The following is a 57,671-nucleotide window of genomic DNA, read 5'->3' as shown; positions in this document are numbered from 1 at the left end:
TCGTCGGCGCGATCGGACTGGTCATCAGCTATTGGAAGCCGGAGGTGCTTCAGTGGGCGGGCATAGGGATCGCCTTCACGATGTTCGTGGCCGTCCTGGCGCACTTCAGAGTGAAGCATCATGCGAGCAGCGCGGTGCCGGCATTGTTTATCACGCTGGTTGCCGTTGCGCTGATCGTCGTCCGGCAGGTTGCATGAAGAAAAGCGAGCCGTACGGTCGCCGGATGCCGGTGCCTGTGCGGCTCGTTTAATGAACGGCGCACCTTCCGGCGTGACTTCTTAAGAAAAATTTAAACGTTTTCGGGGCAAAACATTAAACATTTCCCGCTAAACTGCATGTAACCGATGCAGAGGAGCGTGGAACGAATGAACGTAAAATATTTTTCGCCCGTATTATGGATCAAGCTCGGCGCCGCCGCCTTGTTTGCCGGCTACCTTTACATATTGATCAAGATCATCCTGTTCAAGTTCGGCGACGTGAACGTCTCCTTGCTCGGACGCCTGATGCTGAAGACGGCCGAGCAGCCAGCCAATATCGTCTATCGCTGGCAGTCCGCCAACCTGACGCCGCTCGTATCGATTAGGGAAAACGTCGCGGGCCTGCCGCACATGCACGACACGTTCAACCTGTTCGGCAACATCGCGCTGTTTATCCCGCTCGGTCTGTTCCTCGGCTTGTTCGTCGGATGCCGTCTGTCCGCCGTGCTCTTCTATGCGCTCAGCATCAGCCTCGCGCTCGAGACCGCGCAGCTGATCTCCGCCATGGGCAGCTTCGACGTGGACGACTTGATCCTGAACACGCTAGGCGGCGCGATCGGTTACGGACTGTTCGCCGGCTCGGGGATTGCACGGGGCAGGCAGACTCAAGCGGGCTGATCGTTATAGGCAATGAATCAAATGGCCATTCCAACAGGGACGGCCATTTTTTTGCTTGCACCTGACGTTACGTCATGAATTACGATGGGGTCACCGGTAACCATCTCGCGCGCGATGAAGGAGCTATTTATGCCATTTATGCTGTCAGAAAAAATGTTCAGTAAGGGAGGCGTTCTCCCATGACGAAGGCCGGCATCCGCGAATGGAGCGGGCTTGCGGTCCTTGCGCTGCCCGCCCTGCTCGTCTCGATCGATCTCTCCGTCATGATCCTCGCGCTGCCGCATATCGGCGCAGCGCTCGGCGCCGACAGCGCGCAGCAGCTGTGGATCATCGACATTTACGGATTTATGCTCGCCGGATGCCTGATCACCATGGGGACGCTGGGAGACCGGATCGGCCGGCGCAAGCTGCTGTTGATCGGCGGCTCTGCATTCATGCTGGCTTCGATCATGGCCTCATTTTCCACAAGTCCCCAGATGCTTATCGCGGCACGCGCGATCCTCGGCATTGCCGGGGCGACCGTATCCCCATCTACGCTAGCCTTGATTAGCAGCATGTTCCGCGACGCCAAGCAGCGCGCCTTCGCCATCGGGATATGGCTGACATGTTCGATGGGCGGCATGGCGCTGGGGCCAGTGGTCGGCGGCGTCATGCTGGAGCACTTCCGGTGGGGCTCAGTTTTCCTGCTGGGCGTGCCCGTGATGCTGCTTCTGCTCATCGCCGGTCCTTTGCTGCTGCCCGAATACCGGCACTCCCAAGCAGGGAGGCTGGATGGGATCAGCGTGGCGCTGTCGCTCGGCGCGATCCTGCCTGTCATCTACGGTCTGAAGGAGATAGCGCAGCACGGGCTGCAAATGACGCCTGCGCTGCTAATCCTGGGTGGCGTCGCCCTGGGCGCGGCGTTCGTATCGCGGCAGCGCAGGCTGGCGAGTCCGCTGCTCGATCTGCGGCTGTTCGCCAGTCCGGGATTCGGCGCCGCGCTAGGGGCCATGTTCGGCGTCACGCTGACGGGAGCGATCATGCTCTTCATCGCGCAGTACCTTCAATTCGTGCTCGGCATGTCGCCGCTTCAAGCGGGCTTGTATACGCTACCCGGGGTGATCGGTTCGATGGCCGGCATGTTTTTCTCGCCGCTGCTCGCGCGCCGGATTCGACCGGCCCGATTGATCGGCGGCGGGCTGCTGGTATCGGCCGCAGGCTGCGTGCTGTTGACCCAGGCGGGCGTCGATTCGGGTATTGCGCTGGTGATCGCCGGCTATATCTGCTTCAGCATGGGGGCTGCTCCGCTGCCGAGCCTGTCGAGCGACCTCGTCGTCGGTTCGGCGCCGCCGGAGAAGGCAGGATCGGCGGCCGCCATGCTGCAGACCAGCGGCGAATTCGCCTTCGCGCTGGGCATCGCGGTGTTAGGCAGCGTCGGAACGGTCGTCTATCGCAGTCAGGTGGCGGACGCGATTCCTGCCGAATTGCCGGCATCCGCGGTACAAGCCTCGCGCGACAGTCTCTCCGGTGCAGTCTCGATCGCGGAAGGCCTCCCCGCGCAAGTCGGACGGACGCTGCTCGCGGGCGCGCGCGAAGCCTTTGCGAGCGGGATGCATGCGGTCGCGGCAGTCTGCGGCGCGATCATGCTCGCGATCGCCGTCCTTGTCGTTATGCGGCTGCGGCACTTAAGGCCGATCGGAGAGACGCAATCGAGCCAGGCCGAGGGCAATCCGGAGGACGCGCAGGGCGCTTCGGTGTCGTAAAGGACGATAAAAATGAGGACCAGCCTAGCGAAGCCCATAGATGCGCCTAGCTCCATAACGCAAACGACCATCCCTTCCGGATGGCCGTTTGTTTAGGTTCGTTCCATGCATAAAACGCTCGCATGAATTGTCTGCAAAAGATGCGAGTACTGAAAACGAAAGCGAGAGAAACGCTGCCGCCCATAATATAGTGTAATCGGCACATGAATTTTACACATTTCCAAATAGGAGAAGCTCTAGAATGGACGAGGCGGAGAAATTTTAGTCGCGTTTCATTTCGGAGGAGCGGGGAGTATGTATCGTCCCCAAAGCCATATGCCCCAAACTGCTACAATAACTAGTACCAGAATCGTAATTACTAGCGTTCTAAACCACCATTTCTGTCGCAGAGAATCACCTCATATCGAAGTTAATCGATCACGAAGAAATCATCAAAGGACTGCCCGTCCAATTCGAACAGCAATCGATAAACGCCAAGCTTTTTATTTGGAGAGCAGCAGATTAGGCATCGAGATGGTAAACACGTCGATCTGCACTTCATTGGCATATTGTCTCCGGTGAAAAAGGTTCTGACGTCGTAAGCGTTCGCGGGAACGTCGAACGAAGACGCGTACGCCGTGTAAAAGATGTCCGAATCGACGGAAGAGAAATTTAGACGATGACGCTGACGGGAATGGCAATGTCCAGGTCTTTGACGTTGGGACAAGTGTTGGCGTTCGATGCGATGTCACCCCCAAATACTCCCGTCCCTTTAAAGGGACGGGAGCATAGGCGTTCATTGAAGCGCGGATCAGGCTTCCATCGTGCCGATATCGATGACGAACCGGTACCGGACGTCCGAAGCCAGCACGCGCTCCCACGCTTCGTCGATCCGGTCGGCGGAGATGACCTCGATCTCCGGCGCGATGCCGTGCTCGGCGCAGAAGTCGAGCATTTCCTGCGTCTCGCGGATGCCGCCGATCATCGAGCCCGCGAAGGAGCGGCGGTGGCCGATCAGCGAAAATACGTTCACGGACAGCGGCTCCGCGGGCGCGCCAACGTTGACGAGCGTGCCGTCCAGCGCCAGCAGTGACAGGTAGGCGCTCATATCGAGCTTCGCGCTTACAGTGTTCACGATAAGGTCGAACGTGCCCGCCAGCGACTTGAACGTCTCCGGATCGCTAGTCGCATAGTAGCGGTCCGCGCCCAGCTTCAGGCCGTCTTCTTTTTCTTGAGCGATTGGGACAGTACCGTGACCTCGGCTCCCATCGCATGCGCGAGCTTCACGGCCATATGGCCGAGCCCGCCGAGTCCGACGACGGCGACGCGTTTGCCTGGAGCGGCGCCCCAGTGGCGCAGCGGCGAATAGGTAGTGATGCCGGCGCACAGCAGCGGCGCGGCGGCGTCGAGCGGGAGGCTGTCCGGAATGCGGACGACGAATTCCTCGGTCACCACGATATGGGTGGAATAACCGCCTTGCGTATAGTGGCCGTACTTGTCGGTCGCGCCATAAGTGCCCGTCATGCCGTTCAGGCAGTACTGTTCCTCGCCCTTATGGCAGTTCGGACATTCTCCGCAAGAATCGACCATGCAGCCGACGCCGACCCGGTCGCCAACGGCATGCTTGGTGACGGCCGCGCCGACTTGGGCGACGATGCCCGCGATCTCGTGTCCCGGCACGAGCGGATATTGAACCGGACCCCACTCGCCGCGGGCGGTATGGATATCGGAATGGCAGATGCCAGCGTACTTGATCTCGATGAGAACGTCATGCGGCTGAAGTTCTCTGCGCTCGATCTCGGTCAGCTTAAACGGCCCTTCAGGGCTAAAGGTAGCGCGTGCGTTAACGGTGATCATCGTAAAACCTCCCGGAAGTTCATGAATGTAGCGGAGCTGCGGACAGCACGCGATTTCTCAGCGAGACAGCGATATAACCCAATACTAACGATAGGACGCCTGCGAGTACGACATACGATGTACCCCATTCGGCGATCAATAAACCGCCGGCCGATGCGCCGAAGGTGACGCCCAAGTTCGCCGACGTTAAAAACAAACCGTTCGCGAAGTCCGGCGCATCGGGCGCGGCGGAGGCCATGACATATTGGTTCATGTTGGACCCGAAGCCGGCCAGTATGCCCCAGACCAGCGTGAGGATCGCCGTGGATACGCTGAACTGTCCCGTGAAAAAGAGCAGCAAGTAGACCGCGGCGAGCACGAACGGAAACGCGATCATTGAGCGTGCCGCGCGCTGCGAGAGCAATCGGCCTGCGACGACGTTGCCGATCATATTGGCGCCGCCGAATACGAACAGCAGGATGCTGACGGCATTCGCGGACAGCTGCGTGACCTTGCCAAGATACTCGGCCAGATAGCTGTATACGCCGAATATCGCCGCGTTGATGAAGAGCACGGCCGCGATCGACAGCCACACGACAGGTTTTTTCAAGACGGATATCTGCGCGCCGTATGACAGTCTTCCCTTGACGGGCATAGACGGCACAAAGAGCAGCGTCGCCATAAATACCAAGACGTTGATCGCGGCGAAAAACGCCATCGCCGCCTGCAAAGAAGCGGCGCTTGCCAGAAAGCTGGCGATCGGGACCCCCGCGACCATCCCGGCGGATACGCCGATGAACACTTTGGATACCGCCTTCGGCGCGTCCTCCTCGCGGACCGAGCCCGCGGCTGCCGTAAAGGCGAGCGAGCAATACACGGGATGCAAAAAAGGCCGGAAGCACGCGGGCGGCCAAGGCGATCGAAAAATCCGTCGCGCACATTGAGACGACGTTACCCAAGGCGAAGGCGCCAAGAACGAGCAGCATGGCCGTCTTCCGGTTAAGCCCCGAGCATAATAAAGGCAGGAGCGGTCCGGACGCCGCGACCGCAAGGGCGAACCCGCTCACCAGCCACCCCGCCTGGGATACGCTGATTCCGTAGCGATCGGCGATGGCGGGCAGCAGACCGATGATGCCCATTTCGGTATTGAGTATGCCGAACACGCCGAAGGTTAAAATGAGAATCAAGAAACGATTGGAACGCGTCAAGCATGCACCTCGCATTTCTTCGCTGTCTTCGTCGACCGGCGTCGCTGTCGCGCAAAGCTCGAGTCGTTTTGTTTAATCAACTCGTGTCTATTATAGAGGGCAGAAGCCTTTGTTCAATGGCTAAAAAAACGCGATCTGTTCAGATGTGAACAGATCGGGTGAAAGTGTTGATTAATAGGGAACCCAAGCGCTGAAGTTTCTCAGGCGCAAGAGGTTCTAGCTGGAAACCAATCGAACCTCATCGTAATTCCTCGAGCGCAAAAAGTTCTAGCCGGCAACAAATCGAACCTCGTCTAAGATCCTCTAGCGCAAGAAGTTCTAACCAGCAACAAATCGAATCACGCCGCAGCCCCAAGGCGCAGGAAGTCCCAACTGGAAACAAACCGCACCTGCTGCAAGCGCCTCATCCGCAAGAAGTTCTAATTAGCAACAAACCGCACCTCATCGCAGATCCTCGCGCGCAAGAAGTACTAACCGGCAACAAACCGAACCACGACGCAGCCCCCAAGGCGCAGGAAGTCCCAACTGGAAACAAACCGCACCTGCTGCAAGCGCCTCATCCGCAAGAAGTCCCAACTGGAAACAAACCGCACCTGCCGCAAGCGCCTCATCCGCAAGAAGTTCTAATTAGCAACAAACCGCAACTCATCGCAGATCCTCGAGCGCAAGAAGTTCTAACCAGCAACAAACCGAACCACGACGCAGCCCCCAAGGCGCAGGAAGTCCCAAATGGAAACAAACCGAGCCCGCCGCCGTGCCTCATGCGCAAGAAGTCCTGAACGGAAACAACAAGGACCGCACTTGCAGCAGGCGGTCACAGGTACCGCAGCGCGGGCTTGTCGTCCAGCCAATGAACCGGCAGCCCGGGACATGCCTCTTGCAGCCGCTCCGCCACGAGCCGCATGCCGGGCGCCTCGCTCTCGGCGTGCCCGACGAAGAGCAGTGCCTTCGCGGCGCCCAGATGAACCGCGTCCCGCACGTACTCCGGCGTCTCCCACTCGGGTCCTTCGCCGGCGACGATCAGGTCCAGCCGCTCCTCGCGCAGGAGCGGCACGGCGAGCCCGCCGCCGCCGCGATAGCCGGCGAGCACGCCGATGCGGCGGCAGACCGCGCCGGGATCGCCCGCGAAGCGAGCGCCGGACAGGCCGAGCCGCGCCTTGACGCGCGCGGCCGCTTCGTCCGCGCGCATCGCCGGGACGGCGAGTACCGCCGCGGCCGGCAGCATGCGTTCGAGCGCCGCCTCCCAGCCCAGCGCCCGGACCAGGCCGAGCGTGATCGGGTCGGGCGCCGGGCGGTGGCAATCATCGTGATGGCGGTACACGTTGACGCCTGCACGGCGGAGCAAGTCCCGTTTGAACGCATAGACGGGATCGTCATCCGGAAGCCGCTCGGGCATACGGTGGCTGTAGTATACGCCTTCGTGGGCGATCAGCAGATTGGCGCCCAGCGCGGCCGCGCGCTCGATGGCTTCGATCGAGGGCATGAAGGCGACTGCGGCGCCGCCGACCGGCGTATCCGGACCGCCGGGTCCGAGCAGGACGTCGACCGTATCGTCGAGGGGCGGCACGTCGCCGCGCAGCCGATCGATGATGTCGCGTATGGCGAAGGGCATGGGGAAGACCCGCTTTCTCCTGAAGTCTGGCGCTCCCATTGTAGTAGACCGCCTATCCGCGGACACCCCCGCAAACCATGGTTCGGCACCGGTTAAAGTTTAGTTTCGTCAAACGAAAGCCGCGTTTGTTAAATTTACAAAGAAACATGCAAAGTTTTGAAAGTGCGGCCAGGACCGTGATGCGCTACAATAGAAGCAGCGAAAACGAAATAATTCCGAGCCGCCTTCGGCGCGAGATATGAAAGCGATTACAACATTAGCGATGATACCGACTACACCGAGTACACCGATTGCATCTATTTCACCGATTGCATCTATTACGCCGACTACACCGATTACATCGACTACACCGATTATACCGATTACACCCATTACGCCGAGGCGAACGAGCCGGACGGGAGGATGCCGTGAGAAAGGTCATTCTGGTGGACGACGAGATGTTCGCGCGCAAAGGGCTGGCGGGCTTGATCCCCTGGGAGCGCTACGGCTTCGAGGTGGTCGGCGAGGCGGAGGACGGAGAGGAAGCGTTGGCCCTGATCGGGCGCTTGTCGCCCGACGTCGTCGTTACCGATATCCGCATGCCCGTGCTGGACGGCCTGGAGATGATCCGGGAGGCGCAGGAGCGCGGCTATCGCGGCACGCACTTCATCATCATCAGCGGCTTCGGCGACTTCAAGTACGCGCAGCAGGCCGTGCGCTTCGGCGTGCAGGATTATCTGCTGAAGCCGATCGACGAGTACGAGCTCATCGCCAGCCTCGTCCGGATCGGCGAGCAACTGAAGCGGGAGCGGGAGCGGCTTGAGGCGGAGGACGCGCTGCGGCGTCCGTCGCTGTTCGAGGCGCTCGTCTCGGGACGCGCGGAGGCGCGCGAGCTGGAAGCGGGCCGGCATACGTTCGGATGGCCGGCGGATTTGGAGTACCGTTACTACGCCGTCGAGCTGAACGACGCGCCGCCGGAGGAGGACGCCGAGACGGCGCTTCGCCGCGCCGGCGACGTCGCGCGCGCGCTCGCCCGCGCCGTGTCGGATACGGCCGCCGTGCCGCATTGCGCCGGCGAGCCTTACGTTCACTTCCGCGACCGGTACGAGCTGGGCCTGCTCGTGCCCGGCGCGATCGCCCCGCGAGAGGCGAAGGCGCTGGGCGAGCGTCTGGCCCGGGCGGCCGGCTGCGGCGAAGGCGTCGCGCCGCGCGTCTATATCGGCGAGGCCGTTCCGGGACTTCGCCGGGCCCGCGAGTCCTTTTTGTCCGCGCAGGAGACGCGGAAGGCCAAGTTCGCCAAGGACGGGGACACCGTCCTTCTGTTCGAAGAGATTCGCGATGCGGAGCCCGGCGCCTGTCGCGAGATCGAGCCCGCGGTATATGCCTCGCTGCTGGAGGGGCTGGAGGAGAATGACGCGGACGCGATGGCGGGCGCCTTGGACCGGATGCTCGCCGCGTTCCGCGAGGAGCGCTTCGCGCCGGATGCCGTCGCCGCGGCCGTATCCCGCGTCGTGTACGGCGCGACGGCCATCGTCCGCACGATGCAGGGCGACGATCGCCGGCTTGCGACGATGAACGCGACGCTCGGCTGGCAGGAGACCCCGCGCTCGCTCGCGGGCCTGCGGGATCTGCTGCTGGCCTTCCTCGCCGAATGCGCCGGTTATATCTCGTCGCTGCGCGAATCGATCGGCAAGGGCGACATCGCCAAGATCAAGGCGTACATCGACCGGCATTTCCACGAGAATATCAGCCTGAAGAGCATCGCGCAGCGCTACTATATGAACTCGGTCTACCTGGGGCAGCTGTTCAAGAAAACGTACCAGGTGTACTTCAACGAATACGTGCTGCAGCTGCGCATTCAAGAAGCGAAGCGCCAGCTCCGGCAAACGGACAAAAAAGGTGTACGAGATCGCGGCGAGCGTGGGCTTCTGCAACGCCGACTACTTCGTCACCCAGTTCGAGAAGGTCGAACGGAAGACGCCGACCGCATACAAAAATGCCATCAGCGAAAAGATTTAATTATCGGCGGTGCGGGGAATGCGAATGGGATTGCGATGGATTCGGAAGCGGGCCTTCAGCTTGAACAACGTCAGGCTGCGCAACAAAATGCTGATCGTCTACTTTTTGTCCGTGTTCGTCCCGGTCGTGCTGACGAACGTCATTTTCTACAACATCACGACGAACAACGTCAAAAAGCAGAAGATGCGGGACATCTCGCTAGCCATCGAGCAGATCCGCAACGACTTCATGACGCAGGTCAACGTGGCCGTCGGCATCTCCGCGGTCATCTACAACGATGCGCTGCTGATCGAGTATTTGGACAAAAATTACGACGTGCCGTCGGACTACGTATACAATTACCAATCGTACATTATCAGCATGCTGAACAAATACAGCCCGGTGTACGAGGCGATCCAGCGAATCACGCTGTATTCGGACAACGATACGCTGATCTACGGCGGGCAGGTCGAGCGCGTCACGGCAAGCACGAGAGCGCAGCCGTGGTACCAACTGGTTCGCGATTCGGCGCTGTCCGCGCCGATCGTGCTGCGGACGGCGTCCGACTATCCCGGCGCGACCGGCGACATGCTGAGCGTCGTCCGCAAGATCGCCGATACCGAAGTCGCTGGGTCATGGGAGAAGTATATGAAGATCGATCTCCATCCCGAAGCGATCAAGGAGATTTTCCATAACGTGACCCTGGAGGGAGACTTGTACCTGCTGCAGGGCAACGAGATTCAGTACACGACCAACCCGGAAGTCGACCTCGCGCAGACGGCCGATTTTGCCGCGTCTCCGGTGTCCAAGGACACGATCGTCATCGGCGAGGACTTCAAGGGCGTCCCGTATCTGTCCGACTGGCGGATCGTGGGCCGGTTCAAGGAATCGGCGGTGCTGGAGGAGGTACGCAAGTCCAAGTACTTCGTGCTATATCTGGCCATTCCCAACGTGCTGCTCCCGACGCTCATCATCATCTGGTTTTCCCGGTCGCTGACCGCGCGGCTGGTGCGCATCCTGAAGCATATGAAAAAGGTGAAAAACCATTCGTTCGAGACGATCGCCCGGCAGGACGCCCAGGACGAGATCGGGCAGTTGACGGCCGAGTTCAACCGGATGACGCTGCAGATCAAGAGCCTGATCCACGACGTCTACATCGCGGACATCCAGAAGAAGGAGCTGCTCATCAAGCGCAACCAGTCGCAGCTGCACGCGCTGCAGAGCCAGATCAATCCGCATTTTCTGTTCAATTCGCTCGAGACGATCCGCATGCGCAGCCTGATGAAAAAGGAAGAGGAGACGGCGCGCATCATTCACAGCATGGCTAAAATTTTCCGCAAGTCGCTCACCTGGGGCAAGGATTGGGTGACGATCCGGGACGAGCTCGACCTCGTCGCGTGCTTCCTCGACATCCAGAAGTACCGGTTCGGGGACAAGCTGGAGTACCGGATCGAAGCCGACGAGTCGGTGCTGGGCCTCCTGATCCCGAAGATGTCCCTGCAGCCGCTCGTGGAGAACGCCAGCATCCACGGCATCGAAAAGCTCAAGGAGGGCGGACTGATCCGCGTCTCGGTCGGCAAGACCGAGGAGGGACTCGTCTGCACCGTGCAGGACAACGGAGCGGGCATCCCGCCGGACAGGCTGGCGTCGATCTTAAGCGAGCTGGAGCGAAGCGAGGAGATGGGGGAGAGCGTCGGCATCAAAAACGTCTATTACCGGCTGAAGCTGTATTACAAGGACAAGGTCGGCTTTGAGGTGTCCAGCCGGGAAGGAGAAGGAACGACGTTCCGCATCGTCGTAAAGGAGGATAGGGAAGGCTGAGCGCCGGCCGGGCTCCTCGCTTGGCGCGGTTGAATAAAAATCGGATGGCTCAACCAAAATAAGCCAGCCTGTCATTCCAACCGCAAAGAGGAGCAGATGAGTTGAGAAACAAATGGATGCCGGCTTTGGTTTTCGTCTTGGCGCTCAGTATGGGCATGACCGGCGGGATCGGATCCGCGCAAGCGAACGCGGGCAAACAGAAGGATGCGTCTTGCCTGACTCCCAAGATGGTGCAATTGAAGACCGATATGCAGAAGGCTTGGATCGACCATACGATCTGGACGCGAAGCTATATCGTCAGCGCGCTGTCGAACCGTCCGGATCAGCAGGACGTCTTGGACCGGCTGTTGCAAAACCAACAGGACATCGGCAACCTCATCAAGCCCTATTACGGGGAAGCCGCCGGCAACAAACTGGCCGATCTGCTGAGGGAGCACATTCAGATCGCGGGCAAGATCGTAGCTGCCGCCAAGGCCGGCAACCAGGCGGACGTGACCAAGCTGGAGGCGGACTGGCACCGGAACGCCGACGACATCGCCAAGTTTCTGAGCGGCGCGAATCCGAACTGGTCGTTTAAGGAACTGCAGGATATGCTCTATACGCATCTGCAATTGATCACGGAGATCGTACTCGACTGTCTCAAGGGCGATTGGAAGGGCGACATTGCCGCCACGGACAAAAACGAGATTCACATGATTCACCTGGCGGACATTTTGACCGAGGGCATCGTCAAGCAGTTCCCCGAGAAATTCAAGCAAACGCATAGCCGGCGCTCGCAATGACAAGAGCTTTTTATAATCGCCATAAGCGGTTATAAAAAAGCTTTTTTTACGCCGCGCAACTTTTTTTGCGAACCGACACGATTGTTGTGAACCGACACGTTTGTAGCCCCGGCGAAAAAACGTTTCTCTAGACCCACTCCGATTTTGCTTGCTAGTATGGATGGTACTGGATAGGGAGCGAGGTACTTCGGAAATGGATCAACAGGAGCGTTACGACAATCTGAAGCTGGGAGAGCGCGGGGCGATCGTCAGCATCGTCGCCTATATCGTCCTCTCGGCATTCAAATTAATCGTCGGCTACATCGCGGGCTCCGAGGCGCTGCGGGCCGACGGCATGAACAACGCGACGGATATCGTCGCGTCCGTCGCCGTGCTGGTCGGACTGCGTCTCGCGCAGAAGCCGGCGGATCGCAACCATCGGTACGGTCACTGGAAGTCGGAAACGATCGCTTCTCTTATCTCTTCGTTCATCATGGCGGCGGTCGGGCTTCAAGTGTTGTTCGCCGCCGTATCTTCGGTGTTCGGCGGGAGCGAAAAGGCGCCGGACCCGATCTCCGTCTGGGCGGGCTTGTTCAGCGCGGCCGCGATGTACTTCGTGTACCGTTACAACCGAAGGCTGGCGGTTCGAATCAACAGCCAAGCGGTCATGGCGGCCGCCAAAGACAACGTCTCGGACGCGCTCGTCAGCGTCGGCGCCGTGATCGGGATCGTCGGTTCCCAATTCGGCCTGCCCTGGCTCGATCCCGTCGCCGCCGTAGCGGTCGGCCTCCTCATCTGCAAGACGGCATGGGATATTTTTCGCGACGCCTCCCACCATCTATCCGACGGGTTCGACGAATCGACCATCGAATCCTTCAAGGAAGCGATCCTGGAGGTCGAGGGCGTCGAGGCCGTCAAAGATATCAAAGCGCGAAATTACGGCAGCAGCGCGGTCGTCGACGTGGTGGTGCTCGTGAACATGGAGCTGGACTTCGCCGAAGCGCACGAGATCGCGACCAGCGTCGAAAATAAACTGAAGAAGACGTCCGAGGTGTACGAAGTTCACGTCCACTACGAACCGGTCGACGTCTCGGAAATGCTGTCTTAGCGGGGGCAGTCGAACGACCGTCGCCTGCAGGGCACGTCAGGCCTTAAGCATCCGCCCAATCTTCCCAGTCATCGGCGGACAGATAGCGCACGTTCGCGTTCACGGCACGGCGTGACGCGACGTTATCAAAAGCGGCCCCGCCTAACAAAAATCGCAAGTGCGCATGGCTCGATGCGATGGTCTCGATCCAAGTCAAAAGCTTTTCCGTATGGCGAGGGTCCGTGACGGAAGCCGCGATGAACGATATGTTCTGGGCTTCGATGATTCCGTCCAGCTCCTTGAGCGGCGTGTCGGGACCGGCGTACAGGACATTTACGCCTCTTTTGCGCAAAAAAAAGGCTGAACGACAACAGTCCGAGATGGTGGCGCTCGCCTTCGGGGCAAAAGGCCAGCACGACCGGCAGGCTGGGATGAATGGGAAAAACCCGAAACAAAGCCGACAATCTCCGCATAATCGTTTCGGAAGCGAAATGCTCCTGAACGACTTTGATTTTCCCCGATTCCCACTCCGTCCCCACCCGATAGAGAACCGGGACGACGATGCGTCGCAGCGTTTCCTCGATATCGTACATGGCAAATGCCAGATCTATCGTTTGATCCGCTTGCGCGGCATTAAAATGGATCAATTCGGCGTATAGCTTTTCGACCAAGTGGTCGTACGCATGGGCATTTACCGGCTGTTCTGCAGCCTGTTCCGCAGGGAGGGACTCGCTTCGCTGAAGCAGTTCCACCGCTTCGCTGATTTTTAGACCGTTATTTTCGATTTGTTCTTTAAGAAAGCCGAGCCTGGCCAGATCCTCCTCGCTTAGCAGACGGTGCCCGCCGCTGCTTCGGCTGGGGGAGATGATCCCGTATCGATTTTCCCAGGCGCGAATCGTGACGACAGGGATGCCGAGAAGCTCGGATGCCCTCTTCATGCTGTACATTTAACGTTCCTCCTCATTGCAATTATACAAAATCCATACAGAATGAGGATGGTTAGAAGCTGAAGCCGGTTCAAACCTCCATTTTTCGTCCCTTCCACTTGACGGAATGCAATACGCGCGCCCTGAAAAGGGAATAGATATGCAGTATCGCGAAAAAAGCGAACAACAGCGGATACATCAAAAACAAGCCCTTGCTGAAATTGCCGCATCTACGTGCGAAACGCAACGTTTGGCCGGCATATGCGGCGTACATTAAGCCGGCGAGCGTCATTGCGGCGGGATTCCACGCCGCGATCGAAGAGATCAGGGCGGCCGCGCTCATAAATCCGCCCGTAATCCAAAGAACGGTCATCGACATGACGATCGGATGGGTGGATTTCGAACCGACGGCAAAGCTTTTGCACCAGCCCTCCACAAGGGTGCCGAAGCCTTCCGGATACATGCGAAAAGAGATGACGCCGCCCCCGCCCAGACAATGGACCGGCAGATCCCGGTCCAGGAACGCCTGTCCTAGCGCCAGGTCGTCGAGCACGGCTCCCTGGATTTTGCGATGGCCGCCGACCTCAAAATAATCGTCTTTGTTGCATAATATGCACGGTCCGAAGGAGCCCGCGGTTTTAAACCGCGTCCCCCATAGGGTGAACACGTTCATGCCGACGATGACGATCACGTTAAAAATAGCCGACAAGTTTTCATACAAGCGATGCACGGTATGGTAGGGTTGGAGGGAGAGGATCCCTTTGGCGCCTTTTTGCGCATAGCAGCCGACCAGCTTCGTCAGGCTGTCGGCATCCGCGAGCGCGGTATCCGCATCGAGGAACAGGAGCCATTGTCCCCTCGCTTGCCGCGCGCCGTGCCAGCAGGCCGCGGATTTGCCCGACCCGGCTTCGACCGTATCGTTGCGCAGCACAGTCGCGCCGAGCTCGCGGGCGATCGCCGCCGTCTCGTCGGTCGAATCGTCGTCCACGACCAGCACCTCGAACGACGGATAGCGCTGCTCCCGCAGCGAACGCAGCAGCGGCGAGATCCGGCCCGCTTCGTTTCTGGCGGGAATAATGACGGTCAGCGACGGCACGGGCCCAGGCTTGCCGGTCGCCTTGAGCGTCGGCAGCGCGCCGAACATGACGAAGCCGGCCGCAAGCGCCAGCAGGCCGATCCCAAGCTGGACAACCTCTAACACGGTCAATGCATTCCCTCCCTGTTCACTTGCCGGAATAGTCGAATTGAATCCCTTGATCGTCCTGGATCAGCTCCTGCGACGCGATGCGGGCGGACAGCAGGACGATGGGCACGCCCGCGCCGGGATGCGTGCTGCTGCCCGTGAAGTACATATTGTCGCAGTGCTTGGCCTTGCTTTGCGGACGCATATGGTTGCTCTGGGACAGGACGGGCATCAGGCCGAAGGTGGATCCGTTGTACGCATTGAACCTCGACTCGAAGTCGCGCGGCGTGATGCAAGTTTCCGTCACGATCTCTTGCTCGATGTTTTCAAGACCGCGTATTTTCTTTAACGTGTTTAGAATATAAGCGCGGTAATCCCGGATCGTCGTCTCGTCCCACTCGTAGTTGGCCGCAGCCAGATTAGACACCGGCATCAGAATGTACAAGCCGTCTTTTCCTGCCGGCGCGAGGGATTCGTCCGCTTTGGAGGCGACGTATACGTAGAACGACCCGTTCGTCAGTTTGTTTCCTTCAAAGATGTCGTTCAGATTTTTTTTCAGATCCTCATTAAAAATAAAATTGTGGACATGCTCGATTTCGTCGTATTTGCGGTTCATGCCCAAATAGAGAAGGAAACAGGAGCAGGAGTATTTCAATTTATCGATCTTTTGATCGGTATATTTTCCTTTCGCCGCCCGGTCCTTCACGAGATTTTTCATGGCGTACGGGAAGTCCGCATTGCATAAGACGAAGTCCGCCGGCACTTGCTGCCCGTCTGCGACGATGCCGGTCGTCTTGCGGCCATGAATGCTGATCTCCTGCACGCTGCGGTTATAGTGAACGGTTCCGCCCAATTCTTTAAAGAGCTTCTCCATCGCCAAAGCCATCGTATACATGCCGCCTTTGATGAACCATACGCCGTACATGAATTGAATCATCGGTATCATCGTATAGAACGAAGGGCTGCGAAAAGGCGATATGCCGATGTACAGCGTCTGGAAGCTGATCAGCTGCTTGAGCCGTTCGTTGCGGATATATTTGCTCATGAATCGGTCGGCCGTATCCAGCGTCTTCAGCTTCATCGCTTTTTTCAGCATCGAGAAGTTGTAGAAGTCGCGGGCTTTGCGGAAGGGCCGTTGAATGATATTGTGCTTGGCGACGATAAAGCGTTTGTAAATCTCGTGCAAATAGAGGAAAAATCCCTCCATGTCCGCTTCGCTGACGCCTTCGATCGTCTTCGTCAATTGCGTCAGGTCGGAGGAGATGTCGAAGGGCTCGTCGGGCTTGTCGTTGTAGTACACCCGATACATCGGATCCAGTCTCTCCATGGGGATGTAATCGTCGGGATTGCGGCCGCATAGCTCGAAGATCTCCCTGTACAGCTCCGGCATCATGACGATCGTCGGTCCCAGATCGAACGAATAGCCGTCCTTTTCGATCCGGTGCATTTTTCCGCCCGGCAACGCCTCTTTTTCGTAAATCTCAACCTGGTATCCCGCATGCTGCAGTCTGATCGCGCTGGCCAGTCCGGCCACGCCGGCGCCGATCACGACAACCTTCTTGTTGTTCATGTGAATGACCTCGTTCCCGTTTTATTCGACGCGGATACGATGGCATCGATGCGTCCGCGATTGTATCGCTGCACGACGATGATCGGCAAGTTAAACGCCGCGGCATACAGGACCATGATCCAGCCCACCCATACGGGGTTCCATAGAAAAAACAAGGGAGCCGGCAGGATGGACAGCCAGTGGGTCAGCTCCGCCCGTTTGGTCTCCGCGGCGAAAACTTTCAGCTCGCCGACGCGCGTGCCGTGCAGCTTCTTTTTTGCCGTAGCCTCTTCTTAATATCGCTGTTCCGTCGATGATTCGTCCCTTCCACCGCTTCACGAAAAAAAGCTGCTGCCAGCGCTTGCCCGATCGCTCCCAGGCGCCCAGCCGAAACCAGAAGCCGTCCTTCAAAAAATAGGATTGGGGAAGCTTCAGGCAAAGGACCGAGATGGCCATGTGGAAAAAGGCCCAGGCGAAAATATCGATCGCGACGATCCAAAAGTTAGATAACGTAACGAGCGGCACGGCAGTCCTCCTCAACCGTTCTGTCTCCCACTACAACAGCCTCTACAACAGCCGCTTTCTGAACTTTCGTACGATCTTCATGTCCAGGGCCGAATAAGGCGGATATTTATCGGATACGTGCCAGTAGCGGTAGGCTCGGTAAGCGGTCTTCGGATAGCTGAACGCCCGAAAGCCGGCTTTGCCGTGATAGCTGCCGTGCCCGCTTCGACCGACGCCGCCAAAGGCGACGCGAGGGTTGGCGCCGTGATGGATAACCTGATTGACGCTGACGGTCGTCGAGCGCATATAGGCCTGGACCCGCTTGATCTGCCGTTGGTCTTGGCTGAACAGATAAGCGGCCAGGGCATCGCGCGCAATCGCCTGCCGCTCAAGCAAGGGCTCCAGATCGCGATAGGGAACGACAGGGAGGATCGGCCCGAAAATCTCCTCTTGCAGGATCGAACTCCCCGGCGGGATGTCGGTTAATATCGTCGGCGCGATAAACAGATCGTCCGCATCGCTGGCGCCCCCAAACCGGATGCGGCCCTGCCCCATGAAGCGCTGCAGCCTTTGAAAATGTGCGGCATGGCAAATGCGCGCATAATCGTTGCTCTCCTCGGGCTTTTCCCCGTAAAATTCGAGCAGCGCCGATTGCATTTCCGCCAGCGTGCGCTCATAGACCGATTCATGTACGAATAGTGTGTCCGGCGCGATGCAGGTCTGGCCGGCATTGAGAAACTTGCCCCAGACGATCTCGCGAACGGCCGCGGGAGAAAATCCCGACGCATCCATGATGCAGGCGTTTTTCCCCCCGAGCTCCAAAATAACGGGAGTGAGCTGCGCGGCCGCCTGCCGGGACACGGCTTGTCCCGTCTGCCCGCTCCCCGTGAAGAAAATGAGATCGAAGGGCAGGGAGGTCAGCGTCCGGGCCGTTTGCGCGTCTCCTGTCACGACGGTCAGCAAGTCAGGGGGAAACGTTCGGCCGACGGTCTTTTGCAGCAGCTCGCTCGTAGCGGGCGCATATTCCGATGGTTTAATCACGCAGCGGTTGCCCGCCGCAATCGCGCCGATGGCCGGCATCAAGGCGAGCTGCAGCGGATAATTCCAGGGGCTGACGATCAGGACGCTGCCATACGGATTTCTATGGGTGCGAATCGCTTCGATATAGCCGAATTTAAAAGAGTAGGCACGCCCCGGTTTCGTCCATTTCGTTAACGACCTGCATACATGCTCGATTTCGTTCAGCAACAACGCGATTTCAAAAGAATACGCTTCGAAGGCAGGTCTTCGCATATCGGACACGAGCGCCGCTATAAACGCCGCTTCATGGTCCAGCAGCATCCGCTTTAGCCGCAGCAGCGTTTCTTTTCGTTCTTTCACCGTAGGGGCAGGCCGCATGCGCGCAGCTTCCTGCTGCTTTTCCAAGACCGCCTGCAGCGCGTCGCGCTCTTGACTATCCATCGCTGGCGTCCCTTTGCACGATTTTATCCCGGACCTGCTGGCCGCTTAACGTGACCATCGGCATCCCGGCGCCCGGATTGACCGTGCCGCCGACGAAGTAGAGATTGTCGTACCGCGTGCTCTGCTTCGGATGCTTGAACCCTTTGTTTTTTTTGCGGTCGGACAAGGTGCCGTAGATCGCCCCGCGATCCGAGCCGTAGACGCGCCTGATATCTTCCGGCGTCCATACGTCTTTGGTTACGATATGGCTGCGCAGATCCGTGAGTCCCATTTTTTCCAATTTGATCAGCACCCGTTCGGCAAAGCGTTCGTAGTCCTGCTGCGTAAAGGGCTTCTCCTGAATGTGGGGGATATGGGGCAATACTTTTAAATTTTCGTAGCCTTCGCGCGTCTGCGCAGCATCCGTCTTATTGGCGTTGACCAGATAAATGACCGGATCGTCGGGCAGCTCATGGGTATGGAAGATTCGAGTCATCTGCCGCTTCATGTTGTCCGCGAAGAAAAAATTGTGGTGGGCAAGCTGCGGATAAGACTTCTTCACGCCCAGGTGCATGACAAGCCCGGAGCTTGCCGGCTCGTATTTCTTTTTAAGCGACTCGACGAAAGGCTGCTCTTCCTGCAGCACCTTCTCGTAGAACGGGATGACTTCCATATTGGAAATGTAATAGTCGGCCGACAGTTCGGTTCCGTCCTCCAGCTGCGCCCCTGCGATCTGGCCATCCCTCTTATGAAGCCGGGCGATGCGCCTGCCGGTATGAATGGAGACGCCCGCTTCCTCCGCCAGTCGCACCAATCCGCGCGCGAGCAGGTGCATGCCGCCGGGAACGTACCAGAGCCCCTGCTCATGCTGCATGTAGATCATCATGTTCAGTACGGCCGGCGCGTCATAAGGGGAGGAGCCGACGTATTTAATGAAGTATGAGAGCATGTCCCGCAGATCCGGGTTGCTGATCCGCTTGGCGATGGACCTGTATACGGTGGAAAACAGATCGAAGCCCGTCAGTGCGTTGAAAACGCCGTTATAACGCGCGATATCCTTCGTATTATCGGCGCCGTGCTTAAAATAGCCTTGCTCCGTCAGCGCGTACAGCTTTTTGGCGTATCGGAGCAACGACTCGTATTCGCGCATATCCCGCTCGTTCAGCGAGGGATTTTTCGATTTCATGTCTGCCAGATTCTCGTACAGATCGATCCGGTTGCCGTTCGGGAAAAAGGATCGCCACTGATGGTTCAGCTTGACGGTGGGGACGTAGTCCTTCATCCGCTTGCCGCTCGCGGCAAACAATTTTTCGAAGATGTGCGGCATCGTCAGAATGGAGGGACCCAGATCGAAGCCGAAGCCATCCTGCTCGAGCCGGTTCAGCTTGCCGCCGATATGAAGGTTCTGTTCGTATAAAGAAACGGCATAGCCGCTTTGTCTTAAGGAGATCGCCGCGGATAAGCCGCCGAGTCCGCCGCCGATCACCAATACGCTTTTATTGTTCAACCGTTCACACACACCTTTCAGCGATTGAAGGGCCATTGACAATCGCGGCGCTAATCTTGATTATGGCATCCGTCGTCACATAGTTTCGCTTGGAGAAACAGTCGTGACCGCTTTCTCTTACGGCATCCAATATCGCTCTGTACAAGCCGACGGATAAAGCGAGCGGCCTTTTGCTGTCGGCGTCAAAAGCGTCCAGGCTGCCGTGAAACTGGTCGTAGAGCGCTTCCGCGTGGTTGGCCAGCCTCTCCCATAAACGCACGAAGTTCTCGTTAATCACGCCTTGCCGCAAGTCCGCCGGGGAATAACGGAAGCGCGCCATTTCTTCCTCGGGCAAATAAATCCGTTGCTTCTGCTGGAGATCTTCGCCGACGTCGCGCAGGATGTTCGTGATTTGCATGGCGATGCCCAGCTTGACGGCCGACGGGCGCAGGTCGTCTTCAGCCTTCGAAGCGAGCACGGGCAGCAGCATCAGGCCGACCGAGCCCGCGACGTGGTAGCTGTAGCTTTCGAGCGCACGCATGTCTTTCGGGCTGGAAAACTCGAGATCCATGAATTGTCCGGCCAACTGGTCGTAAAAGGGCCCGATGTCCATGTCGTATTCCGTGAAAACGTGACGGAGCGCGCGCCACAACGGATGATCGGCTTCGGAGCCCTTCCTGAACCCATCGAGCTCTTCTTTTAACCGCTGCAACGACGCGAGCTTCTGCTCGGGCAGTCCATTCGAATCGGCGCAATCGTCAGCCGTTCTGCAGAACGCGTAAATGGCGTAGACGGCTTTCGCTTTTTCCGGCGGGAGCTGCGAGAAGGCGTAATAAAAGCTTTTGGAATGCTTCTTGATAATGGCTTCGCAATAAGCGAAATCCGCGTGCAACTGCACTTTGTCCATAATAGCCTCCTTTGGACTGAGCGATGACCCGGCAGGTTGGCGGCCTGTGAATGTCGGCGGCGCGCAAGCGGCTTCACTTCGCAAGGACGAGGCGATCGGTCTCCCGAAGCGCCCGAATGTCGGCGGCGCCGATGCCGAACATGGCGATCCTAAGCTCCAGCTCGGCTTGTTCGAGCGCTCGCTGCAGCTTCTCCTCGGAATCGTGGGCCGCCTCCAGCAGGCTGCGTCCGAAGCCGGCCAGATTCGCGCCAAGCGCCAATGCCTTGGACGCCTGAAGTCCGTCGGATAGGCCTCCGCTTCCGATCAAGACGACGTCGGGCAACGCGGCTCTGACCTCCTGAATGCATTCGGACGTCGGAATTCCCCACTCCGCGAACCGTTCCGCCGCCGCTTTTTTGACCGGATCGGATGAGCGCAGCTTTTCGACCTGGCTCCAGGACGTTCCTCCCGCACCCGCCACGTCGATAAATTGAACACCCGCGTCGCACAAGAGCCGAGCCGTCCTCCCGTCGATGCCCCAGCCGACTTCTTTCACGCCGACCGGGACGGCCAGTGCGCGGCACAGCTTTTCGATTTTACTCAGCAGTCCGCTAAAATCCGTGTTGCCGCCGGTCTGGATCACTTCTTGCAGCGAATTGAGATGAAGGACAAGACCGTCGGCCTCCACGATGTCGATCGCTTGCCTGCATTTCTCGGCATTGAAGCCGTAGTTAAGCTGTACGGCGCCCATATTGGCGATAAGGGGAATGTCCGGCGCCAGCTTCCGAACGCGAAAGGACGTCGCCGCTTCGGGATTTTCGATGGCCGCCCTCAGCGATCCTAGTCCCATGGCCCATCCCTTGGCCTGGGCGGCCGTCGCCAGCCGCCGGTTGATCTCGCCGGCTCTCGGCGTTCCGCCGGTCATGGAACTGACCAGGAAAGGCGTCTTCACCGTCCGGCCCAAAAACTGCGCGGATGTATCGATTAAAGAATAATTCAACTCGGGAAGGGCATTGTGTCGGAATCGATAGCGGTCTAGCCCCGTCCCGGCATCTAATCCCTGCACATCTTCGCGCAGGCAGAGATCCAGATGTTCGTCTTTACGCCTGATCGTATCCGTGTGATCCACCTCGATTCATCGCCTGAATGTTCAATGTTGTATAGATTTTGTATAGATTATGATTAGATAATAGCCGATTTTGTATAGCTTGTCCAACGAATATCTTTATACTTTGAAAAAAAGGAGCGTAGGGGCCTGTTCGAGCGGAACCGGACGGAGGTCGCGTCGATAGGTAACAGGCAAAGGGAGCGTACAAGTAGCATTTATGTCCAATAATTCCGCATCCTAAATATCCTAAGTACGATCTTTAGTTTATCCAGTAAACAAACTCGCCGGTTCCCCTTATACTGAAAGTGCTTACAAAAACGATGAATCGCTAGGGAAGGGGTTCGAAAGCAGTGGCGAAAAAACTGTGGACAGCCGGCATGGCTGCCGCCCTGGCCGTATCGATGGCCGCATGCTCAAGCGGCAACAACAACGGAGGCAACGCGTCCCCCCGCCGCGTCAAGCGGCAGCGCGCCGGCGAGCGGCTCGGCATCGGCTACCGCAACGGCGTCTGCGTCGGAGAAGCCGCTCGACAAAGTCACCTTCACCTTCTTCAACGGCGTCGCCGGCGAGAAGGACTTGAACACCAACGAGACGACGATCGGCAAGGCGCTCGAGGATCAGACCGGCGTCAACTTCAAGATCGAGCATCTGGTCGGAGACCTGAATACGAAGATCGGCACGATGATCGCATCCGACCAATATCCGGACGTCATGATCCCGGACGCCGCGATCGAGGAAGTGCTGAAGGCGGGCGCCTTCATCCCGCTCGACGATCTGATCGAGCAGTACGGGCCGAACATCAAGCGCGTCTACGGCCCTTACTTCGAGCGCATGCGGGCCGACTACGGCGGCAAGATCTACTTCCTGCCGTTCGGACCGCAGGTCGGCGAGTACGTGGCGGATCCCAACATCAACCAGGGCGCGTTCTGGGTACAGCGCCGCGTGCTCAAGGAAGCGGGCTATCCGAAGATCAAGACGCTGGACGAATACGTCAAGCTGGTCGAGGACTATGTCGCCAAGCACAAGGACGAGAATCTGACAGGCATGATCACGCTGACGCACGACTGGCGGTTTTTCGCGACCTCCAATCCGCCGATGCACCTCGCCGGCTTCCCGAACGACGGCAACGTCATGGTCGACATCCATACGAACGAAGCCAAGACGTACGCCGGCTCGGAGAACGAGAAGCGCTGGCTCAAGACGCTTAACGATCTGAACGGCAAAAATCTGTTCGACAAAGCCTCCTTCGTCGACAACTACGATCAATATATCGCCAAGCTGACCTCGCACAAGGTCGTAGGCTTCTTCGATTACGGCTGGCAGATCGGCAACGCGATGAACGTGCTGAAGGACGCGGCGAGAAAGGATCAGGCGCAGGACGACTTCGTCTACTTCCCGCTGCCGGTGACGTTCGACGGCACGCACGACCAGTACCTGGATCCGCCGGGATGGACCAGCAACCGCGGCGCCGGCATCACCAAGAGCGCCAAGGATCCCGCCCGCATTATCCAATACTGGGACAACCTGCTGACGGACGACAATCAGGTGCTCAAGAGCTGGGGCATTAAAGGCGAGACGTACGAAGTGGACGACAAGGGCCGCTTCTACCGGACGGCAGAGCAGATTGCAAAGCTCGACGACGCGTTTAACGAAAAGTTCGGCTTCAAGACGTACGATTGGGATTGGCCGCAGTACGGCACTTCGTCCACGCTTGCGGACGGCAACGCGGTGGCGCCGGGCTTCCAGCCGGAGGTGTTCCAGCTCAGCCTGACCGAAGGCGACAAGACGATCCTGGACAAGTACGGCGTGCAGACCTATGCGCAGATGTTCGACAAGCCCGAAGACCGTCCGTGGTTCCCGGCCTGGAGTATCCCCAAGGAGCAGGGATCGCCGCAGCAAATCTGGGAGACCAAGAAGGACGATCTGCTTAAGAAATACTACGCCAAGCTCGTGCTCGCGAAGCCGTCGGACTTCGAAGGCGTATGGGCCGACTATATGAAGGAATTCGGCAAGCTCGATACGGCCGGCTACGAAAAGTGGTACACCGAACAAATCAAAAAAATCGTGGAAGTCGCCAAGTAATAGATGCTTTTCGATAGGAGGGCCAAGCCGGCTTGACGCGCTGCTTCGTGCTGAAGGCCGGCTTTCCTTTCGATTCTTTAGCCCGACGGAAGGAGCAAGAAGGATGGAAAACAACACCGCGCTGTCAACGTCGCCGTCAACGTCGACGTCAAAGCCAGAGCCGGGCGGGCTGAAGCTGTTTTTCAAAAAACTCGTGTCGCAGCGCATGCTGGTCCTGATGTCCGTGCCCTTTGTCATCTGGCTGTTCGTGTTCAAGTACGTGCCGGTGTGGGGATGGACGATCGCGTTCCAGGATTATCAGCCTTCGCTGGCCTTCAAGGACCAGCAGTGGGTCGGCTTTTCGCATTTCCGGTCGCTCTTCTCGGAGGACCGCTTCCTGATCGCCCTGCGCAATACGCTCGCGATGAGCGGCATCAATCTCGTGCTCGGCTTCGTGACGGCCGTGTCGCTTGCCTTGCTCCTGAACGAGGTCCGCAAGGTCGCGTTCAAGCGCGTCGTGCAGACGGTCAGCTATTTGCCTCACTTCATCTCCTGGGTCGTCGCCGCGGGCATCATCCAGACGATGCTGGCGCCGGACGGCGTCGTCAATGAGCTGCTTAAGGCGTTCGGCATGATCGAAAAGGGGCAGGAATATCTGTTCCTCGGCAAGGCGGAATGGTTCTGGGGCATCTTCGGCGCAAGCTCCGTGTGGAAGGACGTAGGCTGGAATACGATCGTCTATCTGGCCGCCATCAGCTCGATCGACCCGGCGCAGTACGAAGCGGCGGAGATGGACGGCGCGGGCCGCCTGAGACGGATGTGGTATATCACGTTGCCGGGCATCAAGCCGGTCATTATCGTGCTGCTCATTATGAACATCGGCTATTTGCTGGAATCGGGATTCGAACCGCAGTACCTGCTAGGCAACGGTATGAACGTCGATTATTCCGAGAACATTGACATATTCGTGCTCAAATACGGCCTCCAGCAGTTCAACTTCCCGCTCGCGACCGCGGCAGGCATGTTCAAGACGGTCGTCAGCTTCATCCTGCTGTTCTCGGCCAACCATATCGCCAAGCGATTGGGACAAGACAGACTGTTCTAGAAGGAGGGGTCCCTATGGCGAACGCGTCAGGCGCGTCGCGGCAGGCCCGCAGCTCGCGCAGGCATGCTTCGGTCGGCGACCGGGTATTCGATACGTTGAATTACGTCTTCCTCACCCTGCTCATGGTCGTGACGCTGTATCCGTTTTTGAATACGCTCGCCGTGTCGCTCAACGCCGCGAGCGATTCGATCAAGGGCGGCATTCATTTGTGGCCCCGGCAGTTTTCAGGCGAGAACTACAAGTTCGTGTTCAACGAGGCGACGATCTACAACGCGACGCTCATCTCGGTGCTGCGCACCGTCATCGGCACGATCGTCACGGTGTTCGCGTCCGCGATGGTCGCCTATACGATCAGCCGGCAGGAGTACGTGCTGAGGAAGGTCGTCACGATCGCCTTTATCGTCACGATGTACATCAACGGCGGCCTTATTCCGAACTATTTGCTCATCCGCGATCTGGGCCTGATCAACAGCTTCTGGGTATACATTCTGCCGGGCATCATCGGCGTGTTCAATCTGATCATTATCCGCTCCTTCATCGAGCAGCTGCCGGAGAGCGTGATCGAGTCGGCGCGCATCGACGGCGCGGGGGATTTCCGGACGTTCATTAACATCGTGTTCCCGCTGTGCCTGCCCGTGCTGGCGACGGTGGCGCTCTTCACGGCGGTGTACCAGTGGAATTCGTGGTTCGACGTGTTCCTGTACAACTCGTCCAACGTCAAGCTGAGCACGCTGCAGTACGAGCTGCAAAAAATATTGCAAAACTCGAACACGACCTCCAGCGCCGAGACGGCGTTCGCGAACTCGTCTTCGGGCGCTTCGATCAAGGTGTCCCCGCTCTCGATCCGGGCGACGATGACGATCGTGGCGGCGGTCCCGATGATCGTCGTGTATCCGTTCCTGCAGAAGTACTTCGTGAAGGGCATGACGGTCGGCGGCGTGAAGGGATGAGATTGGTGAAGGAATAGGAAGGGAAAAAGCCAGGAGAGGAAAGGCGCAAGCGCCTGCGGTATCGGGAGGGAGAGACAAGCGCGATGAATTCGAAAAAAGGGCCGGCGGACGCGAAAAGCGACGAAGAGATGGATAACGGCAAGGGAGCATTCGTCACCGGGCAGTATCCGAACCTGCTCGAACGGTACGGCCATGCGCAGGAGGAGATCGAGGCCAGACTGGCGGATGCGTGGCGGCGGCTGTTCGGCGACGACGAGCGTACCCGGATCTATTATCCGTCCGGTGACGATATGGGTTATATGCTGGACACCGGCAATCTCGACGTGCGGACGGAAGGCATGTCCTACGGCATGATGATGGCCGTTCAGATGGACGACAAGGCGCTGTTCGACCGGCTGTGGCGCTGGACGTGGACGTACATGCATATGAATGAAGGCGTGCATGCCGGGTACTTCGCCTGGTCCTGCGCGCCTGACGGGACGCGGAATTCGTCGGGGCCTGCGCCGGACGGCGAGGAGTACTTCGCGCTGGCGCTGTTCTTCGCCGCGCACCGCTGGGGCGAGGGCGATCCGCCGCTGGACTATGCGGCGAAGGCGAGGGATATTTTGCGGGCCTGCCTGCACAATGGCGAGCAGGGGCCGGGCTACCCGATGTGGAACCGGGACAACCGGCTCATCAAGTTCGTCCCGGAGTGCGCGTACAGCGATCCGTCGTACCATTTGCCGCATTTTTACGAGCTGTTCGCGCTGTGGGCGGATGAAGCGGACCGGCCTTTCTGGCGCGAGGCTGCCGCAGCGAGCCGGGCTTATCTGCCGCTCGCCTGCCATCCGGAGACAGGGCTGGCGCCGGAGTACGCCTATTACGACGGCACGCCGAACGACGAGCGCGGTTACGGTCATTTTTACAGCGACGCCTACCGGGTCGCCGCCAATGTGGGCCTCGAAGCGGCCTGGTTCGGCGCGACGCCGTGGATGGCGCGGGAGGCGGAGGCGATCCTGCGCTTCTTCGCGGACAAGGACCCGGCCGACTACCGGCGCTACCGGATCGACGGCACGCCGTTCGAGGAACCGGCGCTGCACCCGGTCGGCCTTGTCGCGTCCAACGCGTGCGCGGCGCTCGCCGCGCCGGACAGCCCGCATGCGCGCGAGGCCGTCGCGCTGTTCTGGCGCACGCCGGTGCGCGAGGGCGAGCGGCGCTATTACGACAATTGCTTGTACATGTTCGCGCTGCTGGCGCTGAGCGGGCGGTACCGGATCTGGATGCCTGCGGCCTAGGCGCGGCGGTCGGCAGGGTGCATGAAGTTAGCGGTTAGAACAGGAGTCTCTGTTGCAGGAGACTCTTTTTTATTTGCACGGAAGGGGCGCATGAATGATGATCGCCGGTAAAGCCGGACATGAGGCGTATGAGCAAGCATGGTTGGGTTACAGGCGGTTGGAGGACGAGGCGCTGCGCGCCCGGTATGCGGCGGTATGCGGAAGGTTGATCGTGGTCGGCGAAGGCGCTGGGCTGGCTTCGGCGCGGCTGGAGCTGCGCCGCGCGATCAAGGGCTTGCTGGGCTGCGAGCCGGTCGACTTGTCGGCGGAGACCGAAGCCGGTATCGGAGATGAAGGGGCGGTAGGGCCGGCCATTGTCGTCGGACTGGCGGATGCGGTACGTGACATATGGGTTAAATCGGCGTCAGGTGCGGCGGGTACGCAGGCAGGAGCAGGAGCAGGAGCAGGAGCAGGAGCAGGAGCAGGTGCAGGTGCAGGTGCAGGTGCAGGAGCAGGAGCAAGAGCGGGGCCAGGAGCAGGAGCGACGGAAATGCCCGACATGGGCACGTTCGGCGACGAGGACTATGCGATCCGATCCGGCAAGGACGGCAGCATTTATTTGCTCGGAGGCGGCGAGAAGGGCGTGCTGTACGCAGCATTCGGCTTCATCCGCCTTCTGCAGACGGGCGGCGATATTCGCGTCCTCCAAACGGTAGAGCGGCCCGCTTATCCGCTGCGGATGATCGACCATTGGGACAATGCGGACGGATCCGTCGAACGGGGCTATGCGGGCGGGAGTTTGTTTTTTAATGATGGACGGCTGGGCGAACGGCTGGACAGAATTCGCGATTACGCGCGTCTTACGGCTTCAATCGGAATCAATGCGGTGGCCGTCAACAACGTCAACGTTCACGCCGAAGAGACGCGACTGCTGGCGCCCGAACGACTGGACGACGTGGCGCGGGTGGCCGACGTCCTGCGCGAGTACGGGATTGCGCTTTATCTGAGCGTCAACTTCGCCGCGCCGATCGAGCTCGGCGGGCTCGTTACGGCCGATCCGCTGGACCCGGCCGTCGCGGCCTGGTGGCGCGATACGACGGATGAGGTGTGCCGGCGCATCCCGGGCTTCGGCGGCTTCGCCGTCAAAGCCGACTCGGAGCATCGCCCCGGCCCGTTCACCTATGGGCGGGATCACGCGGATGGCGCCAATATGCTGGCGGACGTGCTTGCCCCGCACGGCGGCACGGTCATTTGGCGCTGCTTCGTTTACGATTGCAAGCAGGATTGGCGGGACCGGCGGACCGATCGCGCGCGCGCCGCCTACGACCACTTTATGCCGCTTGACGGCGCGTTCCGGGACAATGTCGTGCTGCAGATCAAGCACGGACCGATGGACTTTCAGGTGCGGGAGCCCGTCTCGCCGTTGCTGCTCGGGCTCCGGCGCACGCAGATCGCGCTGGAGCTGCAGATTACGCAGGAGTACACGGGGCAGCAGCGTCATCTCTGCTATCTGCTCCCGATGTGGAAGGAAGTGCTGGACTTCGAGGCCGGCGACGGCCGCACGGTGGCGGACGCGGCGGGAGGGCGCAAAGGCGGGACGAAAGTGGCAGGGCGCCTGGGCGGTCCGGACACGGGAGGGCGCAAGGACGGTTCGGCGGACGCAGATAGACAGGGCGGCGAGGCAGCGGCCATGGGAGGTTGGCGCGGCGGCCTGGCTGCCGTATCCAACGTCGGCACCGACGCCAACTGGACCGGTCACCTGCACGCGCAGGCGAACTGGTACGGATACGGCCGACTCGCCTGGGACCCTTCGGCAACCGCCGAGGCGATCGGACGCGAGTGGATCCGGATGGCGCTGGGGCCGGACGCGTCCGTCGAAGAGACCGTCATCAAGATGCTCATGGACTCGCACGCCATTTACGAATCGTACACGGCGCCGCTTGGCGTCGGCTGGATGGTCCAGCCGAACCATCATTACGGCCCGAACGTCGACGGGTACGAATATAGCCCCTGGGGCACCTATCACTATGCGGACCGGGCAGGCATCGGCGTCGACCGGACCGTCGCGACCGGAACCGGCTACGCGGGTCAGTATCCGCCCGCAGCGGCGGCCATGTACGAATCTCCGCGCACCTGTCCGGACGAGCTGCTGCTCTTCTTTCACCATGTGCCGTACGACGCGCGTCTCAAGACTGGCAAAACGGTTATTCAACACATTTACGATACGCGCTTCGAGGGCGCCGAACGTGCCGCCGGACTGCTCGCAGCCTGGAACAGCATCGCGGACCGGCTTCCCGCGCGCGTCCACATGGATGTCCGGGCGCGCCTCGCCCACCAAGCCGAGCATGCGCGGGAATGGCGGGACCAGCTCAATACCTACTTCTATCGCAAGTCCGGCATCCCCGATGCCCAGGGACGGACGATCTATTGAGCGTATGCGCAAGTGGCAGATTTGTTTCTATCGGAGACTCTCTGCGCGGGTAAGCTGCGGCGAATCGCGGGTTTGTTCCTATCTGAGACGATCCGCGCTTGGAGGCTGCGGCGAGTAATAGGTTTGTTCCTATCTGAGACTATCCGCGCTTGGAAGCTGCGGCGAATCGCGGGTTTGTTTCTATGTGAGACTTCCCGCGCTTGGAGGCTGCGGCAAGTGACAGGTTTGTTTCTATCTGAGACTACTTGCGCGGGAAAGCTGCGGCGAATCGCGGGTTTGTTCCTATGTGAGACTATTAGCGAGTAGAAGCTGCAATGCAATGCGAGTTTCCCGCGCATGGAATTTGCATGCGGCTCGATGAGAAAATTATCAACATATTCTAATAAATAACGAAATGCTTTGATTCGACGCCGTTTATTTCTCTTCATGGGAAAATTTGGCGTGTTTCAAATATGATATTGTGGGTTCGAGGCACGCATACATACATCTGGGAGGTACTCACATGTTTAAAACCAAGCCTGTTTTGCGCCGAATTCTGTCTGTCGGCTTATGCGCCGCAATCGGCCTGGGCGTCGCTACGGCCGGACAAGTCGTATCCGCCCCGAAGGCGGCCGCAGCTTCTTACTACGATACGAAAATCAAGCATGGGGTGAATCTGCGCGTCAGCGCTTCGGCAAGCTCGGGCGTCATCCGGATGATCGGCGCGGACGAGTCGGTTCACGTCGTCGGCCAGGCGAACGCTTACTGGCTGCATGTGTTCGACCAGAAGGGCAATTCGGGTTATATCTCGTCCAGCAGCGAATATACCAATTACGCCGCGGGCGGGAGCGGCGGCGCGGCGCCTTCCTCCGGCGGCGGCGCGAAGGCCGACCAGGTCGTCTCGATCGCCCAGAGCTATATGGGCCGCGTCAGCTACGACTACGGTACCCGTAACCCGTCCAAGCTCATATTCGACTGCTCGGCATTCACCCAGTTCGTCTTCGCCAAGGTCGGCGTAAGCCTGAAGTGGGGCACGAAGTCCCAGAAGACCGCCGGCTCCTACGTGAGCAAGGGCAATCTGGCGAAGGGCGATCTCGTATTCTTCGATACGATCGGCAGCAACAATGGCGTCATCAACCACGTCGGCATTTACATGGGAGGCGGACAGGTCATCCACGATACGCCTTCCGTCGACGGTCTCCAGATCAGCTCGGTCACTTCCGGCTTTTGGTCGACGCACTACGTGACCGCTCGCCGCGTCCTCTAAACGCCCGCGCATACCAGAAGTTCTCGCTGCATATCTCATACAGACGTCGGGAGCGACAGGCTCCCGGCGTCTTTTCATTCACAAATTTCTGTACTCGCTCGGCGTCAGCCCGATCTCCCGCTTGAACACTTTGAAGAAGTACTTCTCGTTCTGAAAACCGACCATCTCGGCGACCTGATGCGCTTTATGAACGCCTTCCCGCAGCAGCTCGCAGGCCACGCCCATCCGGTAGTTCAACAGGTAAGCCGAGAAATTCTCGCCCGCTTCTTCCTTGAACAGCTTGCTTAAGTAGGGCGGGCTCAGATGGACGTGGTCCGCCAGGCTCTCGAGCGTGATTTCTTTGCTGAAGTTCTGATGGATGTACGCCTTCGCTTTGTCGATCAGGTGCGAATGGCCCTTGTCCTGCTTGGCGCGAACGAGCTCGAAGCAAACGCCCGTCTTCGAAGCGAACCACTGGACGACGGCATCAATGTCTGGGCACGCGTTGACCTGACTGTACAGCGCGAACTCGTCGCCCAGCGTCCCTTCCGGGTCGAAGCCCAGATGGCGCAATATTTTGAACTGGAGCATAATGAGCTGAAAGTGCAGCTTCATCAGCCGGTTGACGTCGATGACGCCCGCCGCTCTGAACGGGGCGAACAGTTCCTCGATGAATTGCAGGGCGGCCGTCTCGTCGCCCTGTTCGAAGATGCGGATCAGGGCCTGCTCTTTTTTCAGGCTGATGGCGTTGAACCCCTGCGCCTCCGAAGCCGCCTCCTGCCGCCGGATCACGCGATTCATCCCCTGCACCATCCGCTGCATGACGGCCTGCTCGGCAGATTCGAAGGAAGGCCGAATTTTCCGCCAATGGTCGACTTCGGCGCCGATTCCGATCGTGGCGGTGATCTTCGTGAAGCGAGAGATGCACCGGTTGATCTCCGCGCATAGCTCGTAGAACCGATCCGGGTCTGCCGCAGGATGGTCCGGCGCATAATTGGTCAGGATGCCCAGCCCGTCCTCGAGCTCGAAGGAATAGGCGATCACGCCCCGATCCGTCAAGATTTCCAGGGCAATATTTTCGAGCGAGAACTTCAGCGTTTCTTTTTCCTTGGAGCCGAGCTCGGATACCCGCGATTTGTAGTCGTCGATGCTCAGATAGAGCACGGTAAACGCGGACGCGGGCAAATGAATGTTCAACTCGCCGAACTTATCCTGGATGTACCGGTCCGACAGGACGCTGCCTCTCGCGAGCTCCAACAGGAAATGCTTGCGCATAAAATGAATGCCCTGGTTCATGGCGGATTCCATGCGTGACAAGCGCTGCCGCTCTTGACGGCCATAGGCGCGCTGCTCCATCGCTTGCGCCAGCGCTTCCTTCAGCTCCTGGTCTTTGATCGGCTTGAGCAGGTAGCCGAACGCGCCCAGACGGACCGCTTGCCGGGCATATTCGAAGACGTCGTACCCGCTGACGAAAATGAAGAGCGCGTCCCACTTCATTTCCTTCACCTTGGCAAGCAGCGCGTGTCCGTCCATGCCCGGCATGCGGATATCCGCGATGACGATATCGGGCCTCTCCCTGCCGATCGTCTCGAACGCCTCGATCCCGTCCCGCGCCTCCTCCACGTCGAACCGGCCGATCGCGGACAGCAAGGTCACGATCGATTCGCGGATCAAGGTTTCATCGTCGACGACGAGTATTTTCATGACGCGTTGGCTCCTTTCGCGTTTGGCAGCGTAATTTTGACGGTCGTGCCGGCGAGCGGCGCGCTCGTAATCTTAAGTCCGAAGGCATCGCCGAAATAATACTTGATCCGGGCGTTGACGTTGGCAATGCCGATCGCTCCGTCGGTGCCGTCATCCATCGATTCCGTTCCTCCGCCCGCCTCCAGCGCGGCGTTGATCTCTTCGATCCGCTCCGGCGCGATCCCCATTCCGGTGTCATGGATATAGATATAGAAGCAATCGTCGTAGGCTTTGGCCGTAATTCGGATCTCGCCTTTTTCCCGTTTGGGCTCCAAGCCGTGGTACAGCGCGTTCTCGACGATCGGCTGCAGCGTCAGGCGAAGAATACGGCAGGACATGACCTGCTCGTCGATGTCGTAGAACACCTCGAAGCGGTCCTGAAAACGGAATTCTTGAATGGACAGGTATTTCCGGATCTGTTCGAGCTCCTCAGAGAAGGGCACGAGGGCGCTCCTCTTGCTCAGGTTGTACCGGAACAGGTCGGACAGATGCTGCACCATGATCGAGGCGTGCGCGTGATCTTTCCGGTCGATGACCGTTTTGATCGAAGTGAGCGTGTTATAGAGAAAATGCGGATTGATTTGATTTTGCAGCGCTTTGAGTTCGGATTGATTGCGCAGCAGCGTCATTTCGTATTTTTGTTCGATCAGCTTTTTGGTGTTTTCGACCATGACGTTAAAGGAATTGCCGATCTGGCTCAGCTCGTTTTGCCCTTTGACCCGGATTCGCGTATGGAAGTCTCCGCGCTGGAACGAACGGAACGACACCATAAGCTTCTTGAGCGGCGTGGTGATGAAGTGCGAGAATGCGATGGAGATGACGAAGGCCAGGACGATCAGGACGATAAACAGCGAGAGATTGATTTTCTTCAGAAATAAGCTTTTCTTTTGCAGCTGGGTGTATGGAATGAGGGAGATGACCTTCCACTTGTAGGCCGAAGATTCGAAGAAGGTCGTCAGCATCCGTTCGCCGTTCAACCGATAATCGAATGCGTTCGCGGTTTTTCCGCCGGACAGCTCGTTGATTTGCCCGACGACTTCCTTGCTCAGCGATCGATTCGCGTAGACCACCTCGCCCGATTCTCCGAGCACGATCGAGATCTCGCCTTGTTCGGTTGCCGTGTTTTCGAGAATGCGCTGGATTTCGTTCACGTTTTGATCGACCAAGAGCACGCCGCTGGGCGCGTACTTGCTCGTTCCCAGATCGATGACGGCGCGCGCGATGGAGAGGACCGGCTTCCGGTCGTTCGCCCGGACGTCGATAAATTCGTTCACGTGCGGCTCGCGCAGCAGGGCGAAGCCTCGCAAGTCCAGCGCCTCCTTGAACCAGGGCGACTGCTCGACCGTCATGAGCGTGGCGGATCCGCTTTGTTTGTCGGCATGGTAGATCACTTCGCCGCGCATGGAGACCAGCGTGATGCCGTCCAGCCGGTCGTTGCTTTGCAGCACGCTCTGAAAGTAACGATCCATCCGTTTGTAGGATTCGAGATAGCGGGTATCGACCTCGGTAGACGGCGTCGTCAAGACCGGCAGCACGTCTTCCAGATTGTTGTAGACGGCCATCGATTGACGGTTCAGACTGTTTATATTTTCATCGATATTTTTGGAGATTTGCTCGATGATCGTCGACTTGTACTTGATAAAGTCCTGCTGTACGGCCGATGCGGACATCTTGTAAGAGAGAAAACCGAAGAACAGGACGGGCACGGAGATGACGAGCACGAATATCAGAAAAAGCCTGTACTTGAGGTTCTGTCTCAAGGGCTTGAACAAGCGGGTCATGGCATGCGTCGCAGTCGGCTGGCTGGTCATCGTCCACCTCGGGTTCTCGAGCGAATGGGGGCTACCGCTATTTTAGCCGATTCTCGTATTCTTTCGTAAAAGATCTTGCAAGCCGATAAAATAGTGTACCTTTTCTTAATTGTTTTCTCCTATGGAAGCGATTCCATTTCAATTATAGTTAGCTCCGTAGCTCACTACCTATCGAGAGGGAAGGGATCAATCGTGCATGTAAAAAAAGTTTCCGGTTTTATGCTCCTCGGCGCCTTCGCTTTGGCTTTTCTGTTCTTGGCATTAACGGGCGGCTCGCAGGTCGCGCAGGCGGCGGCATATACCGGGCAGACGTGGCGGGTGGTAGAGATCCCGCTGACGAGCACGAAATCGTATGCGAATCCTTACCTGGACGTCGACGTCAGCGCCACGTTCACCGGTCCCGGAGGCGTCACGATGACGATGCCGGGATTCTGGGACGGAGGCGGCAGCTGGAAGATCCGCTTCGCGCCGACCGCCGCGGGCACGTGGACGTACGCGACGTCCAGCACCGATACGACGAACGCCGGCCTGCATAACCAGACAGGCACGATCGCCGTCACGGCCTACGCGGGTACGCTGGACATTTACAAGCACGGCTTTCTCAAGCCGAGCGGCAACAATCGGTACTTGGCCTACGCGGACGGCACGCCGTTCTTCTGGCTCGGCGATACGCATTGGTTCGGGCTGTCCGACCGGCTGAGCTGGAGCAGCTCCAACAGCGTCGCATATCCGAACTCGGCGTTTAAGCAGACGGTGGACAAGCGGATCTCGCAGGGCTTCAACGTTTTCCAGACGATGCTGTTCCTCGGGGAGTGGGGGGACAACGGCCCGACCGGCACGAAAAACGAAGGGGGGCATCCGTGGAACCAAACGGGCTTGAGCTCGATCGATACGTCTGCGTACACGTTCGAGGGCGGCAACGTATCCAGCATTCAGGGCGGCGTCGCCGACCCGCAAATGTGGCGATTCGCGATCGACGGAAATCCAAGCACGAAGTGGATTGCGGCGAATAACGCTTTTCCGCAATGGTACGCGCTTGACCTCGGGAGCAGCAAGACGCTGAGCAAGGTCGATACGACGTTCGGGAACAGCGATACGTGGAAGTACAAGATCGAAGGCTCGGCCGACAATGCCGCTTATACGACGCTGGTGGATCGGACCGCGGGCGCGACCGGCGCTTCTTTCTCGGATGCGACGACGGCGACCGCCCGCTACGTGCGCATTACGATCACCGGCGCGACGGGGGGGAAGCAAAGCGTCGATCGCCGAATTCCGGCCCTACGATTCGGCCGGCAACGCCTACTACAACAAGGGACTGTTCAAAGACCTCAACCCGGCCTTCTGGCAAAACGTCGATCAGCGGATGAATTATCTGTCCGATGCCGGCATGGTGACGGCGATGGGGCTTGATTGGGCCCGCTACATGAGCGATTCGAGCTTCCTGAACGACTACAAGCGGGCGGCGCGATACGTGGTGGCGCGTTACGGCGCCTACCCGACGGTCTGGCTGACGAGCGGCGAAGTCGGGCGGGGCGATCCCGCGCAGTGGAGCCAGGTCGCAGCCTACGCGTACGGCCTCGATCCCTACAAGCGGGCGAACTCGCTGCACAACGAGGCGGACAACGCGATCCGCTGGCACGACCAGACCTGGTACGGCTTCGCGGCGCTGCAGGGCGCCCACGGGGAGCTGAAGGACAACCAGTATTGGCTGAGTCAATACAACGCGACGCCGACCAAGCCGATTCTGGAGTCGGAGATGAATTACGACGGCCTCGCGCCGAGCTATTATGTCAGGGAGAGCGCCTGGCATGCCGTCATGAACGGCTCGTTCGGCTACACGTACGGCACGCACGGAGGCTGGCAGGATCAGCTGAACGGATCGGACTGCTGGCAGGGCTGCGGCAGCCGGTGGGACGTCGCGCTCGATTTGCCGAGCGGCGAGTGGATGAGGCATTTCGGCAGCTTTTTCCGGGGCCTCGACTGGAGCGCGACGGCTCCGAGCGCCTCGAGGATCGCATGGAGCGGCGCGCCGACGTCGGGCAGCGCCCAGCCGGCGGTTCGCGCGAGCGCCGACGGTTCGATCGTGATGGCGCATCTCCCGTCTACGACGGCCGCGTATACCGGCACGGTCGGCGGCCTGACGAGCTCGCACGTCTACAACGCGTATTGGTTCAATCCGATCCAGGGCACGTACGCCGCGATCGCGAGCGGGATCACGGGCGTCGCGAGCTGGACGACACCGGCGCAGCCAAGCGTAACGCAGGACTGGGTGCTCCTGGTGCTGGACAACGCGCTGCCCCAGCCTGCCGTCAGCGTGCCGATGACCAAGATCGACGATACGGCTTCGGCCGTTGCGTATGGGGGCACATGGAACGCCGGCAGCCCGAATGCCAATTATTATAACAGTACGATTCATTGGTCGACGACCGCGGGCAGCTATGCGGAGTTCGCCTTCACGGGGACGAGCGTGAACTGGTATGCCTCCCGCAACCCCGCGCAAGGCAAAGCCGACGTCTATATCGACGGCGCGCTGGACGCGACGGTCGATTTGTACGGGGCATCCACGACGGACAGCGCCGTTATGTACGCCAAGGGAGGCCTGACAAACGCCTCGCATACGATCCGAATCGTGGCCCGCGGCGACAAGAACGCGGCATCCAGCGGCTACTACGTGACGGTCGACGCCTTCGAATACGGCGGAGGCTCCGGATCGGGCTCCGCAGATACGACCGCGCCTGCCGCGGTGACGAACTTGGCCGTCGCATCTACAACATCCGGGTCGGCGCTGCTCACCTGGACCGCGCCTGGCGACGACGGCAATACGGGCACGGCGACGAGCTATGACATTCGCTATTCGACGTCGCCGATCACGGCGAGCAACTGGGCCGGCGCGACCCAGGCGACGGGAGAGCCCGTGCCGTCGGCGGCGGGAACCAGCCAGAGCTTTACGGTGTCCGGACTCGGCGCAAGCACGACCTATTACTTCGCGCTGAAGACATCGGACGAGGCATCGAACGTCTCGGCCCTGTCCAACGTGCCGAGCGGCACGACGGCCGCGGCGGCCGCGCCGACGATTGACGATGCGAGCGCGGCAGTCGCATACGCGGGCACGTGGACCGCGGGCAGCCCGAACGCCGCCTACTACAACGGCACCATTCACTGGTCGACGACCGCGGCCAGCTATGCGGAATATACGTTTACGGGGACGAGCGTGAAGTGGTACGCCTCACGGAAGTCCGATCAAGGCAAAGCGGATGTCTATATCGACGGCGTGCTGGACGCGACGGTCGATCTGTTCAGCGCGACCGCATCGCTAAGCGCGATCGCGTATTCGAAGACCGGGCTGGCCGGCGGTTCGCATACGATTCGCGTCGTCGTGCGCAGCGACAAGAACGCGGCGTCCGGCGGATATTACGTCACGGTCGACGCCTTCGAATAGGCGGACGGCTAGGCGAAGTGGATAACAGAATGCACCATTTGATAAATTTCACCGCCTATAACGAATAGGAGCCGCTTGCTAAGATACGGTTAGGATGCATCGCCATCCGGACAGCGTCAACCGATCATGGAGGGGGGAAGTCCATTGAACAGAAAATCAGGTTATTTGCTCGTAACGACGTTGATGCTCGGAAGCGCGCTCTTAAGCGCATGCGGTTCGGGCGGAAACGAGAAAAACGCAAGCTCCGCGTCTCCGTCCGCTGCCGCGGGCTCGACCCAGGCGGCCGCGTCCGAATCGGCTTCGCCGTCGGCGGCTCAGGAAGACACGACGCCGGTGACCATCAAGTACGCCTCGTGGATGAGCAAGGGCGAAGACAAGCCGATGCTGGAAGCGTTCATGAAGAAGTATCCCTACATCACCGTAGAGGATACCGTGCTTGACGGCGCCCAGTACGACAAGCTGCTTAAGACCAAGATCATCTCGGGCGACGCGCCGGACGTCTTCTTGTTCATGAAGGCGGCGCAGTACGCGTCGTACGTGCAAGAAGGCTGGCTGATGGATGTCACGGACGAACCGGGCACGGCCAGGCTGAAGGAGTCGCAGCCGCTCGCCGACTATTATTCGGTCGACGGCAAGATTTACGGTTCGATGGTCAACGGCGGCGTTGAATATTTCCCGGTGTACTACAACAAGAAATACTTCGCCAAGCTGGGCATCCAACCGCCGACGACGCCCGAGGAGCTCTATACGATCTCGGAAAAGATCAAGGCGGACGGCAAGGATCCGTTCGTATTCGGGGGCAAAGACGGCTGGCCGTTCCGGATATTCTTCGATCCGTACCGCAACGCGGAGGACTTCGGCAGCTATCCGACCTACAACGATTCGCTGTACAAGGGCGAGGTCAAGCCCTCGGACCTGTACAAGAACACCTTCGCCGAATTCGAAAAGTGGGTGAAGGCCGGCTACGTCGGCAAGGCGAGCCTGACGATGTCCTACGACCAAAGCGTCCAATACTTCGCCGACGGCAAGGCGGGGATGATCCCGCAGGGGCCTTGGCTGACTGGCCTCGATCCGATTAAAAACGCGAAGGATCTGGAGCTCGGCGCATTCGCCTACCCGTATGCGCCCGTGAACGGCAAGATCCAGGTGCTCGCCGCGGCGGACCGGTCGATCGGCATCTCCGCGAAGACCAAGCACGCGGACGCGGCGAAGAAGCTGTACAACTTCTTCCTCGAACAAGCGAACATCACGGAATATTTGAATTCGCAAGGCTTGACGACGCTGCTGCCCGGCTTGGATCTGACGATCGACCCGGCGCTCGTCGACTTCATGAAGGTCGTGGGCGACACCGGCAAGATCGAGCCTCACTTCAACGCCGGCAGCGTGAGCTTCCCGCCGGCTTGGGACAGCGTGACTTGGGCGAGCTACCAGAATATCCTCGCGGGCCAACCGGTCGCCGACGAGTTGAAGCGGGTGGACGCCGAATTCGCGAAGATTAAGGATCAGGCGGTCAAGTAAAGCATAGCGAAGCGAGGAAAGGAGGGCAGAACGGTCGCCGAGAGGCGCGCCTGCCCTCCTATCGCTTCCCGGGGAGAACGCGATGAAGAAATCGAGATTGCAGCGAAAAGAGTATGTATACGCCCTGACGAGCATCCTCCCGGCGCTCGGCCTGTTTCTCTTGTTTGTCTACTATCCGTTGTTCGTGACCTTTTTTTTATTCCTTCACGGATTGGAACGGGTTCAGCAGCCATTATCGCTTTGTCGGCTTCGACAATTTCGCGACCGTATTCCGCGAGAAGGACAATGCGCTGTCGTTCGGCAACACGATTTATTTTGCCGTGCTCAGCATCGCGCTCGGCACGGTCATCCAGCTGACGCTGGCCGTCCTTATTCACATGAAGCTCAAAGGCCGGGCGCTTGCGCGATTCGTCGTTTATTTGCCGGCCGTCATCAGTCCGCTTATCATCGGGTTGACGTGGAACGCATTCATGCAGTACACGGGGATCATCAACGAATCGCTTGAGCGGGCGGGGCTGCCGGGTTTGGTCGCCGATTGGCTCGGCGATCCGCGCATCGTGAAAAACTCGCTCGTATTCATCAACCTCTGGCAATACACGGGCATCGGCATGGTCATCTTCCTGGCGGGGCTGAGCAGCATTCCGCAGGAGATCAACGAGGCGGCCACGCTCGACGGAGTCTCGGGTTTTCGCAAATTCCGCACGATTACGCTGCCGCTCCTCATGCCGTTTATGACCATCGTGCTTTTCATGGGCATCACCGGCGCCCTGAAGGTTTTCGAGCTGCCGTTCGTGATGACCGGGGGCGGACCCGTCGGCGCTTCGAAGAGCGTCGTGATGTCCATTTACGAGAATGCCTTCGGCTATCAGCGCTTTGGCGTCGCCAGCGCGATCGGCATCGTCTTCTTCGTCTTTATCGCCGGAGTGACGCTGCTGCAGCTGCGCATGACGAGGAAGAGGGAGACGGAGTACTAATGACGTTCAACAATCGCACGAGCCGAACGGTTCGCAGTTTGGCCTATATCGTTCTGACGGCAACGGTCGTCATCATCGTCATCCCGGTGCTGCAAGTGTTTCTGTCCAGCTTCAAAACGAACGAAGAGATCAATCGGGTCATCTCCCTGCCCTCGGGCTTCAACCTGGACAACTACCGCACGGTGTTCAAGAGCTCCGCCGCCATGTACGGCCTTATGAATTCCGTGTCGATTACGTTCGCCGCGATGCTCCTGGCGGTCGTCTTGTCTTCCGTCGCGGGGTATGCGATCGGAAGGAGAAGGGAACGGCTCTTCGCGTTCTTGTACCTGCTCTTCTTAAGCGCGATGATGATTCCCGTCGGCGCCAACCTGGTATCGCTGTATTCGCTCCTGAGGGGGCTGCACCTCACGAATTCGAGGCTGGGCCTTATTCTCGTCAACGCGGCCCAGGCGCTGCCTATGGGCATTCTGCTGTATACGGGCTTCGTCAAGACGATACCGAGAGAGATCGACGAAGCGTCCGTCATCGACGGCGCCGGTTATGCCAAGCGTCTCTCGCTCGTCGTCATGCCGCTGCTGAAGCCGGTGTCGGTTACCTTTATCGTCATCACCTCCGTGAACGTATGGAACGAATTTCTGCTGTCGCTCTTGTTCATCACGTCTGAATCCAAACGAACGATACCGCTTGCCGTTTACACGTTTTCGAGCTCCCACGCCTCCGATTTCGGGGCGATCTACGCGATGCTCGCCATCGCCATCCTTCCGCCGGCCCTGTTCTTCCTGCTGACGCAGAAGTATTTCTACCAAGGGATGACGGCAGGGGCGGTCAAAGGGTAATCCAAATCGACAATCCATGCGGTCGAGGAGCCTGGAGGCGATTCGCGAGGTCATGCAAAATAGTTCAGGGGCTTCCCCGGGTCTGAATGACCTGAAGGGAAGCCCCTGTTTTTGCCTGGCATCGTCTATGTTTTAGGACGTGTTCCTTAGCGCCGCTCCGCCTGCAGCAGCCGCTTCGGCTCCGGAAAATAACCGATTGATACGGCATGATCGATCATTTGGCGAAGATAGCGCTCGTCCGCCGGCGCGCAGCGGATGTCCGTCGCCTCAAGGAATGAGGACGTAGCCGGGCAGCCGTAACGGTAGTCGGAATCCTTCGCCCCGTCGCCCTCGAGCTGGGCGATCGCCAGCTTCACCGCTTCGGGATCCTTGGGCACCGCCGAATCGAATAGCCAATTCGTATATTCCGCAAAGTCGAGCGTCTCGACCGGGTAGCCGAGCGCGCCTAGCATCCCGATCATCCGCTCGTAGCGGACCGGCTCCGGATTGCAGATGTGGAACAGCCGTCCGGCGGTGTCCGGCCGCAGCGCCAGATGCACGATCGACTTGCCCGCATAATCGATCGGGGTGAAGTCTACGTCCCAATTCGCTTTCGGCGCTTTGCCGAGCAGCAGCATCGCCTTGATCATCCGGTAGAACGCGTTGTTGTCGATGTTCTGCTGGAACTTCCCGCTCTCCGCATGGCACGACAGGTTGCCCGCCCGGTAGATGTTGACGGCCAGACCGCGGTCCGCGGCAGCCATGAGCAGCTTTTCCGCTTCGAGCTTGCTTTGCGTGTACAGATTGTCGACCTTCAGGTCCGGATCGAACGCGTCGCGCGAGAGCTGTTCTTCCCACTGCCCGCCCAGCGCCAGATCTTCCGGAATGCCGAGCGTCGAGATGTGGTGAAACCTCACGCCGCGGTCCGATCCTTCGGCGAGCTCGATCAGATGTCGGGTCGCGAGGACGTTCGATTTGTCGAACTGATCCGCGTCCCCGAAATGCCGCACGTCCGCGGCGCTGTGCAGGATCGCGTCCGCGTTCGCGCCGACGAACCGCGCGTCCGCCGGCGACAGCCCCAGTCCGGGCTGCGACAGATCCCCATCCACGACATAGACGCGGCCGTCCAGCAGATCGAGCGACGAAGCGCCGAAGTAATGCACCAGCGTCTTCTGAATTCTGAACTGCGCCGAGTCCGATCCGCTCGGGCGCGCGAGGCAGATGATCTTGGCCTCGCTCTGGACGAGCAGCTCGTAGAGCAGATAAGCGCCGAGATAGCCGGTCGCGCCGGTCAACAGCACGGCGGACGGACGGTCGTGCCGCGACTCCGCGGACGCCTGCCCCAGCAAGGCGGGATGCTCGTCCAACGGGATGACTTCGCCGCCGACATAGGCCTTGCGGGAACCGTCGGCTTTGCCGCTGAGCCGTTCTGCGCGTTCGGCCAGCTTCTCGATCGTCCTGCATTCGAAGAAGTCGTTGATGCCGATATCCGGGAACCGCGGCTTGAGCAGGACGAGCACGTGAATAATCGCCAGGGAATCGCCGCCGATCTCGAAGAAATCGTCATGAATGCCGACCTTGCCGAGGTCGAGCGATTCCTGCCAGGCTGCCGCGATGGCCGCTTGGGTCTCGTTGGCCGGCGGCGCGTAGCTCTCGTCGCCGTACTCCCGTTCCTCCTGCAGCTCGTAGCCTGCGAGCTGCTTGCGGTCGATCTTGCCCGTAGGGGAGATCGGCATGTCCGCCAGCTGAACGATCAGCTTCGGCACGAAGTAGGAAGGGAGCTTCGCGCTCAGCAGCCGCTTGATCTCGGCGGCGGATACCCGCTCACCGTCCTTGGACGTGAAGTAGCCGACGAGCATGTTCTGGCCGTCCTTTTCCTTCTTCGGCACGACGGCGATGTTCTGTACGTTCGGTATCTTGGCAAAAGCGTCTTCGATCTCGCCGATCTCGATCCGGTGCCCGCGAATCTTGATCTGGGAGTCCCTGCGGCCGACGTACTCGATCGTGCCGTCCGGCAGCAGCTTCGCGAAGTCCCCGGACTTGTAGATCAGACTGCCCGGCTCGAACGGGTTCGGGACGAACGCGTCCTTGGTCTTCTCGGGCTGGTTCAAGTAACCTTTGGCCAGCCCCACCGTAGAGATGAGAACCTCTCCGTGAACGTTGACCGGGCACAGCCGGTTCTCCTCGTTGACGATGTAGACCTTGTAGTTGCCGATCGGCCGTCCGATCGGCACGTTCGCCAGGTCGTCCGGAACATAGTCGCGAATCGTATGGGTCGTCGTGCACACCGTGCACTCGGTCGGCCCGTACACGTTCACGATCGCGATGGCGTCCTTGAATTTGCGTTGGAAGGCGCGCACTTGCTCGCCGTACAGCGCTTCGCCGGCTACCGTGATCAGATGGACGCGGGACAGCTTGCGATAACCCTCATCGGACAGATAGGCCGACAGCTGGTTGAAGAATACGGTCGGCAAAATCGCGATGATCGTCGTTCCCGTCCGCTCGACCGCCGAGGCGAACGCTTCGACCGACATCCGCTCGGCGGGGGACAGCAGGTACAGCTCGGCGCCGTAGAACAACGCGCCGATCGTATCCCATACGGAGGCGTCGAAGCTGTACGTGGCGAATTGAGTCAGCACGTCGTCCGGCCCGATCCGGCAGTCCCTGCGGACGGATTCTCCCAGATTGACGACGCCCTCGTGGGCGATGAGCGCGCCTTTTGGCCTGCCCGTCGAGCCGGACGTATAGATGACATAAGCGAGATCGTCCGGACCGGCTCCGCCGTCGGGATTATTCGCGCCCTCGTATGCCGGAAATCCCGCTTCGACGTCGACGATCGCCTTGACCGTCGCGATGCCGTCGCACAACCGTTCCGCGGCCTGCATATACTTGCCTTTCGTCAGGACGAACGCCGATCCCGTATCCTCTACGATATAACGATTCCGCTCCTCGGGATGCTCGGGATCGACGGGAACGTACACGCCGCCGGCCTTCAGGATGCCGATCAGGCTGGCGATCAGCTCCGCGCTGCGCTCCATCAGAATCGTGACGAATTCGCCTTTGCGCAGGCCGCGGTCCAGCAGCATGAGGGCCGTCCGGTTCGCCTCTTCGTTCAATTGCCGGTACGTCCATTTTCCTTCGGCGGAGGAGACTGCGGTCTTGTCCGGATACCGCGCGGCCGCCCGCTCGATCATGCCGTGAATCGTCGCATGGCGATCGTACGCGGCTTCCGTCGCGTTCAGCGCCGCGTAGACCGCGGCATCCTCTTCCGTCAGCAGATCGACGCCCGCGAAGCTCGCGGACGGATCGGCCAGCGCGGCCTCCAGCAGGGCGGCATAATAACGGACGTAGCGGCGGATCGTCGCTTCGCGGAAGAGAGAGGTATCGTACTCGACGATGACGGCCCAGCCGCCGTCGCGCTCGCGCAGCTGCCAATTCAGCTGCTCATGCTCCGCGCGAAGGGGGAAGCCGACGGAGAAGCGGGTCTCGCAGACGCCGTCGAACGGCGGCTCCGGCGCGATCAAGCCGCGGTGAACGGCATCGCGCAAGTCGCCGAACGTCTTGGCCGAGGCGGCGTCGACGAACACGGGCGCGTCTCCGGCTGCCGCCGCGATGCCGGCCGCCATCTCTCGTTCGCCCGACAGGCGGCAGATCCAGGCGAAGTAGACGGCGGCCAGCAAGGCGATATCGTGATTTCCCTCCTTTCTCGATTCCCGGAGCGTCCGGGTTAGTGACTGGCTTAACGCATATTCGATCGTATCGTAGGCGTAAGTCCGGCGATGACGGGGATAGTCCGTCGGCAGCAAAAGAACCGGCTGTTGCGGTCCGCGCGTGGGGTTCAGCTCGGCAGCGGTACGATTGAAAGACATGTTTTTATTGCCTCCATGGCTAGAATGGAGACGCACCCCATCCCAGAGAATAGCGTGCGTCTCGGTTGGATCCGGGAGAGTGCGTATGATGTTGTTATAAGCAGCTGATTCGTTGAACTATCGTTGTACCTTGAAGCGTTCGACCAACTGCTGCAGTTCCGCGGACATGGCCGCCAGTCCCGTCGACGATTCGACGATGGCGCGCATCGATTCCTTCTGGTCCGCGATCGAATCGTTGATCTTGGCGCTGCTCGCCGCGGTCTTGCCCGCCGATGCGGACAGCTCAGCCGAGGTGGCGGTCAGCTCTTCGGTGCCGGCCGACATCTGCTCGGTCGAGCTGGACACCTCTTGAATTTGAAGCGTGACGTTGTTCGTGGCGTTCAGGATGCCCGCGAACATCCGCTCGGCGTCCGAGGCGACCTCCTTGCCGATCCGGACCTCGTTCGTTCCTTGCTCCATGGCGGCGGCGGCTACGCCGATCTCGGTTTGAATTTCCTTGATCAGCTCGGTGATCTGGTTGGCGGACTGCGCCGACATCTCCGCAAGCTTGCGGACTTCGTGCGCCACGACGGCGAAGCCTGCGCCGTACTCGCCGACTCGCGCGGCTTCGATCGCCGCGTTCAGCGCGAGCAGGTTGGTCTGGGTCGAGATGCCCGTGATGATCGCGACGATATTTTCGATCTCCTGGGAGCGGCCCTCCAGCAGCTGGACCGCATTCGTAGTGCGAGACACGAAGTCCTCGATTTGCTCCATCTGGTCCGACACTTGCCTCACGACCTGATTGCCCTCGAGCGACAGCTTTTCCATCTCCGTCGCCTCGTCCGCAACTTTGGAAGCGTTGGCCGCGATGTTCTGAATGACGTTGGCCATCTCGGCCATCGCCTTCGCCCCGTCGCCGGCAGCCTGCTCCTGGGTCACGACGCTCACGGTGATTTCGCGCATGCTGGCCGTCATCGTTTCCATGCTGGCATCGTTCTTCTCGGAAACTTCACGTAGCGATCTCGCGGAGGACGTCAACGCGTGCGACGTTTGCTGAACCTTCGCGATCGTGTCGTTGATGCGGGCGACCATGCCGTTGAACTTGTCGTTCAGCATGCCGAGATCGCTGTTGCCTGTCTTCAGCTTCACGTCCAGATTGCCCTGGCTCACCTGCTCGATGCCCCGGATCAGTTCCTTGATCGGCTTCATCATGCGGCGGGCGACGATAAACTGGATCAACAGAATGACGGCCAGCAGGATGAGCAGGATCGTAATGCCGTAAGTCAGCAGCTTGCTGAGGCCCTTGGATACCGCGCTGGCATCCACGTCGACCGCGAAATAAGCGAACGTGCTTCCGTCGGCGTCTTTGATCGGGTAGGCGATCGTCGTCCAGGTGCCGAAATCGTCAGAGTAGATGCTGGTGAAGGTTGGCTTCCCGGTATGCAGCATGTTGGCGAGCGCATCGGCGACGATTTTCGGCTGCTCGTACATATCGCCGACGTTCAGCTTCGCTTCCTCGAACGCGGTCACGAGGCTGGTCGGCATCGCCGCGATCGACGTTTGATTGCCGTTCGTCAGCTCCGTGCCGAAGACATAGGCTTGGGCGATGTTGGGGTTATTTTTGTTGACCTGGTCGAGGTAAGCCGTGAGCTCCGTTTGAACGGGGTCCTTATAGCTTTTCTCGGCCATCGCCTGACGGATCTTTTCCGGTTCGATGCCCTTGGCCCAGTTTTCGGTGACGACTTTGATCTGACCGCGCAGCTGGTCGATCAGAATGTTCTTTTCGACGATGTACGCGGAGGTGATCAGCGCCGCCCCGATCAGGATGATGTTAATGAAAGATAAAATTAAATTTTTGGAGAAAAAAGACATTCTAAGCAACTTCTTCACTAATCTCCGCTCCTGTTGTATAATTTGCAGTCTAGACCGTTTTGGCTTATCGCTTACCGACTTTGAGACCTGCGTCTTTGGTCATGAAAGCCCTTCAAAAATTGGTTCTCGTGAATAAAACTCCCTCCTTGTCCAAAATTTCCACCCCACAGTTATCGTACTTTAGACAGCCGAAAGTAATAGTTTTTCTAAAGGTTTGTTTAATTTTTTGGAATAATAATCTTATTTACCTATGTAAATTGTTACATAAGTCCTAATGGATAGAGGTTGGCTATCGAAGCTATCTGGCCGCAGTCGCAAAGACAAGGATTTTGCCGGAGTTTGTCGAATCCAAGAGGAGGCCGCCGTTAATCGAATTTCGACGGAGGCACGTTATAGTACTTCTTGAACGCCTTCGAAAAGGTAAACGGATCGGGGTAACCGAGGAAGCCGGCGATTTGTTGGACCGTGTATTTCTTTTGATACAAATAATCGCGCGCCCGGTTCATTTTAATCTGATACATATATTGTCCCGGCGTGATGCCGACGGCTTTTTTAAAGTAGGAAATGAAGTACTTCTCGGATATGCCGGCTAGCGGCGCCAGCTCGCTCATTTTAATCGATTCGTGGAGATGAGCGTCAATGTACCGGAATATCGGCTGCAAGACGTCCAGGTCTCGGCCGGATCTCCTCGGCAAAGTCCCGCTCAGAAAGGCGCCGCTGTACTGGCCTTGTCCATGGAGCTCGATGATCTTGGCGATGACGGCCATCAGGCAAGCCTTCAAATACAGCCGGTTCCCTGGCTTGCCGCTTCGCTGCTCCGATTGCTCGAAGGCCTTGACGAACAGATCGGCATTCTCCCGAATTAAATCCGCGCCGATGATCCCCGAGAGCTGAAAATCGCTCAAAATCCGCTGCTGCTCGCCGATGCCGTAATCGAAGTGGACGTAAATAAACCGGCAGCCTTCCTCGCCGCAAGAAGCGATATAAGGAATCCGAGGGTAAAAAAAAGACCACGTCTCCCGGTCGGGCGGTATGCTCGGTGCCGGCGATGCGAAGCTTCACGGTTCCGGATTGAATGAGCCATAGATCGTAGTCGGCATGCGCCTTATGCTCGATCCAATCCCCGCCGGGAGCGATCGCCCAGCACGACTTCAGGCGAAGCGCGATAAACTCCGAGAGTTCGTTAAAAATCTCCATGTCCGGCACGATCGTTTTCCTCCACCCATAGACATCATGCGTTTTGGACGATTATATCATTGAATTGGCAGGTTGCTGAAAATCATACTTTTTTGACATGAATGCAAAACCATCGCATATTCCGGTTTCCGGCCATTCTCCTATAATGAGGCTATCACCCACTAGGAGGTTCGATCGTGAACGACTCGAACGCGTTTCAACCGAAGGTCGCCGTACTCGGCGCGGGCAGCCTGTTTTTCGGACGCCAGTCGATCTGGCAGATGGTTCACTCCCCCTTATTTGAACAACGGGACGCTTGCCCTGGTGGACACGGACGAAGCAAGGCTGGCTAAAATGGTGAGCCTGGCCAAGGCGGTGGCCAAGGAGAATGGGGTACCGCTGAAGGTGGAAGGCTCGACGAACCGGAGAGAAGTGCTGAGGGACGCCGATTTTGTCGTGCTCAGCTTTGCGGAGGATACGGTCAAATATCGGGGGGATCGACTGTCAGGTTTCCTTGAAATACGGGATTCGCATGTGCTCGGGCGATACGATCGGACCGGGAGGCATCTTCAGGGCCATGAGAGAGCTGCCGGTCATCCTGGCCTGCGCAAAGGATATCGAAGAGCTGTGCCCCGATGCCTGGGTCATCAACTATATCAATCCGTCTACGGTCCATGGGATCGCGCTGAGCCGCTACGCGCCGCAGCTGAAGTCGTTCGCGCTGTGCGACGGCCATCATATGCCGCATGTCAAAGCGAATTATGCCGTCAGGGCCGGCATCATCTCGGATCCAAGCGAATTCAACGCGGAGATCGATGGCCGGTTCGACTTCCGGGTGGCCGGCGTCAATCACTTTACCTGGCTGCTCAAGGCGGAGTACGAGGGGAAGGACGTCGCGCCTCGGATTGCCGAGGCGATGAGAATAGCGGCCGCTACCGAAACCGACGGCGGAGATACGGGCGCCAAAGCGCTCTTTAACGATTCGATTACCTATCAGCTCTACGATATATTCGGCTATATCCCGACCTGCACGGCGCACACCAAAGAATACGTCCGGTATTGGCAGGGGCTCGGGAAGACGAAGGACGCGATCCCGCCGCTGTCGATCTGGGAGACGGACGAACGGTACAAGCGCCATGAAGAGATGTGGAAGCAAGTGGACGGCTTCCTGTCCGGCGCGCTGCCGATCTCGGGCTATATGCAGTCGTTCGGCCCCGATCATGCGACGGATATCATCGAAAATATGGTCGGAAACCTGGGCAGGCGCTTCTTTATCAACACGCTGAATAACGGCGCGGTGTCGAACATGAACGACGACGCGTTCCTGGAGCTGCTCAGCGAGGTGAGCATGGACGGGATCAAGCCGCTGCACGTGGGCGAGATGCCGAGAGGCATACGTGGCATGCAGGAGCTCGTGCTGGACACGCACGAGCTTACCGCGGAGGCGGTCGCCGAACGGAGCTTCGTCAAGCTGCGCAGAGCGATGATGACCGATCCGCTCGTGAATTCGATCCATGACGCGGACATGATCATCAAGGAATTGCTGGAGCAGGAAAAGGAAGTCCTCCCGAAATACTGGTATGAATAAGAGCGGCGCCCAAGCCACTCCAAAAACAAGAACCGCGAAGCCTTGTCGGCTTTGCGGTTTTTGTTTTGGTACGCCCTCAACGAACTTCATTTCCGATCGGTATCGCATCAGTCGCCGCGGTAAGCCTGCTCCAGCTTCGCGATGTCGAGCTTCTTCATCGGCATGAAAGCCTTGGTCACGCGTTCGATCTGCTCTGGCGTGCCGCTGCTCATCATGTCCTCCATCGCGGCGGGCGCGATCTGCCACGACAGGCCGAACTTGTCCTTGAGCCAGCCGCAGGACTCGGCCTCGGGGACGGCGGACAATCCGCTCCAATAAGCGTCGATCTCGGCCTGCGTGTCGCAGCGAACGAGCAGGGAGACCGCCTCGTTGAAGGTGAAGCCGTGGCTGTGCGCGCTGTCCATCGCGGTCAGCCAGGTATTTTCCGCCATAAAGTCGCTGAACATGACCGTGCCTTCCTTATCCGGCGCCATGCCCGGACCGTAGCGTTGCAGCTGTCCTGGACGCGAACGCTCGAATACGGACAAGTAAAGCTCGCGCGCTTCCTCCGCTCTGCCTGCGTTGTCCCCGGTGAACATCAGGGACGGGATGATCGTCGGACGGGGCTCTCCTTCCGGATTGGTCAGCATGAGCTGCCACGTCACGCCGTACTTGTCCCGGATCCACCCGAATCGCGCGCTGAACGGATACTCGCCCAGCGGCATGAGCGCCGTGCCGTCCTCGGCGAGCTTGTCCCATGTCTCGCCCAGCAGCTCGCGCGCGCGGCTCTCCCGGGACGGATCGAAGTTCACGATAAACGAGACGGACGGATTGAACTTGAATAGCGGGCCTGCGGAGATCGCCATGAAGGGCGTGCCCCAGATCGTAAACGACACGAGTTCGGCATCGCCGGAAGGCGTGTCGCGAAGCGTCGTCGCGCTCGTGACGGCAGATTCGGGGAACACGGTACTGTAAAATGTCGCTGCTTCCCTGGCCTCTTTGTCGAACCACAGATGCGGGACGATGCGGGGCGCGGATGAGCTTGCGGTAGCTTCATTCATCGCAATAGCCTCCTTTTTGCTTTTATTTTATCAGGGCTGGATGGGCGGCGTTTCTCATGAATTGCTGTCCTTGAGGAATAAACGTAAAAAAAAGAACATCAATCTAACAAATCTTGAATGTCGGCGTCGAGGGCGTTCTGCTAAAATTGGATTGCGATTTGGATCGAACCGTTTGGTTGAATCATTGGCTGCGGAGGTGCGCGTATGACGGCGGAATGGTCCGTTCGGATGTCAGATTCATTCTTGAAGCAGTATCCGCTTGTGTCCGATATGCCCTTCCAGCGAACGAGAAGCTGGAACTACGAAAACGGCTGCATGCTGACCGCGCTCGAACGCTTATGGCGGAAAACGGGCGATGGGCGATACTTCGATTATATCCGGCTGAATATGGATTTGTTCGTACGGGCCGACGGCACGATCGACACGTACCGGCTGGAAGAATACAACGTGGACCAGATTAATCAGGGCAAGTCTTTGTTTTTCCTGTACGAGCAAACAAAAGAAGAGAAATATCGCCTCGCCATCGAGACGCTCATGACGCAGATGAAAAGTCATCCGCGCACGAGCGAGGGCGGATTGTGGCACAAAAAAATTTATCCGTACCAAATGTGGCTCGACGGCGTTTATATGACTTCGCCGTTCCTGACCCGATATGCGCGAATGTTCGAATGCCCGCAATGGTACGACGAGGCGGCGCACGAGATTCTGCTCATGGAACGGCACGCCCGCGATCCGCAGACGGGCTTGCTCTACCACGGCTGGGACGAGAGCGGCGAACAGGCTTGGGCCAACCGTTCTACCGGCTGTTCGCCGAATTTCTGGAGCCGCGCGATGGGCTGGTACGTCATGGCGGTCGTCGACGTGCTGGACGATCTGCCGCCGGACCATCCGAAGCGCGGACTGATCGTCGGCCTGTTTTACAGATTGGCGGAGGCGATCATCCGCGCGCAGGATGCGGATACGGGATTGTGGTATCAGGTGACGGATCAGGAAGCCAGAACGGGGAACTATTTAGAAGCGTCGGGTTCGGCAATGTTCGTTTACGCATTCGCCAAAGGGGCGCGCAACGGATATTTGGGCGAATCCGCTGCCGAATCGGCAAGGAAAGGCTTCAGAGGGCTCCTTGACCTGTGCGTCGAAAGCGATCCCGACGCCAGCCTGCATCTGGGACGGATCTGCAGCGTCGCCGGCCTGGGAGGGCGGCCGTACAGGGACGGATCGTTCGATTATTATGTGAGCGAGCCGCAGCGGAGAGACGATCCCAAAGGTTTCGGTCCCTTCGTGAGCGCCTGTCTGGAGATCGAAGCGCAATAAGGCAATGTTTAACTCCGCCTGACAAGGCGGAGTTCTGTATCCACAAGGGCGCTCCGCTTGTTATGATGGGAACAAGGGAGGGGTTCGCGGTGTTCCAGATACTGATCGTGGACGACGAGCATATCGAGCGGAAAGGCATCACGCGGTTGATTCAGAAGTACGGGCTGGAACTGGAAGCCGCGGAAGCCGAGAATGGCGAGGAAGCTTTGGAGATTCTGGCGTCCCGCCCGATCGATATTTTATTCACGGACATCAAGATGCCGTTCATGGACGGGCTGGAGCTGTGCCGCCGAGCTCGGGAGCTGTACCCGGACATCCATATGATTATATTCAGCGCCTTCGGCGAGTTCGAGTACGCGCAGCAGGCGATCCAGTATCATATATTCGCTTATTTGCTCAAGCCGATCGACGTGAACGACTTCGTCCGAGAATTCGAGAGCGTGATCGCGCATTGCAAGAAACAGCAGGCGGAGCGGGAGCGCAGCCGGATGATGCTGGCCGGCTATCACAAAGGGATGGAGCATGAAAAGGAAAATGTGCTGCTCGGCTTGATCGGCGGCCGGGACGTCACGGCGGAGCAGTTGGCGCAGGCAGGCATCGCAATACCCGGCAGCGGCATCCAGATGATTCTCGTGGACGTGGACGGGCCCGTGTTCGCCGAGGATCACGACCGTTTCCCCGCGTCCGTCCAATCGTTGATCCCTTCGGGCTTCGAGATCGTCAACCTGAACGAGAGCCAGAGCGTACTGCTCCTATTCCGGACGCCCGGTCAAGAAGGCTTCGAGGCGCTCAGCGCGCTTGGCGATCGGCTCATGCAAGCGTGGACGGAACTGTACGGACGCAACGTAAATCTTGTTATGGGCCGGCCGGTAGCCGATGTTACGGCGATAGCCGACGAGTTCGCAAGCATGGAGCGTACGCTGGAGGAAAAGTTTTTTTTCCAGGAAAGCACGGTGCTGTTCACCGACGAGCGTCTCGCGAACCGGGACTTGTCCGACGCGCTTCCCAAGCTGATGGAGACGATCAACTGGCACATGGATGCCAAGGACGACTTCGGGTTCAGGAAGGGCGTCGAATTGTTCTTTAAGACAATCGAGGGCAACGGGCGCCATTCGGCCATATTCGTCAAGTACCTCTGCACGGAATTGGCCAAGCGGGTGTTGTTAGCCGCAGGAGAGCGCGACGTTCTCGCGTTCAAGCCCTACGTAGAAGAGATTTTCGGATGCAGGTCCTTGTCCGCGCTCAAGTCGCACTTGTACCGTCTGATGGACCTGCTCCAGATGCCTGGCGAAGCCAATCCCCCCCGGATACCAAGAAGGTGATCGACGACGTCAAAAGGCTGATCGAAGATCACTATATGGAGGATATCGGACTCGGATGGCTAGCCGAGCGGGTATTCCTGACCCAAACTTATCTCAGCTACCTCTTCAACAAAGAGGCGGGTCTGACGCTCGTCAAATACATCACGAAGGTACGGATGCTCAAGGCGGCCGAGCTCCTTCGCCATACCAACATGACCATCGCGGACATCGGCGCCAAGGTCGGATTCTTGAACGATTCGTACTTTTGCAAAATATTTAAAAATCATCACGGCATCAGCCCCGCCAAATTCAGAGAGACGAGGCGCTGACATGGCGTTGCTGCTGACCCGGTTCAAAAACCTGCGCTTTAAGCAGAAGCTGATCATATCCTATATCGTCGTTTCCATTATCCCGTTGCTGGCGCTCGGGACTTTTTCCTACAATCAGGCAAGCCGGTTCCTGCTGCGGCAGGCCGAGCAGAATCTCGACGGATCGATCGGCCAGATCGCGACGACGATCAACTACAGGAGCGGGCAATACGAGTCCGTCATTAATTCCATTACGCAGAATATCGTGTTCCGGCAGATTTTTATGACGAATCCGGCCAATTTTCCGGTGCTTTACCGCGATTACGTGGATCCGTTTTTCAGCAATATTCTCAGTTTTAATAAAGACTTGCTGCAGATCTCGGTGTTCACGGACAATAGCGATATCTTGCGCGGGGAATATATCCTGCCCATTGCGCTGCTGGATCGGATGCCGTGGGCAGAGGGGCTTGGAGATGCCGGCTCCACGAAGTGGAATTTGGTCAACGGCAAGCTATTCGCGGTACGTCCGTTCGAAGCGGACGAGCCGCCCCGGGACGGTACGCCCCGGACCGCGCTATTATTTCTCAGCATCGATGCGGACAGCATGCTGCACGGTTTGACCGAGGTGCAGACCGAGGCCTACGGCATCCGAATCGAGGACCGACAGGGCCGGACGCTCTATTCCGCCTACGAAAAGCTCGAGCGGACGGATACGGCCGACCGCGGCGACTATGTTTATATGACGAAGGAAATTCCCGAGACGGGGTGGCGCCTGGTCTGCTTCGCGCCGAAAAAGAGCTTGTCGGTCGATGCCACCAGCATCGTCAATGCGACCGCGCTTATCGTCGTCATTTGCATAGGCGTGCTGATCTTCATCATCGGCTTGTTCTCGAACGGCTTCGTCAAGCGCATCATCAGCCTGAACAAGAAAATGACGATGGTCGAGACCGGCAATCTGAAGATCAGCGTCAGCAGTTCCGCGCGGGACGAGATCGGCCAGTTGACGAACAAATTCGGCCACATGCTGGCGAACGTCAACAGGCTGATCGAAGAGGTGTACCAGAGCAAGATCACGCAAAAGGAGGCCGAGCTCAGGGCGCTGCAGACGCAGATCAATCCTCATTTCCTGTACAATACGCTGTCCATTATCAATTGGAAGGCGCTCGAGATCGACGCGATGGAGATCAGCCAGATTACGAATTCGGTATCCCGGTTCTACCGGGCGGTGCTGAACAAAGGGAAAAGCATCATCTCCGTCGCGAGCGAACTGGAAAACGCAACGGCTTATATGCAGATTCAGCTTATCATGCACAATTACAATTTCGACTTCGCGTGCGACGTCGAGGAAGAACTGCTGCAATACGACATGATCAACATCGTGTTCCAGCCGATTCTTGAAAACGCGCTTGAACATGGCATCGATCAGCTTCGCAAGGGCAGCCGCCGGGGCCGGATCGCGCTGCGCGGCCAAGCCGAAGGCGACGACATGACGTTCGAGGTCGCGGACAACGGCCCGGGCATTCGCGAGGAGCTGGCAGAAGAGGTGCTGACGTCCAGCTCCACGGCCGGGTACGGGCTAAAGAACGTTCACGACCGGATACAGATCCGATTCGGCGCGGCTTACGGCGTTTGGATTCGCGGCACGCCCGGCGAGGGTACGACCGTTTATATCAAGTTCCCTAAATTCCGGGCGCCGAATTCATCCGGCGATTGATCGCAAGAGCCTCCTTCGAAGGCTCTTTTTTTCATCCCTTTTTCCCCGATGCCGCCTCGGCAAGCCCCGTAAAAAGTGACGTAAAAAAAGGAACAGAGATCGAAAGAATGTTGGATTTAGGCAAGCCGGCGTCTTTGCTAGAATTTGAGCATAAGACACGGGAAGAAAGGAGGTAGGGCGTGGATAACAAAGGAATACCGTTAATGAAGCTGATTCGCCGGGATAAGCTGCTCATTCTTATGTTTCTGCCGATTTTCTTGTATTACTTCATCTTTTGCTACTTGCCGATGCCGGGAGTCGTAATCGCTTTCAAAAACTTCCTGCCTGGACACGGGATCTTCGGGGGGAGACTGGGTCGGTCTGCGGTGGTTCGAGCAATTCGTGCACTCCCGGTACTTTTTCCGGCTGCTGCGAAACACGTTTTTAATGGCCTTTTATCCGCTTGTATTCGGATTCTGGATTCCCATTTTGTTCGCCATCTGCGTCGTGGAGATCAAGAACGGCGCGTTCAAACGGTTCGCGCAGACCGTGACGTATTTGCCGCATTTTATATCGACCGTCGTCATCGTGGGCATGATCGTCAACTTCCTGTCTCCGACCGACGGCGTCGTGAACGCATGGCTGGTCAAGCTCGGCATGGAGAAGATCAACTTCATGATGGCGCCCGAGTGGTTCCGGTCGATCTTCACCGCGTCCGGGATCTGGCAGTCGTTCGGCTTCAGCTCCATCATCTATATCGCGGCCATCATGGGGATCGACCAGGAGATGTACGATTCCGGCAAAATCGACGGCGTCAACAAGTTCCAGGAGATGTGGCACCTGACGCTGCCGAGCTTGAAGCCGACGATCGTCATCCTGCTGCTGCTCTCCGTCGGCGGGATCATGAGCGTCAACTTCGAGAAGGTATACCTGCTGTACAACGGCGCGACCTACGAGACGGCGGACGTCATCTCCACCTACGTCTACAGACAAGGGATCGAGTCGCAGAACTTCAGCTTCGCGACGGCCGTAGGCTTGTTCAACTCGGTGATAAGCTTCGCGCTCGTCTACTTGGCCAACGCGATGAGCCGCCGCATGAACGACATGTCGCTATGGTAAAGACAAACCGGCATCCCGGAGCAGCGGAAAGGAGGACGCCGTGAAACAGTCTTTCGCGGATCGCAGCTACGTCCTATTGGTGCATTTCATCACGGTGTTGGCGATTCTCGTTACTTTGTATCCTTTTATTTACGTGATCAGCATCTCCCTTAGCTCGGTGGACGCGATCAACAAAAAAATGATTACCCTGTTCCCGGTCGACCTCAGCCTTGACGGCTACAAAATGGTCCTTCAGTATCCGGAGCTATGGCGCGCCTACGGCAATACCATCTATTACACGGTCGTCGGAACGGTCTTCAACGTGGTGGCGACTTGCCTGGCGGCTTATCCGCTGTCGCGGCGAAGGTTCTTTCTCCGGCGCAAGCTGAACTTTTACATTGCTTTCACCATGTATTTCTCCGGGGGGACTGATCCCGATCTACATGGTCATCACCGAGCTCGGACTTTACAACAGCCGCTGGGCGATGATATTGCCCGTACTTGTCAGCACGTTTAACATCATGATCCTTCGGTCGGCCTTCGAGAACATTCCGAACGAAATATTTGAAAGCGCGTCCATGGACGGCGCGAAGGACTTCACCCTGCTGTTCAAAATGGCGATTCCGCTCACGAAGCCGACGATCGCCGTGCTTACGCTCTACTATGCGGTCGGGCATTGGAACGATTTCTTTAACGCTTTGCTCTATCTGGGCGATCAAAACCTGCAGCCGCTGCAAATTTTCTTGCGGAGAGTGCTGATCATGGCGTCTCCGGAAATTCTGCAGAAGATGGGCGGAGAGACGACGGCCTCGGCGCTCGCCGTATCCACGCTCCAGGTACGCTACGTCTCCGTGGTCGTCAGCATCCTGCCGATCATCATGGTTTATCCGTTCATCCAGAAGTACTTCGTCAGAGGCATTACGCTCGGGGCCGTCAAGGGATAACGGACGGCCGGCGGCCAAATTGGCGGAATATCATACGCTCATAGGGGGCAAGGACAATGAACAAAAGAGTAAAAAGCGCGACTAGCCTGTTAACGGTATCGACCGTGCTCGCGATGCTGGCCGCGGGCTGCGCAAACGGCAACGGGAACGGCAACGGCAACGCGGAAGCGACGAAGCAGGCAAC

The 57,671-nt window shown here is 58.7% G+C and carries 42 protein-coding genes and 4 pseudogenes (2 of these 46 only partly in view); 27 read left to right on the top strand and 19 right to left on the bottom strand.

The annotated features are described in order from the left end of the window. From OMP38_RS16015 to OMP38_RS16005, 3 genes are all read left to right on the top strand, one after another. Positions 1–197 carry the 3' portion of a DoxX family protein gene (locus OMP38_RS16015; protein ID WP_277566022.1) on the top strand. Its footprint begins 154 nt before the window's first position, so only the last 197 of its 351 coding nucleotides appear in the window; its start codon lies beyond the left edge, outside the window; the stop codon is at positions 195–197. A gap of 168 nt (positions 198–365) precedes the next feature. After that, the gene (locus tag OMP38_RS16010) at positions 366–875 is read left to right on the top strand and encodes a VanZ family protein (protein ID WP_277566021.1); all 510 of its coding nucleotides are present in this window, start codon (positions 366–368) and stop codon (positions 873–875) included. A gap of 179 nt (positions 876–1,054) precedes the next feature. Next, entirely contained in the window at positions 1,055–2,617 is a 1,563-nt protein-coding gene (locus tag OMP38_RS16005) for an MFS transporter (RefSeq protein ID WP_277566020.1), read from the top strand. Positions 2,618–3,407: 790 nt separating this feature from the next. Here the strand turns inward: OMP38_RS16005 and OMP38_RS16000 are convergent. The 3 genes and pseudogenes from OMP38_RS16000 to OMP38_RS15990 form a co-directional block, all read right to left on the bottom strand. Then, a pseudogene (locus OMP38_RS16000) lies at positions 3,408–4,453 on the bottom strand (NAD(P)-dependent alcohol dehydrogenase). Between the two features lie 19 nt (positions 4,454–4,472). Then, positions 4,473–5,655: pseudogene (locus tag OMP38_RS15995) on the bottom strand (MFS transporter). Between the two features lie 799 nt (positions 5,656–6,454). Further along, a complete protein-coding gene (locus OMP38_RS15990) occupies positions 6,455–7,252 on the bottom strand; it encodes a Nif3-like dinuclear metal center hexameric protein (RefSeq protein WP_277566019.1) in 798 nt (265 codons plus the stop codon). A gap of 407 nt (positions 7,253–7,659) precedes the next feature. Here OMP38_RS15990 and OMP38_RS15985 point away from each other — a divergent pair, with 407 nt between their 5' ends. From OMP38_RS15985 to OMP38_RS15970, 4 genes are all read left to right on the top strand, one after another. After that, the gene (locus OMP38_RS15985; RefSeq protein WP_277566018.1) at positions 7,660–9,924 is read left to right on the top strand and encodes a response regulator transcription factor; all 2,265 of its coding nucleotides are present in this window, start codon (positions 7,660–7,662) and stop codon (positions 9,922–9,924) included. Next, positions 9,878–11,050, top strand: coding sequence for a sensor histidine kinase (locus tag OMP38_RS15980; protein WP_277566017.1), 1,173 nt, complete (start codon positions 9,878–9,880; stop codon positions 11,048–11,050). The genes OMP38_RS15985 and OMP38_RS15980 overlap by 47 nt, the downstream gene beginning before the upstream one ends. Before the next feature lie 101 nt (positions 11,051–11,151). Continuing rightward, positions 11,152–11,832, top strand: coding sequence for a glycosyltransferase (locus tag OMP38_RS15975; RefSeq protein ID WP_277566016.1), 681 nt, complete (start codon positions 11,152–11,154; stop codon positions 11,830–11,832). 193 nt (positions 11,833–12,025) lie between these two features. Continuing rightward, a complete protein-coding gene (locus OMP38_RS15970) occupies positions 12,026–12,919 on the top strand; it encodes a cation diffusion facilitator family transporter (protein ID WP_277566015.1) in 894 nt (297 codons plus the stop codon). Positions 12,920–13,044: 125 nt separating this feature from the next. Here OMP38_RS15970 and OMP38_RS35920 read toward each other — a convergent pair whose 3' ends face one another. From OMP38_RS35920 to OMP38_RS35915, 9 genes are all read right to left on the bottom strand, one after another. After that, a complete protein-coding gene (locus OMP38_RS35920) occupies positions 13,045–13,836 on the bottom strand; it encodes a MerR family transcriptional regulator (RefSeq protein WP_420869698.1) in 792 nt (263 codons plus the stop codon). Positions 13,837–13,915: 79 nt separating this feature from the next. After that, positions 13,916–15,025 carry a glycosyltransferase family 2 protein gene (locus OMP38_RS15960; protein WP_277566830.1) on the bottom strand — a complete coding sequence of 370 codons (1,110 nt, stop codon included), beginning with the start codon at positions 15,023–15,025 and terminating at the stop codon, positions 13,916–13,918. 22 nt (positions 15,026–15,047) lie between these two features. Beyond that, a complete protein-coding gene (locus tag OMP38_RS15955; RefSeq protein ID WP_277566013.1) occupies positions 15,048–16,577 on the bottom strand; it encodes a phytoene desaturase family protein in 1,530 nt (509 codons plus the stop codon). Beyond that, a complete protein-coding gene (locus OMP38_RS15950; RefSeq protein WP_277566829.1) occupies positions 16,574–16,801 on the bottom strand; it encodes a glycosyl-4,4'-diaponeurosporenoate acyltransferase CrtO family protein in 228 nt (75 codons plus the stop codon). The genes OMP38_RS15955 and OMP38_RS15950 overlap by 4 nt, the downstream gene beginning before the upstream one ends. 322 nt (positions 16,802–17,123) lie before the next feature. Beyond that, positions 17,124–18,521 (bottom strand): aldehyde dehydrogenase family protein, encoded by a 1,398-nt coding sequence (locus OMP38_RS15945; RefSeq protein WP_277566012.1) that lies wholly within the window; start codon positions 18,519–18,521, stop codon positions 17,124–17,126. Further along, a complete protein-coding gene (locus OMP38_RS15940; protein WP_420869662.1) occupies positions 18,514–20,043 on the bottom strand; it encodes a phytoene desaturase family protein in 1,530 nt (509 codons plus the stop codon). Before OMP38_RS15940 ends, OMP38_RS15945 begins: the two co-directional genes overlap by 8 nt. After that, entirely contained in the window at positions 20,012–20,893 is an 882-nt protein-coding gene (locus OMP38_RS15935; RefSeq protein WP_277566010.1) for a phytoene/squalene synthase family protein, read from the bottom strand. Before OMP38_RS15935 ends, OMP38_RS15940 begins: the two co-directional genes overlap by 32 nt. Before the next feature lie 73 nt (positions 20,894–20,966). Continuing rightward, positions 20,967–22,001 (bottom strand): type 2 isopentenyl-diphosphate Delta-isomerase, encoded by a 1,035-nt coding sequence (gene fni / locus OMP38_RS15930; RefSeq protein ID WP_277566009.1) that lies wholly within the window; start codon positions 21,999–22,001, stop codon positions 20,967–20,969. A gap of 392 nt (positions 22,002–22,393) precedes the next feature. Beyond that, the gene (locus OMP38_RS35915) at positions 22,394–22,567 is read right to left on the bottom strand and encodes a hypothetical protein (RefSeq protein WP_420869661.1); all 174 of its coding nucleotides are present in this window, start codon (positions 22,565–22,567) and stop codon (positions 22,394–22,396) included. On the opposite strand from OMP38_RS35915, the gene OMP38_RS15925 reads away from it, so the two are divergent. The 6 genes from OMP38_RS15925 to OMP38_RS15900 all read left to right on the top strand — a co-directional run bounded on the left by OMP38_RS15925 (position 22,557) and on the right by OMP38_RS15900 (position 31,026). Beyond that, entirely contained in the window at positions 22,557–24,062 is a 1,506-nt protein-coding gene (locus OMP38_RS15925; RefSeq protein WP_420869660.1) for a type 2 periplasmic-binding domain-containing protein, read from the top strand. The two genes, OMP38_RS35915 and OMP38_RS15925, sit on opposite strands and share 11 nt — an antisense overlap. 103 nt (positions 24,063–24,165) lie before the next feature. Then, entirely contained in the window at positions 24,166–25,146 is a 981-nt protein-coding gene (locus tag OMP38_RS15920) for an ABC transporter permease (protein WP_277566008.1), read from the top strand. Between the two features lie 14 nt (positions 25,147–25,160). Then, the gene (locus OMP38_RS15915) at positions 25,161–26,096 is read left to right on the top strand and encodes a carbohydrate ABC transporter permease (protein ID WP_277566007.1); all 936 of its coding nucleotides are present in this window, start codon (positions 25,161–25,163) and stop codon (positions 26,094–26,096) included. Positions 26,097–26,179: 83 nt separating this feature from the next. Beyond that, entirely contained in the window at positions 26,180–27,370 is a 1,191-nt protein-coding gene (locus tag OMP38_RS15910) for a family 8 glycosyl hydrolase (RefSeq protein ID WP_277566006.1), read from the top strand. Positions 27,371–27,464: 94 nt separating this feature from the next. After that, positions 27,465–29,780, top strand: coding sequence for an alpha-glucuronidase family glycosyl hydrolase (locus tag OMP38_RS15905; RefSeq protein WP_277566005.1), 2,316 nt, complete (start codon positions 27,465–27,467; stop codon positions 29,778–29,780). Positions 29,781–30,282: 502 nt separating this feature from the next. Beyond that, positions 30,283–31,026 carry a C40 family peptidase gene (locus tag OMP38_RS15900; protein WP_277566004.1) on the top strand — a complete coding sequence of 248 codons (744 nt, stop codon included), beginning with the start codon at positions 30,283–30,285 and terminating at the stop codon, positions 31,024–31,026. A 78-nt stretch (positions 31,027–31,104) separates the two neighbouring features. Here the strand turns inward: OMP38_RS15900 and OMP38_RS15895 are convergent, their stop codons facing one another. Together OMP38_RS15895 and OMP38_RS15890 are read right to left on the bottom strand one after the other, a co-directional pair. Further along, entirely contained in the window at positions 31,105–32,709 is a 1,605-nt protein-coding gene (locus OMP38_RS15895) for a response regulator (protein WP_277566003.1), read from the bottom strand. After that, positions 32,706–34,559: a cache domain-containing sensor histidine kinase gene (locus tag OMP38_RS15890; RefSeq protein ID WP_277566002.1), complete on the bottom strand. Its 1,854-nt coding sequence runs from the start codon at positions 34,557–34,559 to the stop codon at positions 32,706–32,708. Before OMP38_RS15890 ends, OMP38_RS15895 begins: the two co-directional genes overlap by 4 nt. Positions 34,560–34,751: 192 nt before the next feature. Here OMP38_RS15890 and OMP38_RS15885 point away from each other — a divergent pair, with 192 nt between their 5' ends. The 5 genes from OMP38_RS15885 to OMP38_RS15865 all read left to right on the top strand — a co-directional run bounded on the left by OMP38_RS15885 (position 34,752) and on the right by OMP38_RS15865 (position 41,326). Next, complete coding sequence (locus OMP38_RS15885) at positions 34,752–35,969, top strand: DUF5060 domain-containing protein (protein WP_277566001.1); 1,218 nt, start codon at positions 34,752–34,754, stop codon at positions 35,967–35,969. Continuing rightward, positions 35,923–37,998: an apiosidase-like domain-containing protein gene (locus OMP38_RS15880; RefSeq protein WP_277566000.1), complete on the top strand. Its 2,076-nt coding sequence runs from the start codon at positions 35,923–35,925 to the stop codon at positions 37,996–37,998. The genes OMP38_RS15885 and OMP38_RS15880 overlap by 47 nt, the downstream gene beginning before the upstream one ends. Positions 37,999–38,142: 144 nt before the next feature. Continuing rightward, positions 38,143–39,516, top strand: coding sequence for an ABC transporter substrate-binding protein (locus OMP38_RS15875; protein ID WP_277565999.1), 1,374 nt, complete (start codon positions 38,143–38,145; stop codon positions 39,514–39,516). Between the two features lie 320 nt (positions 39,517–39,836). Further along, on the top strand, positions 39,837–40,490 hold the full coding sequence (locus tag OMP38_RS15870; RefSeq protein WP_277565998.1) for a carbohydrate ABC transporter permease: 654 nt from the start codon (positions 39,837–39,839) through the stop codon (positions 40,488–40,490). Continuing rightward, on the top strand, positions 40,490–41,326 hold the full coding sequence (locus OMP38_RS15865) for a carbohydrate ABC transporter permease (RefSeq protein WP_277565997.1): 837 nt from the start codon (positions 40,490–40,492) through the stop codon (positions 41,324–41,326). The genes OMP38_RS15870 and OMP38_RS15865 overlap by 1 nt, the downstream gene beginning before the upstream one ends. A gap of 146 nt (positions 41,327–41,472) precedes the next feature. On the opposite strand, the gene OMP38_RS15860 is transcribed toward OMP38_RS15865, so the two are convergent. The 4 genes and pseudogenes from OMP38_RS15860 to OMP38_RS35910 all read right to left on the bottom strand — a co-directional run. Further along, entirely contained in the window at positions 41,473–45,174 is a 3,702-nt protein-coding gene (locus OMP38_RS15860; protein WP_277565996.1) for a non-ribosomal peptide synthetase family protein, read from the bottom strand. 117 nt (positions 45,175–45,291) lie between these two features. Further along, positions 45,292–47,043 carry a methyl-accepting chemotaxis protein gene (locus OMP38_RS15855; RefSeq protein ID WP_277565995.1) on the bottom strand — a complete coding sequence of 584 codons (1,752 nt, stop codon included), beginning with the start codon at positions 47,041–47,043 and terminating at the stop codon, positions 45,292–45,294. Positions 47,044–47,390: 347 nt separating this feature from the next. Further along, on the bottom strand, positions 47,391–47,930 hold the full coding sequence (locus OMP38_RS15850) for a helix-turn-helix transcriptional regulator (RefSeq protein WP_277565994.1): 540 nt from the start codon (positions 47,928–47,930) through the stop codon (positions 47,391–47,393). A gap of 70 nt (positions 47,931–48,000) precedes the next feature. Then, positions 48,001–48,222 (bottom strand): annotated as a pseudogene (locus OMP38_RS35910) (cupin domain-containing protein); the annotation flags it as partial. A gap of 176 nt (positions 48,223–48,398) precedes the next feature. Here OMP38_RS35910 and OMP38_RS15830 point away from each other — a divergent pair. Further along, positions 48,399–49,789 (top strand): annotated as a pseudogene (locus OMP38_RS15830) (family 4 glycosyl hydrolase). 107 nt (positions 49,790–49,896) lie between these two features. On the opposite strand, the gene OMP38_RS15825 reads toward OMP38_RS15830, so the two are convergent. Continuing rightward, positions 49,897–50,829: a VOC family protein gene (locus tag OMP38_RS15825; protein ID WP_277565992.1), complete on the bottom strand. Its 933-nt coding sequence runs from the start codon at positions 50,827–50,829 to the stop codon at positions 49,897–49,899. 204 nt (positions 50,830–51,033) lie between these two features. On the opposite strand from OMP38_RS15825, the gene OMP38_RS15820 reads away from it, so the two are divergent. From OMP38_RS15820 to OMP38_RS15785, 8 genes are all read left to right on the top strand, one after another. Beyond that, complete coding sequence (locus tag OMP38_RS15820) at positions 51,034–52,143, top strand: glycoside hydrolase family 88/105 protein (protein ID WP_277565991.1); 1,110 nt, start codon at positions 51,034–51,036, stop codon at positions 52,141–52,143. A gap of 89 nt (positions 52,144–52,232) precedes the next feature. Next, positions 52,233–53,465, top strand: a complete 1,233-nt coding sequence (locus OMP38_RS15815; protein ID WP_277565990.1) for a response regulator — start codon at positions 52,233–52,235, stop codon at positions 53,463–53,465. Continuing rightward, the gene (locus tag OMP38_RS15810) at positions 53,462–53,773 is read left to right on the top strand and encodes a helix-turn-helix transcriptional regulator (RefSeq protein ID WP_277565989.1); all 312 of its coding nucleotides are present in this window, start codon (positions 53,462–53,464) and stop codon (positions 53,771–53,773) included. Before OMP38_RS15815 ends, OMP38_RS15810 begins: the two co-directional genes overlap by 4 nt. 1 nt (position 53,774) lies before the next feature. Then, positions 53,775–55,466, top strand: coding sequence for a sensor histidine kinase (locus OMP38_RS15805; protein ID WP_277565988.1), 1,692 nt, complete (start codon positions 53,775–53,777; stop codon positions 55,464–55,466). A 381-nt stretch (positions 55,467–55,847) separates the two neighbouring features. After that, entirely contained in the window at positions 55,848–56,564 is a 717-nt protein-coding gene (locus OMP38_RS15800; protein ID WP_277565987.1) for an ABC transporter permease, read from the top strand. 40 nt (positions 56,565–56,604) lie between these two features. After that, positions 56,605–57,060, top strand: coding sequence for an ABC transporter permease family protein (locus OMP38_RS15795; RefSeq protein ID WP_277565986.1), 456 nt, complete (start codon positions 56,605–56,607; stop codon positions 57,058–57,060). Beyond that, positions 56,987–57,487, top strand: coding sequence for a carbohydrate ABC transporter permease (locus tag OMP38_RS15790; protein WP_277565985.1), 501 nt, complete (start codon positions 56,987–56,989; stop codon positions 57,485–57,487). Before OMP38_RS15795 ends, OMP38_RS15790 begins: the two co-directional genes overlap by 74 nt. Positions 57,488–57,543: 56 nt before the next feature. Further along, positions 57,544–57,671: the start of an extracellular solute-binding protein gene (locus OMP38_RS15785; protein WP_277565984.1), read on the top strand. The gene runs 1,513 nt beyond the window's last position; only the first 128 of its 1,641 coding nucleotides appear in the window; it begins with the start codon at positions 57,544–57,546; the stop codon falls past the right edge of the window.

Source organism: Cohnella ginsengisoli, assembly GCF_029525555.1.
GTDB classification, from domain to species: Bacteria; Bacillota; Bacilli; order Paenibacillales; family Paenibacillaceae; genus Cohnella; species Cohnella ginsengisoli.
This window is presented reverse-complemented; position numbering and strand designations above follow the sequence as displayed.

What these genes read in the sequence shown, in the direction of transcription:
- OMP38_RS16010 (WP_277566021.1), top strand. Translation starts at nt 366, where the DNA reads ATGAACGTAAAATATTTTTCGCCCGTATTATGGATCAAGCTCGGCGCC.
- OMP38_RS16005 (WP_277566020.1), top strand. Translation starts at nt 1,055, where the DNA reads ATGACGAAGGCCGGCATCCGCGAATGGAGCGGGCTTGCGGTCCTTGCG.
- OMP38_RS15990 (WP_277566019.1), bottom strand. Translation starts at nt 7,252, where the DNA reads ATGCCCTTCGCCATACGCGACATCATCGATCGGCTGCGCGGCGACGTG.
- OMP38_RS15980 (WP_277566017.1), top strand. Translation starts at nt 9,878, where the DNA reads ATGAAGATCGATCTCCATCCCGAAGCGATCAAGGAGATTTTCCATAAC.
- OMP38_RS15970 (WP_277566015.1), top strand. Translation starts at nt 12,026, where the DNA reads ATGGATCAACAGGAGCGTTACGACAATCTGAAGCTGGGAGAGCGCGGG.
- OMP38_RS35920 (WP_420869698.1), bottom strand. Translation starts at nt 13,836, where the DNA reads ATGAAGAGGGCATCCGAGCTTCTCGGCATCCCTGTCGTCACGATTCGC.
- OMP38_RS15955 (WP_277566013.1), bottom strand. Translation starts at nt 16,577, where the DNA reads ATGAACAACAAGAAGGTTGTCGTGATCGGCGCCGGCGTGGCCGGACTG.
- OMP38_RS15945 (WP_277566012.1), bottom strand. Translation starts at nt 18,521, where the DNA reads ATGGATAGTCAAGAGCGCGACGCGCTGCAGGCGGTCTTGGAAAAGCAG.
- OMP38_RS15940 (WP_420869662.1), bottom strand. Translation starts at nt 20,043, where the DNA reads ATGGCCCTTCAATCGCTGAAAGGTGTGTGTGAACGGTTGAACAATAAA.
- OMP38_RS15935 (WP_277566010.1), bottom strand. Translation starts at nt 20,893, where the DNA reads ATGGACAAAGTGCAGTTGCACGCGGATTTCGCTTATTGCGAAGCCATT.
- OMP38_RS15920 (WP_277566008.1), top strand. Translation starts at nt 24,166, where the DNA reads ATGGAAAACAACACCGCGCTGTCAACGTCGCCGTCAACGTCGACGTCA.
- OMP38_RS15915 (WP_277566007.1), top strand. Translation starts at nt 25,161, where the DNA reads ATGGCGAACGCGTCAGGCGCGTCGCGGCAGGCCCGCAGCTCGCGCAGG.
- OMP38_RS15910 (WP_277566006.1), top strand. Translation starts at nt 26,180, where the DNA reads ATGAATTCGAAAAAAGGGCCGGCGGACGCGAAAAGCGACGAAGAGATG.
- OMP38_RS15905 (WP_277566005.1), top strand. Translation starts at nt 27,465, where the DNA reads ATGATGATCGCCGGTAAAGCCGGACATGAGGCGTATGAGCAAGCATGG.
- OMP38_RS15900 (WP_277566004.1), top strand. Translation starts at nt 30,283, where the DNA reads ATGTTTAAAACCAAGCCTGTTTTGCGCCGAATTCTGTCTGTCGGCTTA.
- OMP38_RS15895 (WP_277566003.1), bottom strand. Translation starts at nt 32,709, where the DNA reads ATGAAAATACTCGTCGTCGACGATGAAACCTTGATCCGCGAATCGATC.
- OMP38_RS15890 (WP_277566002.1), bottom strand. Translation starts at nt 34,559, where the DNA reads ATGACCAGCCAGCCGACTGCGACGCATGCCATGACCCGCTTGTTCAAG.
- OMP38_RS15880 (WP_277566000.1), top strand. Translation starts at nt 35,923, where the DNA reads ATGAATTATCTGTCCGATGCCGGCATGGTGACGGCGATGGGGCTTGAT.
- OMP38_RS15865 (WP_277565997.1), top strand. Translation starts at nt 40,490, where the DNA reads ATGACGTTCAACAATCGCACGAGCCGAACGGTTCGCAGTTTGGCCTAT.
- OMP38_RS15860 (WP_277565996.1), bottom strand. Translation starts at nt 45,174, where the DNA reads ATGTCTTTCAATCGTACCGCTGCCGAGCTGAACCCCACGCGCGGACCG.
- OMP38_RS15825 (WP_277565992.1), bottom strand. Translation starts at nt 50,829, where the DNA reads ATGAATGAAGCTACCGCAAGCTCATCCGCGCCCCGCATCGTCCCGCAT.
- OMP38_RS15820 (WP_277565991.1), top strand. Translation starts at nt 51,034, where the DNA reads ATGACGGCGGAATGGTCCGTTCGGATGTCAGATTCATTCTTGAAGCAG.
- OMP38_RS15805 (WP_277565988.1), top strand. Translation starts at nt 53,775, where the DNA reads ATGGCGTTGCTGCTGACCCGGTTCAAAAACCTGCGCTTTAAGCAGAAG.
- OMP38_RS15790 (WP_277565985.1), top strand. Translation starts at nt 56,987, where the DNA reads ATGGTCATCACCGAGCTCGGACTTTACAACAGCCGCTGGGCGATGATA.